The 43,848-nt window shown below is 64.1% G+C and carries 45 protein-coding genes (1 of these 45 running past the window's edge); 28 read left to right on the top strand and 17 right to left on the bottom strand.

Going from position 1 to position 43,848, the window contains the following annotated elements:
- The 3 genes from FZI91_RS19980 to FZI91_RS19970 form a co-directional block, all read left to right on the top strand.
- Window positions 1-5,222 (top strand): non-ribosomal peptide synthetase (locus FZI91_RS19980; RefSeq protein ID WP_155940782.1); only part of this gene is annotated, 5,222 nt, incomplete at its 5' end.
- Between the two features lie 76 nt (window positions 5,223-5,298).
- Complete coding sequence (locus tag FZI91_RS19975) at window positions 5,299-5,520, top strand: hypothetical protein (protein WP_155940781.1); 222 nt, start codon at window positions 5,299-5,301, stop codon at window positions 5,518-5,520.
- Window positions 5,521-5,604: 84 nt separating this feature from the next.
- Window positions 5,605-6,210 carry a GNAT family N-acetyltransferase gene (locus tag FZI91_RS19970; protein ID WP_155940780.1) on the top strand — a complete coding sequence of 202 codons (606 nt, stop codon included), beginning with the start codon at window positions 5,605-5,607 and terminating at the stop codon, window positions 6,208-6,210.
- Here the strand turns inward: FZI91_RS19970 and FZI91_RS19965 are convergent.
- Genes FZI91_RS19965 through FZI91_RS19955 form a run of 3 tightly spaced genes read right to left on the bottom strand, consistent with a single transcriptional unit; the run spans window position 6,207 to window position 9,308 of the window.
- Window positions 6,207-6,965, bottom strand: coding sequence for an enoyl-CoA hydratase (locus FZI91_RS19965; RefSeq protein ID WP_155940779.1), 759 nt, complete (start codon window positions 6,963-6,965; stop codon window positions 6,207-6,209). The two genes, FZI91_RS19970 and FZI91_RS19965, sit on opposite strands and share 4 nt — an antisense overlap.
- Window positions 6,962-8,107 carry an acyl-CoA dehydrogenase family protein gene (locus FZI91_RS19960; RefSeq protein ID WP_162525980.1) on the bottom strand — a complete coding sequence of 382 codons (1,146 nt, stop codon included), beginning with the start codon at window positions 8,105-8,107 and terminating at the stop codon, window positions 6,962-6,964. The genes FZI91_RS19965 and FZI91_RS19960 overlap by 4 nt, the downstream gene beginning before the upstream one ends.
- Complete coding sequence (locus tag FZI91_RS19955) at window positions 8,100-9,308, bottom strand: acyl-CoA dehydrogenase family protein (RefSeq protein ID WP_155940778.1); 1,209 nt, start codon at window positions 9,306-9,308, stop codon at window positions 8,100-8,102. Before FZI91_RS19955 ends, FZI91_RS19960 begins: the two co-directional genes overlap by 8 nt.
- Window positions 9,309-9,378: 70 nt before the next feature.
- Here FZI91_RS19955 and FZI91_RS19950 point away from each other — a divergent pair, with 70 nt between their 5' ends.
- On the top strand, window positions 9,379-9,648 hold the full coding sequence (locus tag FZI91_RS19950; RefSeq protein WP_155940777.1) for a DUF2277 domain-containing protein: 270 nt from the start codon (window positions 9,379-9,381) through the stop codon (window positions 9,646-9,648).
- Window positions 9,649-9,664: 16 nt separating this feature from the next.
- Here the strand turns inward: FZI91_RS19950 and FZI91_RS19945 are convergent, their stop codons facing one another.
- A complete protein-coding gene (locus FZI91_RS19945) occupies window positions 9,665-10,225 on the bottom strand; it encodes a DUF3558 domain-containing protein (RefSeq protein WP_375234359.1) in 561 nt (186 codons plus the stop codon).
- A 156-nt stretch (window positions 10,226-10,381) separates the two neighbouring features.
- On the opposite strand from FZI91_RS19945, the gene FZI91_RS19940 reads away from it, so the two are divergent.
- Genes FZI91_RS19940 through truB form a run of 4 tightly spaced genes read left to right on the top strand, consistent with a single transcriptional unit; the run spans window position 10,382 to window position 13,364 of the window.
- Entirely contained in the window at window positions 10,382-10,858 is a 477-nt protein-coding gene (locus tag FZI91_RS19940) for a carboxymuconolactone decarboxylase family protein (RefSeq protein ID WP_155940775.1), read from the top strand.
- A gap of 13 nt (window positions 10,859-10,871) precedes the next feature.
- A complete protein-coding gene (locus FZI91_RS19935) occupies window positions 10,872-11,825 on the top strand; it encodes a metallophosphoesterase (protein ID WP_155940774.1) in 954 nt (317 codons plus the stop codon).
- Window positions 11,826-11,829: 4 nt separating this feature from the next.
- Window positions 11,830-12,471: a 4'-phosphopantetheinyl transferase gene (locus tag FZI91_RS19930; protein ID WP_279538509.1), complete on the top strand. Its 642-nt coding sequence runs from the start codon at window positions 11,830-11,832 to the stop codon at window positions 12,469-12,471.
- Window positions 12,468-13,364 carry a tRNA pseudouridine(55) synthase TruB gene (truB, locus tag FZI91_RS19925; protein ID WP_162525981.1) on the top strand — a complete coding sequence of 299 codons (897 nt, stop codon included), beginning with the start codon at window positions 12,468-12,470 and terminating at the stop codon, window positions 13,362-13,364. Before FZI91_RS19930 ends, truB begins: the two co-directional genes overlap by 4 nt.
- Before the next feature lie 483 nt (window positions 13,365-13,847).
- Here the strand turns inward: truB and FZI91_RS19920 are convergent, their stop codons facing one another.
- From FZI91_RS19920 to mntR, 7 genes are all read right to left on the bottom strand, one after another.
- Entirely contained in the window at window positions 13,848-14,597 is a 750-nt protein-coding gene (locus FZI91_RS19920; protein WP_155940772.1) for a hypothetical protein, read from the bottom strand.
- A 384-nt stretch (window positions 14,598-14,981) separates the two neighbouring features.
- Window positions 14,982-15,614, bottom strand: a complete 633-nt coding sequence (locus tag FZI91_RS19915; RefSeq protein ID WP_155940771.1) for a hypothetical protein — start codon at window positions 15,612-15,614, stop codon at window positions 14,982-14,984.
- Between the two features lie 232 nt (window positions 15,615-15,846).
- Window positions 15,847-17,130: a WXG100 family type VII secretion target gene (locus FZI91_RS19910; protein ID WP_155940770.1), complete on the bottom strand. Its 1,284-nt coding sequence runs from the start codon at window positions 17,128-17,130 to the stop codon at window positions 15,847-15,849.
- Between the two features lie 26 nt (window positions 17,131-17,156).
- On the bottom strand, window positions 17,157-17,726 hold the full coding sequence (locus tag FZI91_RS19905) for a DUF3558 domain-containing protein (protein ID WP_155940883.1): 570 nt from the start codon (window positions 17,724-17,726) through the stop codon (window positions 17,157-17,159).
- A 32-nt stretch (window positions 17,727-17,758) separates the two neighbouring features.
- Window positions 17,759-18,145 carry a hypothetical protein gene (locus FZI91_RS19900; protein WP_155940769.1) on the bottom strand — a complete coding sequence of 129 codons (387 nt, stop codon included), beginning with the start codon at window positions 18,143-18,145 and terminating at the stop codon, window positions 17,759-17,761.
- A 119-nt stretch (window positions 18,146-18,264) separates the two neighbouring features.
- On the bottom strand, window positions 18,265-18,819 hold the full coding sequence (locus FZI91_RS19895) for a DUF4262 domain-containing protein (protein ID WP_155940768.1): 555 nt from the start codon (window positions 18,817-18,819) through the stop codon (window positions 18,265-18,267).
- Between the two features lies 1 nt (window position 18,820).
- The gene (mntR, locus tag FZI91_RS19890; protein ID WP_162525982.1) at window positions 18,821-19,534 is read right to left on the bottom strand and encodes a manganese-binding transcriptional regulator MntR; all 714 of its coding nucleotides are present in this window, start codon (window positions 19,532-19,534) and stop codon (window positions 18,821-18,823) included.
- Window positions 19,535-19,627: 93 nt separating this feature from the next.
- Here mntR and FZI91_RS19885 point away from each other — a divergent pair, with 93 nt between their 5' ends.
- From FZI91_RS19885 to FZI91_RS19855, 7 genes are all read left to right on the top strand, one after another.
- The gene (locus FZI91_RS19885; protein ID WP_162525983.1) at window positions 19,628-20,590 is read left to right on the top strand and encodes a bifunctional riboflavin kinase/FAD synthetase; all 963 of its coding nucleotides are present in this window, start codon (window positions 19,628-19,630) and stop codon (window positions 20,588-20,590) included.
- A 93-nt stretch (window positions 20,591-20,683) separates the two neighbouring features.
- Window positions 20,684-20,953 (top strand): 30S ribosomal protein S15, encoded by a 270-nt coding sequence (gene rpsO / locus FZI91_RS19880; RefSeq protein WP_078287840.1) that lies wholly within the window; start codon window positions 20,684-20,686, stop codon window positions 20,951-20,953.
- A gap of 64 nt (window positions 20,954-21,017) precedes the next feature.
- Entirely contained in the window at window positions 21,018-21,473 is a 456-nt protein-coding gene (locus tag FZI91_RS19875; RefSeq protein ID WP_162525984.1) for a hypothetical protein, read from the top strand.
- 295 nt (window positions 21,474-21,768) lie between these two features.
- The gene (locus FZI91_RS19870) at window positions 21,769-24,018 is read left to right on the top strand and encodes a polyribonucleotide nucleotidyltransferase (protein ID WP_155940767.1); all 2,250 of its coding nucleotides are present in this window, start codon (window positions 21,769-21,771) and stop codon (window positions 24,016-24,018) included.
- On the top strand, window positions 24,002-25,351 hold the full coding sequence (locus FZI91_RS19865; protein ID WP_155940766.1) for a pitrilysin family protein: 1,350 nt from the start codon (window positions 24,002-24,004) through the stop codon (window positions 25,349-25,351). Before FZI91_RS19870 ends, FZI91_RS19865 begins: the two co-directional genes overlap by 17 nt.
- 44 nt (window positions 25,352-25,395) lie before the next feature.
- Window positions 25,396-26,157, top strand: a complete 762-nt coding sequence (locus FZI91_RS19860) for a DUF2182 domain-containing protein (protein WP_239001747.1) — start codon at window positions 25,396-25,398, stop codon at window positions 26,155-26,157.
- 9 nt (window positions 26,158-26,166) lie between these two features.
- Window positions 26,167-26,979, top strand: a complete 813-nt coding sequence (locus FZI91_RS19855) for an SDR family oxidoreductase (RefSeq protein WP_155940764.1) — start codon at window positions 26,167-26,169, stop codon at window positions 26,977-26,979.
- Here the strand turns inward: FZI91_RS19855 and FZI91_RS19850 are convergent.
- Window positions 26,976-27,725: a class I SAM-dependent methyltransferase gene (locus tag FZI91_RS19850; RefSeq protein ID WP_155940763.1), complete on the bottom strand. Its 750-nt coding sequence runs from the start codon at window positions 27,723-27,725 to the stop codon at window positions 26,976-26,978. The two genes, FZI91_RS19855 and FZI91_RS19850, sit on opposite strands and share 4 nt — an antisense overlap.
- A 13-nt stretch (window positions 27,726-27,738) precedes the next feature.
- Window positions 27,739-28,854, bottom strand: coding sequence for an alanine dehydrogenase (ald, locus tag FZI91_RS19845; RefSeq protein WP_155940762.1), 1,116 nt, complete (start codon window positions 28,852-28,854; stop codon window positions 27,739-27,741).
- A gap of 96 nt (window positions 28,855-28,950) precedes the next feature.
- Here ald and FZI91_RS19840 point away from each other — a divergent pair, with 96 nt between their 5' ends.
- Window positions 28,951-29,466 (top strand): Lrp/AsnC family transcriptional regulator, encoded by a 516-nt coding sequence (locus FZI91_RS19840; RefSeq protein ID WP_155940761.1) that lies wholly within the window; start codon window positions 28,951-28,953, stop codon window positions 29,464-29,466.
- Window positions 29,467-29,497: 31 nt separating this feature from the next.
- Here the strand turns inward: FZI91_RS19840 and FZI91_RS19835 are convergent, their stop codons facing one another.
- Window positions 29,498-31,747: a bifunctional SulP family inorganic anion transporter/carbonic anhydrase gene (locus FZI91_RS19835; RefSeq protein ID WP_155940760.1), complete on the bottom strand. Its 2,250-nt coding sequence runs from the start codon at window positions 31,745-31,747 to the stop codon at window positions 29,498-29,500.
- 117 nt (window positions 31,748-31,864) lie between these two features.
- Window positions 31,865-32,095, bottom strand: coding sequence for a hypothetical protein (locus FZI91_RS24130; protein WP_155940879.1), 231 nt, complete (start codon window positions 32,093-32,095; stop codon window positions 31,865-31,867).
- Window positions 32,096-32,587: 492 nt separating this feature from the next.
- Here FZI91_RS24130 and dapB point away from each other — a divergent pair, with 492 nt between their 5' ends.
- The 9 genes from dapB to FZI91_RS19785 all read left to right on the top strand — a co-directional run bounded on the left by dapB (window position 32,588) and on the right by FZI91_RS19785 (window position 39,318).
- A complete protein-coding gene (dapB, locus tag FZI91_RS19825; RefSeq protein ID WP_162525985.1) occupies window positions 32,588-33,322 on the top strand; it encodes a 4-hydroxy-tetrahydrodipicolinate reductase in 735 nt (244 codons plus the stop codon).
- Window positions 33,323-33,781 carry a hypothetical protein gene (locus FZI91_RS19820; protein WP_155940759.1) on the top strand — a complete coding sequence of 153 codons (459 nt, stop codon included), beginning with the start codon at window positions 33,323-33,325 and terminating at the stop codon, window positions 33,779-33,781. It begins immediately after the preceding gene.
- Window positions 33,778-34,230: a flavodoxin family protein gene (locus FZI91_RS19815; RefSeq protein ID WP_162525986.1), complete on the top strand. Its 453-nt coding sequence runs from the start codon at window positions 33,778-33,780 to the stop codon at window positions 34,228-34,230. Before FZI91_RS19820 ends, FZI91_RS19815 begins: the two co-directional genes overlap by 4 nt.
- Before the next feature lie 10 nt (window positions 34,231-34,240).
- On the top strand, window positions 34,241-34,711 hold the full coding sequence (locus FZI91_RS19810) for a hypothetical protein (protein WP_155940758.1): 471 nt from the start codon (window positions 34,241-34,243) through the stop codon (window positions 34,709-34,711).
- Window positions 34,712-34,834: 123 nt separating this feature from the next.
- Complete coding sequence (locus FZI91_RS19805) at window positions 34,835-36,103, top strand: phthiocerol/phthiodiolone dimycocerosyl transferase family protein (RefSeq protein WP_239001740.1); 1,269 nt, start codon at window positions 34,835-34,837, stop codon at window positions 36,101-36,103.
- 20 nt (window positions 36,104-36,123) lie between these two features.
- Window positions 36,124-36,924, top strand: a complete 801-nt coding sequence (locus FZI91_RS19800) for a thymidylate synthase (RefSeq protein ID WP_162525987.1) — start codon at window positions 36,124-36,126, stop codon at window positions 36,922-36,924.
- Window positions 36,921-37,412, top strand: coding sequence for a dihydrofolate reductase (locus FZI91_RS19795; RefSeq protein ID WP_155940757.1), 492 nt, complete (start codon window positions 36,921-36,923; stop codon window positions 37,410-37,412). Before FZI91_RS19800 ends, FZI91_RS19795 begins: the two co-directional genes overlap by 4 nt.
- Window positions 37,409-38,098 (top strand): thioredoxin domain-containing protein, encoded by a 690-nt coding sequence (locus tag FZI91_RS19790; protein ID WP_162525988.1) that lies wholly within the window; start codon window positions 37,409-37,411, stop codon window positions 38,096-38,098. Before FZI91_RS19795 ends, FZI91_RS19790 begins: the two co-directional genes overlap by 4 nt.
- Window positions 38,095-39,318, top strand: coding sequence for a DNA glycosylase AlkZ-like family protein (locus FZI91_RS19785; RefSeq protein ID WP_309224116.1), 1,224 nt, complete (start codon window positions 38,095-38,097; stop codon window positions 39,316-39,318). Before FZI91_RS19790 ends, FZI91_RS19785 begins: the two co-directional genes overlap by 4 nt.
- Here FZI91_RS19785 and FZI91_RS19780 read toward each other — a convergent pair.
- Entirely contained in the window at window positions 39,281-39,823 is a 543-nt protein-coding gene (locus FZI91_RS19780; protein WP_162525989.1) for a YceI family protein, read from the bottom strand. The genes FZI91_RS19785 and FZI91_RS19780 overlap by 38 nt on opposite strands.
- Window positions 39,824-39,922: 99 nt before the next feature.
- On the opposite strand from FZI91_RS19780, the gene thyX reads away from it, so the two are divergent.
- From thyX to FZI91_RS19765, 3 genes are all read left to right on the top strand, one after another.
- Window positions 39,923-40,675: an FAD-dependent thymidylate synthase gene (gene thyX, locus FZI91_RS19775; protein ID WP_162525990.1), complete on the top strand. Its 753-nt coding sequence runs from the start codon at window positions 39,923-39,925 to the stop codon at window positions 40,673-40,675.
- A gap of 154 nt (window positions 40,676-40,829) precedes the next feature.
- A complete protein-coding gene (dapA, locus tag FZI91_RS19770; RefSeq protein WP_162526008.1) occupies window positions 40,830-41,705 on the top strand; it encodes a 4-hydroxy-tetrahydrodipicolinate synthase in 876 nt (291 codons plus the stop codon).
- Window positions 41,706-43,397 (top strand): ribonuclease J, encoded by a 1,692-nt coding sequence (locus FZI91_RS19765; RefSeq protein WP_162525991.1) that lies wholly within the window; start codon window positions 41,706-41,708, stop codon window positions 43,395-43,397.
- A gap of 8 nt (window positions 43,398-43,405) precedes the next feature.
- Here FZI91_RS19765 and FZI91_RS19760 read toward each other — a convergent pair whose 3' ends face one another.
- Window positions 43,406-43,848: the 3' portion of an SAM-dependent methyltransferase gene (locus FZI91_RS19760; RefSeq protein ID WP_155940756.1), read on the bottom strand. It continues 427 nt past the right edge of the window; the window shows 443 of its 870 coding nt (coding positions 428-870); its start codon lies beyond the right edge, outside the window; its stop codon occupies window positions 43,406-43,408.

Here is a 43,848-nt window from a genome sequence, read left to right as displayed (position 1 = left end):
TCGCCGGTTCCGGGCAGGCAAATGGATACCTCGGCCGTTCGGATCTGACGACAACCCGGTTCGTCGCATGCCCATTCGGGGCTCCCGGCTCCCGGATGTACCGCACCGGAGATCTGGTGCAGTGGGGGCAAGACGGACAGCTGCGGTACGTGGGCCGCGCCGACAAGCAGGTGAAGATCCGCGGATACCGCATCGAACTCGGCGAGATACAGACTGCGCTAGACGATCTCGACGGCGTTGAGCAGGCGGTAGTGATCGTGCGCGAGGACCGCCCGGGCGATAAGCGCCTGGTCGGCTACGTCACCGAGACAGTGGGCGGGTTGGTCGATACCGCCGGGGCGCGGGTGGCGCTGGGCGAGCGGCTGCCGCCCTACATGGTGCCCGCCGCGGTCATGGCGGTGGACGCATTACCGTTGACGGTCAACGGCAAGCTCGATACCCGTGCCTTGCCGGTACCGCAGTATCAAGAGACCCAGTACCGTGCGCCGTCGAGCCCTGCTGAGGAAATCCTGGCCGATATCTACGCGCATGTGCTCGGGCTCGAACGCCTCGGCGTCGATGACTCCTTCTTCGATTTGGGCGGGGACTCCCTGTCGGCCATGCGCCTGATCGCCGCCGTCAACACCTCGATGAACACGCGCCTGACCGTGCGGGCCCTCTTCGACACCCCGACGATCGCCCAGTTGGCCCCGCATCTGCGGACGGATTCGCAGAGGCCCGTGCCGTTGGTGTCCGGCACCCGGCCCGCGGTCGTTCCGCTGTCGTTCTCGCAGCGACGGCTGTGGTTCCTTGACCAATTGCACGGTGCCTCACCGGTGTACAACATGGCGGTCGCATTGCGGCTGGACGGTCTGCCTGATCTGGGCGCACTCGGCGCGGCGCTGGCGGATGTGGTGAGCCGTCATGAATCGCTGCGCACCGTGTTCCGCCATGAGGATGGTGTGCCGTACCAGCAGGTGCTGGCGCCCCACGACGCGGGGTTCGGCTGGGAGGTGGTCGATGCGACCGAATGGCCGTCCGCGCAGCTGGATGAGGCGATAAGCGCCGTCGCGCGGCACACATTCGACCTTTCGGCCGAGATTCCCATGCATGCAAAGCTGTTCAGGGTGTCCGGCGACGAGCATGTACTCGTGGCCACGGTGCATCACATCGCAGCCGACGGCTGGTCGGTGGCCCCGCTCATGCGTGACCTCACCGTGGCCTACGCCAGCCGGTGCGACGGGCATGCGCCCGGTTGGGCACCACTGCCGGTGCAATACGCCGATTACACACTGTGGCAACGCGATCAGCTCGGCGACCTCGAAGACGGCGACAGTTCCATCTCTACCCAGCTGGCGTATTGGCACAATGCGCTGGTCGGGATGCCCGAACACCTCGCGCTGCCTACCGACCGGCCCTACCCGGCGATCGCCGACTACCGCGGCGCCAGTGTGGATCTGGAGTGGCCCGAGCAGCTGCAGCGGGGAGTCCGTGCGCTGGCACGTGAACACGGAGCAACCAGCTTCATGGTGATCCAGGCCGCGCTCGCGGTACTGTTGTCGAAGATCAGCGCCAGTTCCGATGTGGCGGTAGGCATCGCGGTCGCCGGCCGCGATCAGCCCGCGCTCGATGAGCTGGTGGGCTTCTTCGTCAACACGTTGGTGCTGCGTATCGATGCGGGTGGTGATCCCACTTTCGCGGACCTGCTGGCCCAGGTCCGATCGCGCAGCCTGGAAGCGCTAGAGCACCAGGACGTGCCCTTCGAGGTGCTGGTGGAGAAGCTCAACCCCATCCGGTCGCGAAGCAGCCACCCGCTGGTTCAGGTCGGGTTGACCTGGCAGAACCTTCCCGGGCAGGACACCGCCGAGGGGCTGGGGCTGGGCGATCTACGGATCACGCAGATACCGGTGCACACCAACACGGCCCGCATGGACCTGACGTTCTCCCTGGGAGAGCGCTTCACCGGGACCGGCGAACCCGCCGGGATTGGCGGTGCGGTCGAGTTTCGGACCGATGTATTTGATGTCGCGAGTGTCGAGTCACTGACTGCACGCCTACAGCGGGTGTTGGCGGCCGTGACCGCCAACCCCTCGCAGCGGTTGTCGGCGGTGGATGTGCTGGACGCCGCCGAGAGTGATCGGCTGGACGTGATGGGTAACCGCGCGGTGTTGTCCGCGCCGGCGACGCCGACGTCGATACCGGAACTGTTCGCGGTGCAGGTGGATCGCGCCCCCGACGCGGTGGCGATCAAATGTGGTCGGCGCTCGTGGACCTATCGCGAGCTCGATGACCAATCGAATCGTTTGGCGCACAAACTGATTGACCACGGTGCGGGACCGGGGCAGTGTGTGGCGCTGCTCTCGGAGCGTCGTGGTGAGGCAATCATCGCGATTCTGGCGGTGCTCAAGAGCGGGGCGGCGTATCTGCCGATCGCCCCGGCGGTACCCGACACGCGCATCGATTTCATGATCGACGATGCCGGTCCGGTGGCGGCGATCACCAGTGCGGCATTGCGTTCACGGTTGGACGGGTACGCGTTGCCGGTCCTCGATATCAGCGATCTCGCGGCGGATGCGGGGCCCCACCTCGCCTTGGCGGGGCCGGCTGCCGACGATATTGCGCACATCGTGTACACCTCGGGTACGACGGGTATTCCCAAGGGAGTGGCGACAACTCACCACAATGTGACACAGGTGCTGGGATACGAGCACCTCGGTATCCCGTCGGGTCCGGGGCAGGCGTGGTCGCAGTGGTATTCGTATGCCTTCGATGCTTCGGTGGAAGAGATTTGGGGCCCGCTGCTGCACGGTGGGTGCCTGGTGGTGGTACCCGAATCGCTGGTCCCGGAGGACTTCCAGGATTTCCTGGTCTCCCAGGGGATCACCGTCCTACATCAGACGCCCTCTGCAGCTGCCGCGCTGTCGCCGGAAGCCCTGGAGGGCATGGCACTGGTGGTGGCTGCCGAGGCCTGTTCGGCGGAGGTGGTGGACCGGTGGGCACCAGGACGTTTGATGGTCAATGCCTATGGCCCCACCGAGTCCACGCTGTGCGTGACCGTCAGTCCACCGTTGGTCGCGGGCTCGGGGACGCCGGCGATCGGCGTTCCGGTGGCCGGGGCGGCATTGTTCGTCCTGGACAGTTGGATGCGACGCGTGCCGGTGGGAGTGGTCGGAGAGCTGTACATCGCGGGACACGGACTGGGCGCCGGTTACCTTCACCGGTCCGGGCTGACGGCATCGCGGTTCGTGGCGTGCCCGTTCGGTGCGCCGGGCGGGCGAGGACTCCGCATGTACCGCACAGGGGATTTGGTGCGCTGGGGGGCCGACGGGCAGTTGCACTACATCGGGCGCGCGGACGAGCAGGTCAAGATTCGCGGCTACCGCATCGAACTCGGCGAGATCCAAACGGCGCTAGCCGATCTCGACGATGTCGAGCAGGCCGTGGTGATCGTGCGTGAAGACCGCCCGGGTGATAAGCGCCTGGTCGGTTACGTCGCCGGGGCTATCGATCCGGCCACAGCGCGTGCCGCGTTGGCCGAACGGTTGCCGGCCTACATGGTTCCCGCGGCCGTCGTGGTCATCGACGCCTTGCCGTTGACGGTGAACGGGAAACTTGATACCCGCGCCTTACCGGAGCCGCAGTATCAGCAAACCGAGTATCGCGCTCCGTCAAACCCGGTGGAAGAGAAGCTGACCCGTCTCTACGCGGAAGTTCTCGGACTGCCGCGGGTCGGCGTCGACGACTCGTTCTTCGATCTGGGCGGTGACTCGCTATCGGCGATGCGCCTGATCGCTGCCATCAACAAATCGATGAACACGCACCTGACCGTGCGCGCGCTCTTCGATACGCCCATGGTGAGCAGTTTGAGTGGGCAGCTGGATAAGCACGCCAGCGACCCGCGCTTCGTTGCCGTGCATGGTTCCGGAGCGGAGGAGGTTAGTGCAGCCGACCTGACGCTGGACAAGTTCATTGACGCGGAAAACCTCAGTATCGCAACGACACTGCCGAAGCCCAGCGGGGAGGCGCGCACGGTGCTGCTGACCGGCGCGACGGGTTTCCTCGGGCGGTACCTGGTGCTGCAATGGCTCGAAAAGCTGGAACTGCTTGACGGCAAGCTGATCTGCTTGGTCCGGGCCGCATCTGACGAGGAGGCTCGGCGCCGGCTGGAACAGATCTTCGACAGCGGCGACCCGGAACTGCTTCGGCACTTCCACGAACTGGCCGAGGATCATCTGGAGGTCATTGCCGGTGACAAGGGTGAAGCCGACCTTGGTCTGGGGGAGGAGACCTGGCAACGACTCGCAGATACCGTTGACGTGATTGTCGATTCGGCCGCCGTCGTCAGCGGTGCCCTGTCCTACGGCGAGTTGTTCGGACCTAACGTGGCCGGTACCGCAGAGCTGATCCGGTTGGCGCTCGACACGAAGCTGAAGATGTTTACCTTCGTGTCGACGGCCAATGTCGGCGACCCGATTGAACGGGTGGCCTTCACCGAGGACGCGGATATTCGCGACATCTGTGCCACGCGTGTCATCAAAGACGCGTACGCCAACGGCTACGGCAGTAGCAAGTGGGCGGGCGAGGTGCTGCTGCGGGAGGCCCATGACTTATGCGGGCTGCCGATCGGGGTCTTCCGTTGCGACATGCTGCTGGCCGACACCACCTATGCCGGCCAGTTGAACGTCACGGATGTGTTCACCAAGATGATCCTGAGTCTGGTGACCACCGGCGTGGCACCCAAGTCGTTCTACGGACTGGACTCCGACGGCAACCGACGCCGCGCGCACTTCGATGGGCTGCCAGTGGAATTCGTCGCCGAGGCGATCACCACCTTGGGTACTCAAGTGGTCGACGGGTTCCAGACCTATCACGTGATGAACCCGCACGATGACGGCATCGGGCTCGACGAGTATGTGGATTGGCTGATCGAGGCCGGCCATCCGATCGAACGCATCGACGACTTCCAGGAGTGGTTGCAGCGGTTCGGGACGGGCCTGCGTGCGCTACCGGAGAAGCATCGGCGAAACTCGGTGCTGCAGATGTATCTGACGCTGGTGCAGGACCCTGAGCGGGTGAAGCCCATGGTGCCGACTGTTGGATCATTCGCCCCTGCCGACCGCTTCCGTGCGGCGGTGCAGGAAGCCAAGATTGGCCCCGATAGCGACAATCCAGACATCCCGCAGGTGTCGGCGACGAACATCGTCAAATACGTCACCGATATGGAGCTCCTTGGGCTGCTCTAGGCGCACACCTCGAATATGTGATCCAGGTCACTTGCGGCGTACTCTGGGGTCACTCGCATAAGGAGGTGTTCCGAAGATGAATCTCGACCGATTTGCCGTGTGGACTGGGTACTTCCTCGGACTGATGTCCGTCACGATCACCGCGCTCGGGCTGGCGGCGCTGGCCGCTGGTCATCACGGCTGGGGAATGGTTGCGGCCATCGCATTACTGGTCACCGCCGGTCTCGGATTCGCGGTGGTGGGCGGCACGGTGCACCACGACCACAAGATTCATAAGGAGACGCCACACCTGATGTAGGGGTACAGCTCAGGGCGGTCTGAGTGCTTCATAAAGTAGGCTTACCTAAGTTAAGTCTACCGATCGAACGGAGCTCGCTGGCCGATGAATTCCCACACCGGTTACCGCATTGCCCGCGAGATCACGGATGTTGCGGCCGATGTCATCGAGGCCGGGCCGCCGCCGCTCCCGTCCTTCGAGGGCACTCGCTACGGACTTCGCCGCGTGGATCCCGACGGCGCCGACCCTGAGATGCTCAGCGAGTGGTTCGCCCGTCCGCATCTGGTGGAAACCTGGGAGCAGGCGTGGTCGGCCGCCCGGTGGCAGGAGGACTCTTCGTACCGGTTGGCGGGGGCTTATTCGTTACCCTGCATCCTCTCGGTGGACGGTATCGAGGTCGGCTACGCCGAGATATACCGGGCCGCCCGGGACGAGATCGCTCGGATCTACGACTTCCATCCGCACGATGTCGGATTCCACATCGCTACCGCGTCCACCGAACATCTGGGGCGAGGCGTCATCTCGGAGTGGATCCGGCTGCTGCCGTTTGCGGTGTTCGCCGCGGACCGCGCATGTCGGCGGGTGTTAGGCGACCCGGCGATCGGAAATCCGCCGATTCACAAGACCTTTGCCCGTCTTGAGTGGACCGCGATGGGCGAGTTCGATGTTCGGCCCGACCGCCGGATCGCCCTGTACTGCTACGACCGTTAGGCGTTCTGGCTGCGACCGCGCTCCATGATCGCCGCGCGTCGGGCCTCGACACCCTCAGCAATGGAGTTCTGTTCGATCCACCGGTGCGCGTCATCGAGGGCCACCCTCAGCCCGTCGCCAATCAGCTCGGACTCGATGCGGCGGTAGGAGGCCAGCAGCTCGCGCACCGCAGGCTGATTGTTCCCGGCGATCGTCGCTGCGACCCGTTTGGCCGCCGGCAGCAGCTCCTCGTGGGCAACCACCTCGGTGACCAGCCCGGCACGCAATGCGTCCTCGGCCGACAGATAGTCGCCGGTGAGGCTCATACGCCGCGCCAAGCCGCGTCCCACCGACAGTGGGAGCAAGGTAGTCAGCCCCCAGGTGGGCAGAATGCCAACGCGCGCATGGGTATCGGCGAAGCGCGCCTTCTCCGAGGCGATCAGGATGTCGCAGGACAGTGCCAGCTCAAGGCCACCGGTCACCGCGGCGCCGTTGATGGCGCCGATGACGGGCTTGGACAGCTCGGGCCACCACGGGTCCAGAGTGTCGGCACGGTCGCCGCTGCCCAGTTCCTTGAGATCGACGCCCGCGCAGAACACGGGGTCGGCAGCGGTCAGGATCATCACGTCGACGTCATCATCGGCCTCGGCGGCAGTCACCGCCTTGACAATCTCCTCGCCGAGCGCCTTGCTCAGCGCGTTGCGTGCCTGCGGCCGGTTCAACGTGATGGTGCAGATGCGGTCTTCGGTCTGCGTCAACAGAATCTGTTCGGTCATGCGTCTATTACCTCTCTGGCGATACGTTCGGCGTGCACGGCGCGGCCTCCGAAGAGCGCCGAATTACTCACGGCCCGTTTGTAATACAGATGAGCCGGATGTTCCCAGGTGAACCCGATGCCGCCGTGGCTTTGGATGGCCTTCGCGGTCACCTCGACGGCACCGGCGGACGCTACCTGCTGGGCGATGCTGGTGGCCAGCGCGGGATCGTCGATGCTCGGGTCATCGTGGGACCACGCCGCGTGATACGCGGCGCCGCGCACATTTCCGGCCGCGGCGGCCATATCCGCCAGGCGGTGCTTGACGGCCTGGAACGACCCGATGATCCGCCCGAACTGAATGCGTGACTTGGCGTATTCGGTTGTCACATCGAGCATGCGGGCGGCGATGCCCGCCTGCTCGGCTGCCAGCACGGTGGCCGCAACATCGAGTGCTTGTGCGACGGTAGTGCCGCCGTTTCCGGTTTGGCCGATCAAGCGCGCGGGAGCGGCTTCGAAGTGGATGTTGGCCTGCCAGCGGGTCAGGTCCAGGGTGGCCAACGCGTGCCGGTCGACGCCGGATGCGTCCCCGTCCACCGCGAAAAGGCTTGGACCCGAATCGGTATCGGCCAGTACCAGCAGCACGTCGGCAGTAGCGCCGTCCGGGACGTGCTCGGCATCGCCGGTGAGCTTCCAACCGTCTCCATCGGATTCGGCCGAGACCGTGATCGCATCGGCCAATCGGGTGCGACCGCCGGCCAGCGTGATGGTCTTGTCGCCGGTGGCCAGCGCAGGCACCAGTTGTGCGATGGCGTCATCGTCGCCGCTGGCTACCAATGCGGTGGCGCCCAGGGCCGCGCTCGATATCCACGGCAGGCACGCCAGCGCGCGCCCCAGTTCCTCAGCGACGATGGACAATTCGATGACGCCGAGCCCGCCGCCCCCGTGCTGCTCGGGCAGGATCAGCCCCACCAAACCCAGCTCGGACCCCAGGGCGCGCCATGCGTTCAGGTCCACGGTGCCGGCATCGGCGACCTCGCGCACATGCTCGGGCGTCCACACCCGCTCGCACCAGCTGCGCACCAGCCCACGCAGATCGCCATGCTCTTCAGTGAACTCGAACTCAGCCGGTGCTTGATTGTCTTCACGCAGGCGCTTATCCACGGGGAACTTCCTTCCAGGCCTTGTCGGTGTCGACCCGGATGTCGCCGGGCAGACCGAGGACGCGTTCTCCGATGATGTTGCGCATCACGTCGGAGGTGCCGCCCTCGATGGTGTTGGCCTTCGACCGAAGGAAGGCCCACATGGTGTCGGTACGGCGATCATCTTCGACAACCCGCCGCATGTCGTAGGAGGCGTACAGGGTGGCCTCAATGCCCAGCAGTTCGACGCAGAAGTCGTAGATCTGTTGGTTGAGCTCCGCGCCCATCAGCTTGCCGATCGAACCCTCTGGACCCATGGGCTGATCGCCCTGTGCGGCGATCCGCATCTGGGTGCCGTAGCGGTTTCCCTCGGAGCGCACGAACAGATTGGTCAGCTTGGCGCGCAGCTCGGGGGTGTGTAGATCGGGGCGCTGCTTCCACAGGTTCAGCGCGTTCCCAATCGATCCGCCGCCACGTCCGTGATCGAATGCGCCGCCGAGGGCGCTGCGCTCGTTCATGAGCGTCGTCATCGACACCCGCCAGCCGTCGCCCTCGTTGCCCAGGCGGTGCGCATCGGGGATGCGGACGTCGGTCAGGTACACCTCGTTGAACTCGGCGTCACCGGTCATCTGTCGCAGCGGGCGGACCTCGACGCCGGGATCGGTCATGTCGAGCACGAAGTAGGTCAGGCCGCGGTGCTTGGGTAGATCGGGATTGCTCCGGGCCACCAGCAGGGCCCAGCGCGCCTGGTGGGCGCCCGAGGTCCACACCTTTTGGCCGTTGATCACCCAGTCGTCGCCGTCGCGTACCGCGCGGGTGGCCAGGCCGGCCAGATCGGAGCCGGCGCCCGGCTCGCTGAACAGCTGGCACCACAACTCTTCGCCGGTGAACAGCGGACGCAGAATCCGCTGGGTCAGTTCGGGTTGTCCGTGGGCGAGCACCGTGGGGGCCGCCATGCCGTAGCCAATTACGTTGATGAACAACGGATCTGGCATTCCGGCCGCGCGCAGGATGGTGTCGGAGATGGCCTGTAGTGCGGGTGGGGCGTCCAGACCGCCCAGGCCGACGGGGAAGTGGACCCAGGCCAGGCCGGCGTCGTAGACGGCTCCCAGTAGTTCGATGACCGGGGTCGTGGCGGGCGGATGGGTGGCGAGAACCTGGTGCGCTGCTGCCGCGATGCGTTCGCGTAACGCGCTGGACGGCTCCAATGACGTCGATGGCATGAATTACGTATACACGCGCAGGGGAACTAACCGGTGGGTGGGGCATGGCCATCCGTCGTATCGTCGAAGGATGTGCAGGAACATCACCGAACTACGCGGGCTGGAACCTGCCGCGACCGACCAGGAGATCGAGGCGGCGGCGCGGCAGTACATCCGCAAGATCAGCGGAATCCAGAAGACCTCCGATGCCAACCGGGAGGTGTTCGAACAGGCGGTCGCGGAGGTGACGGCCACGACGATGCATCTGTTGGGTCACCTGCCGGCGCGGCGTCAGCCACCCAAGACGGTGCCACCGCTGCGGCGTCCCGAGGTGCAGGCGCGGATCGCGGCGCGCGGCTGATCCACTCGGCGCTGCGTCAGAACTTGTATGAGGGCGCGAGAATGCCTGCGACCCGGCGGTTTTCCACCAGGCAGCCGGGGCCGTCGGGGGAGTACTTCGAGGATGCGTAGTAAAGGGACTGCTGGACCACGCCGTAACTGGTCTTGAACGTGATCATGCAGGACACCCACCACTGGTTGTTCCAGTCGGTTGGCTTCATGATGTTGTATTCCGCCGCGCGGTGGCCGGCGATGGTGGTCTCCACGCCGTCGGCGGGCAGCGAGTCCTCGTAGGTGCGCCACACGATCGCCTCGACCGCCAGTTGATAGTTGTTGCGCGAGTCGTATCGGCAGCGCAGCCCCTCTTCGGGGGCCGGCGGCGTCTGGTCGAGTCCGGCCGCGGCGATCGTAGAGCCCGGGATGTCGTAGCAGGGATCGAAGGGCCGCGGATCGGTGATCGCGACCACCGGCCATTTGATCGTGGTGCTGGCTCCGCCCGTCATCGGCGCGGTGGAGAACCGCAGCTGAACCGGCGCGCTCACGGCGTGCTCGGTCGGGGCGGTGCGCCACACGACAAGGCCGCTCAGTACCAGTGCCATGAGAACTATGGCGAGTCCAGCCCTACGGGCCATGCGAATTCACCTCTATATCGAAGGAGCCACGGTGCGCCGAAAGTCTAGCCGTGCACGTCGTCGCCTCATTACGGAACGTCCAAAACACTAGAACACGTTCTAGTCCCGGAGTATCGTGACGCCATGGCACGAATTGGGAATTACGCGGACGACGATGTGGCCGGCTGGTTGATGAGTTCTCCCGAGATGGCGCCCGGCTTCGCCGGGTTTTCCGATGCGGTCTATAACCGCAGCCGGCTCCCCATCGGGGTGCGAGAGCTCGCACGGATCGCGGTGGCCTTCGCGAACGAATGCACGGTCTGCCAGAACACCCGCTTTGTCCAGAGCGGCGAGTTGGACGCGGACTTCTATGCCGACGCCGAGCAATGGCGCACGTCGCCGCGGTACAGCGAGGCCGAACGGATCGCCGCTGAGTTCGCGCACCGCTTCGCCACCGATCACGTGGGGTTGCGCGAGGACGACGCGTTCTTTGCGCGGGTGAGTGAGCACTTCGACGACGGGCTGCTGACCGACCTGACGCTGTCCTGCGCATTCTGGGTGGGGAGCGGGCGCGCGCTGCGGGTTCTCGATGTCGGTCAGAGTTGCAAGCTGAACCTCTAGGTACATTGGCCGGATGACGCAGGAACGCGAGCCCACCCTCTGGGCCATTAGCGACCTGCACGTCGGGCAATCGGCCAACAAGTCGGTTCTCGAGGAACTGCACCCGGCCTCACCCGAGGACTGGTTGATTGTCGCCGGCGATGTGGCCGAGAAGACTGACGACATCCGGGCGGCGCTGGATCTGTTGCGGCGCCGGTTCGCCAAGGTGATTTGGGTGCCCGGGAACCACGAGTTGTGGACCACGGCGCGCGATCCCATGCAGATTTTCGGGCAGTCTCGCTACGACTACCTGGTCAACATGTGCGACGAGATGGGCATCGTGACGCCCGAGCACCCGTATCCGGTGTGGGTGGAGCAGGGGGGTCCGGCGACCATCGTGCCGATGTTCGTGTTGTACGACTACACATTTCTGCCCGAGGGTGCCAACACCAAGGCCGAGGGCCTCAAGATCGCCCGCGACCGCAACGTGGTGGCCACCGACGAGTTCTTGCTCTCCAGTGAGCCTTTCGCGACCCGCGATGCGTGGTGCCGGGATCGGTTGCGCTACACCAAGAAGCGGCTCGAAGACCTGGATTGGATGACGCCGACGGTGTTGGTGAATCACTTTCCGCTGGTGCGTGAACCTTGTGATGCGTTGTTTTATCCGGAGTTTTCATTGTGGTGCGGGAGCACCGCGACCGCCGACTGGCACACCCGCTATAACGCGGTGTGTTCGGTATACGGGCACCTGCACATTCCACGGACCACCTGGTACGACGAGGTTCGGTTCGAGGAGGTGTCGGTCGGGTATCCGCGGGAATGGGCGCAGCGCAAGCCGTATTCGTGGCTGCGGCAGATCCTGCCCGTCCCGCACTATCCGCCGGGCTATCTCAACGATTTTGGTGGTCATTTCGAGATCACCGAGCAGATGAGAGTGGCGGCCAAGCGGTTCCGTGAACGGGTTGCCAAGGAGCGTGCCAATGACTGATGAGCTGATCGCGTCGGTGGTTCCCGACGTCCTGTCCTCGGCCGAGCTCTACAACGATCCGCCGGGGCTCTCTCCGCTGCCCGAGGAGGAGCCGCTGATCGCCAAATCGGTGGCCAAGCGGCGCAACGAATTTGTCACCGTGCGGTACTGCGCGCGGCAGGCACTGTCTGTTCTGGGTGTACCCGAGGCCCCGATCCTGAAGGGGGACAAGGGGCAACCTTTGTGGCCCAGCGGAGTGGTGGGCAGCATGACGCACACCGAGGGGTTCCGCGGCGCCGTGGTCGGACGCGTGGGGGAGGTGCGGTCGGTGGGCATCGACGCCGAACCGCACGATGTATTGCCGAAGGGGGTGCTCAAGTCGATCGCCTTGCCTGTCGAGCGTGACGAGCTGGAAGCGCTGCCCGAGGGCACACACTGGGACCGACTGTTGTTCTGCGCCAAGGAGACCACTTACAAGGCGTGGTTTCCGCTGACCGCCCGCTGGCTGGGGTTCGAGGACGCGCACATCACGCTGGATCCCGATGGGACGTTCACGTCGCGGATTTTGGTGGACGGCAAGGCAAACGACGGCAGCGTGCTGTCATCATTCGATGGGCGCTGGATCATCGACAGGGGCCTGATTCTGACCGCGATCGTGGTGCCGTGACTTCAGATCCATTGAGCCGCGCGGGCCTGGTGATCGTCGACAAGCCCGCCGGGATGACGAGCCATGACGTGGTGTCACGGTGTCGCAGACTGTTTTCCACCCGCAAGGTGGGGCATGCGGGAACCCTCGACCCGATGGCGACGGGGGTGCTGGTGATCGGCATCGAACGCGCCACCAAGATCATGGGGTTGCTGACGCTGACCACCAAGTCGTACGCGGCAACGATCCGATTGGGGCAGAGCACCAGCACTGACGATGCCGAAGGTGAGGTGCTGCAATCTGTTTCGGCGTCGCACGTCACCGATGCGGACATCGAGGCCGCGGTGGCCGCCCTGCGTGGGGATATCGAGCAGGTGCCGTCGTCGGTGAGTGCGATCAAGGTCGACGGACAGCGCGCCTACAAGCTTGCGCGGGAGGGGCAAGCGGTTGAGCTGGCGGCGCGACCGGTGCGGATCTCGCGGTTCGATGTGTTGGCGGTGCGGCGCCTCGACGGATTTGTAGATGTCGACGTTGAGGTGGACTGCTCGTCGGGGACGTACATTCGTGCGCTGGCGCGCGATGCGGGCGCTGCGTTGGGTGTGGGTGGGCATTTGACGGCGTTGCGGCGCACCCGGGTTGGTGATTTCGCGTTGGATCAGGCGCGGACGCTTGAGGAGCTGGCCGAGGATGCGACGCTGACGGTGGACCTCGACACCGCGTGCCGGGATGGGTTCCCGCGGCGCGACGTGGACGAGGCCGAAGTCGACTCGGTGCGCAATGGTCGGCCGCTGGCAGCGGCCGGGATCGAGGGGACCTACGCGGCGGTGGATGCGGACAATCGGGTGATTGCATTGTTGGCGGACAAGGGTTCTCGGACAACGTCGGTCGTCGTGTTGCGGCCGGCAAATCTGTAGGGCAGGTCCGTGACCTGTTTAGTGACGCTGCTGTCAGCCACCCTTTATCGGCCTCGTGTAGAAAATCCCTATCTGTATTGCGACAAGAATAAGCCCGATGGACCAAATCGCGATGACCAATTCGGGTCGATCACATAAATCCGAGGCCGGGTAAGCCATTCCTAAAAATAAGGCTGCAAATACGGTCAAGAGCACATTACCGATACGTGCGTACCCTCGGGTCAGCGGAGCGAGTCGACCCCACACGGCGCCCAAGGTTAAGATGGCCATGTAAGCAATTTCAACGATTGCAACAAACACCCACTTTCCAGGCGACATACCGAGGCATGGATTTTGACCGCTAGTACACCCATACACTGCGATGATTGGGTAGCATACTTGGCTTGCCGCGAAGGCGGCAAACACAATCCATGCGATCTTATTTCTATTCATGCTCACCCTGCCTACAATGCGCCTGGTCAATGTCAGGTTTCAGTAAGTTTCTTACTTTGGCTGCCAATTCGTACTCGGACCATATTTTTCCGTGACGGGCCCGGGCCAGTGCCCCCCTGGAAACCCCGAAGCATCGGCCGTCTCATTATTGAGCGCTTGCGCCGATCTCGTTAGTTCAGCCATTCGATCATTAAATGTCGTTATCAGAAGTGTCAAGGTTCCGAGTGCGGCTGCGACAGTGGTACCAAAAACGATGGCACCCGGCACTCCAGTAAAGACTCCCGCTAAAGTTATGAGTGCACCGGCCGCTGCTACAAGGACGCCAACCAAGCAGCAGCCCAAACCGGTGAAGAATTTCTCGGCTGAAGCATTTACCTCGTCAAGAGTCTCCTTGGCTTTCTTCGCTAAGGATAACAACCTTTCCATGGCTTTCTTCTGCTGATCAGACATTGCGGTGAAAGAAATTGCAGCATCGCCTTCCCAATGATCACGCAGTCCCATATCCGGATCGTCGAAGAGCGATACGATTTCGCCCGACAACTTAGTGATGATCTCGTTCCAGCCTTCTGGGATATGCTCTATTTTCTGCATATCCTTGGCGTCTTGTACTGCGGGCCTGGTCTTATCGACTAGCTCTTGGGTCTTATCAGCCGCGTGGTTTCCAGCATCTCGGAGCGCCTGGTCGAGATGTGATTTCTGAGCCAGCCAGGTATCTGCTATGTCGTTAGCTGCGTTTCTGATCTTTCCGGGCCATGGTTCTAGCTCTTCTAGCTTCTGCGCGAATTCATATATGAGTGCCATGCGTGAGTCCTCTACCGTGTCCCAGTGCCATTTGTGACACCTTGTATGTTCGTGGCGGAACCATGATCTTGATTTTGGTATGTGTCTGCGACCTCTAAGACTGTTTTCGCTACCGCATGGCACGAACTAGCGCCCTCGCTCGTCCTATTCTGAAAATTTGCGACGAATACATTATAGGCATCTATAAATGTGCCCAGATTCGTCAGTCCCGACCCAATCGGACGGTCGATCCCAGCCTTAGATACCTTGACTGACTCGATTCCCTGTTTTACTGCATCCATTCGGTCACCGAGGGTTGTCCAGTTTTTGGATTGCTTTCGTAGCCAATCGATATCAACCTTCAGTCGCTGTGGATCTGGTGCCATCGTCCGCTTCCCTCCCTTGCTAGTTTTTACCCTTGTGGTATCCAAGTGCTGCTATCGCTTCATTGCCCAGCGATAGCAGCGTATCGATAGCTTCTTGCAGTTGCGCTTGCGCTCCCGTCAGCGCTTCTTGATCTCTGGTATCACTCTTGGCTTCTGCCAACGCCCAGGCAAGTTTTGCGGTGATCTCTCCACCGCTTTTTCCAGCAGCCCATCTGGCATTTACATCGCAACCGGCGAGCCAGTTGTCACGTAAGCGGAATGCAACACTCTCAGCCTCGCCCGGCATTGAGTGAGCGGCAGCAGCCGCCGTCCGCAAGTTGACCAGAAGCCGGATAGCGCGGTCCATGGCGTTCTGCGCATCTTCGGTGTAACTTTCGACACTACGCGGTGGGCCGTCGAATTCACGCAATTTCGCATGAATGTCCTGCTCTTCGTCAACGCTGGGTGCAATATCCGAGTAGGAAATCTGGGGCAGTTTTGACAGCCCGTCGCTATATGCGTCAAAAACCCTGGATCCTAGTGCGCCGGAGGGAAAGAGCTGTTCCCACCCTGAACTAACCACGACACTGATCAGTTCACGGTGCTCTGATAGTTCGGCCGTGACAGCGCCGCTAGTGTCAACTCCAACCACCGCAACCTGCGGAACACTCATGAGCACCCCATCCATACGTTTCCGCTCACCTGTGTGTACCGATCGGCAATCATCGTCTGAATCTCGTGGAGGGCATCGCGTGAAACCGATCGTGCAGCGGTGTGTGATGGCATGTCGCCGTCGCTCGGCTGGGCCGTCATTCCTGGCGTGTCGGCCTCCCATTTGGAGGAAGACGCTAGGTCGTGTAAGTCCTTTGACATGCGGCCCAAGGCATGTAGATCAGCTTGCAGTGTCAATCGAACTTCACATCCCAACCCATGGACTTGTAGCGTTTGATTTCGGCCTCTCTTCGGCGCTTTTCGGCATCCTCGTGTTCGGTCCAGTCGCCGATGACGCCGGGGGACGCTTTGGGTAGGTCGCCGAACAACTCATTGCCATTGTTGAGGTCGATGAGGTAGTCGGGGGTGGCGTGCTCGTCGTCGTCGCTTTCGCCTTTGCCTCCACCGCGGCCGTGCGCGCCGCCCGCGCCGCCCATCATGCCCATCGGCATCATGCCGCCGCGCACACCGGCAGCGCCGATTCCGGCAGGGTTGGTGCCGCCCGAGCCGGCAACGCCGGGTGGCAAGCTTCCGAGACCGCCACGCATGCCACCCATTCCGGCGCCGGGCCCCGTCCCGGTGCCCGCAGCCGACGGACTGAGCCCGGCCGCATTAGTCGAACCGATTGCGGGGGAGTAGCCGCCCGAATTCCTCGGGTCCGAACCAGTGCCTAAGCCGCCGCCCTGGCCACCACTTTGACCGCCGCCCTGGCCACCACCTTGACCGCCGCCCTGACCGCCGCCTTGGCCCTGGCCTTGGCCGGTGCCTTTTCCATCGCCGCTGCCCCGGTCGAAGGCGGGTTTGGTGTCTCCGGGGGCATCGGGCTTCAGCTTGCCGTCGGTTCCACCAGTGCCAGTGCCAGTGCCGGTTCCGCCGCCGCCGTTCTCGTCACCATTGCGGTAGGCGACTGGCTTCGGGCTATCTGGCGCGCGATCTTGCGGATCGTGCACGTCTTCGACATCGTTACCTGCATCGACAGCGGGTTGGCTGAACAGCTCGGTCATCTGCTGACGGGCCTGATCCTGTTTCGTTGCGATCTCGTTCGTGAGGTCTGACATGGCCTTCAGCCCGGCCTTCTGGTCCTTCTTGTAGGTCTCGATGGCCTGGTTGTATCGGCTCTTAATCTCGCTTTCCGGCATCGGAGGCTCGATTTTTGCCATCGCTGTGTCCATGGCATCACCGACTGGCTTAAGAGCTGTCGACAACCCGCGGATGGCCGTGACTGCGTCTTCCACTCCTTGGAAGAAGTTCGAATATGAAGTCTGAGCAGCTTCTGCCGTGAGGCCCTTCCAACTGGTTCCGACTGTCTGCTGAATCTCTCGGCCGGCCAGCGTCATAACCTCGTGCAGCTTGTCGGCGTACCCGTTGATCTCGGTCTGGGTGTCGGTGACATAGCTGCTCTTGAACGCATGGGCGGCGTCGTAGATCGTCTGGTGTTCCTCGCCCATCCACTGGTGGGCCTTGATTTGTTTGCCCATTGAATTGCTCCTTGAATCTTCTCTGGCTAGGGAATTCTCGGCTCGATGGTGGTCATGATCTGCTTCGCCAGCGGACATTGGTCATAGCGTTGGTCGGTGAGCTCCAAGTTGAGATTGACTTGGACTGTTGCGATTCCTTGTTGAGAAGGAAGTGCAATCGTGCAGGTGATTTGGTCCTTGCTGTGCAGCAGCCAGCCCGATCGCGAACCAATAGTGATTGCCTCTTGACGGTCATTGTCTTCCTGCGGCTTGTCCCATTGCGTTATTGAGCCGTTGACGGCGTAGATGCGCAGATACCATTGTTTGCCATTCCACAGGCAGCCGCGTACGTTTCGTGCCTGAGGCTGGCCCTTTGTGTCGTGCTTGGTCTCTGGCTTGAGTTCCCATGAGGCGATCTCGGCATCCGTCACGGACGCGCAGCCATCGAACGTGGTACCCGTGACGTTGTCGTTTGGTGCCGCAGTCGTCGGCGGCGAGACCCCGGACAGTGTGACCTGCGTTCGGGGCGTAGACGAGGACGGTCCGATCGACATCGCTGTCGGGGTGCCGGCCACTGTGTTACCGCAGGCAGACAGCGATAGCGCGACCAATCCCATCGTGATCAAGCGGATACTCATGGTTGCCACACCTATTGATACGACGGAAAGGACTTGGACGGATCGACGCCTTGCGCGCTTTTTCTGATCCGCTCCTTGTTCGCATCTTCGAGCTCGTTGAACGACTTCTGAGCATTGTCCGCCTGGGCTGCGAACTCGTTCAGGCGTCGCATGCATGTCTCCACGACCTTCAGGACTGACGCCTTCGCGTCCGTGCGGACGACTTGATCGACTGCCGTGTTCCATGAGGTGCCCTCGTCATACGGACCGATCCCAAGATTGGTCTTGTATTTGATGACCGTCTGTCGCAACTCGTCCTCGAGCTGCGTCGCCGCGGCCTTGAACCGGGTGGCGACTTGCGCAGCCACCTGGCCCTCCAGGTACAAGGTGTCCTTGTTCAGGTCTGGCAGGGGCGCCATCACCATCTCCTTCCGCAGGTCATCAGGGCTAGAGAGTGCCCTTATATAGATCCGACGCCGCGACCCCCGATTCGGTTCCATCTTTTTCGCAAAAGTTGAGAACCGTGGATAACCCCAGCTCAGTCGCGTATCCACCGGCTCGGGGGATGCAGCTCCCGCGGCATCCACATCAGCGGCTGCCGGTCGGCAAAGTGCGGGTCAAGCTCGGGATTCCCGGGGTAGCGTCCGGCTCCGTCGGGCCACAAGATCTGTAGATACCGCACATGGTTGGTCCGGTTGAACCACAGCCCGAACCCAAAGTCGCTGTGATACCAACTCGGATCGACGGGGGACAGCTTCACCCGATAGTCGTCGACGTCGGGCAGCGCGAGCACGCCCTCGAATGTCTCGCCCACCTGCAGCCCGTGCCCGTCCTGCGCCTGCTTGGCGACCGTGTTCAGCGCCCGCTGCATCATGGTGATGTCATTGACCCCGTAGATCGCCAGCTCGGGTGATCGCATGGTGTGCCACAGCCCCACGGTGTATGCGAACGGCGGACTCTCCTCAGACTCCGTAGGCCCGATTCCCAGTGCGCTCCAACCGTATTCGGTGACGCTGCCGATGATGTCGCGATCACTGGGGTTGTAGTCATGGCGATCCCCGTAGTCGACGCATAGCAGGCACTCGCAGGTCATCTTAGTCCAGTACAACCCAAATCGATTGTGCTGCCGGGTTTCCCAACTCAAGCTTCTTGTCGCCGCTATCGCAGTCAATCGAGACTGAGATGGTTCCGGCGAAGTCGCGCCGCTCGTCCACCGTCACCCGCGCATCCAGCGCCACCCCCACAGTGTCGAAGTAGCGCAACATCTCTGGGTCGGCATCGGAGATTCGTGCCACCACACCGGCATCGCCGTTGGCGCAGTCCGACAGCTGGCGCGCCGGGGGAGTGGGCACCTGGCCATCCGGCCCCGGAATGGGGTCGCCGTGCGGATCGCGGTGCGGATGACCGAGTTTCGCGTCGATCTTGGCCAGCATCAGATCCGAGACCGCATGCTCGAGCACCTCGGCCTCGTCGTGCACCTCGTCCCAGCCGTAACCGAGCTCGCTAACCAAATACGTCTCCAGCAGCCGGTGCCGGCGCACCATGAGCACCGCGGCCTTGCGGCCCTGGTCCGTCAGTGTCACCGCGCCGTACTTCTCGTGATCCACCAGGCCCTGGTCGGCCAGCTTGCGGATCGACTCCGACGCAGTGCTCGCCGAAACCCCCATCGCCTCGGCCAGCATCTTGGTGCTCACCTTTTCGTGCGACCACTCCTGTGCGGTCCAGATCACCTTGAGGTAGTCCTGGGCGACCGTTGTCAGGTCGGCGTCCGACCGAGCAGTCGGATCCGACGATCTACTGGGGCTCACGGAGCTCAGCCTAGTCAGCCCTCCACGACCCGCCAGCGCGAAGACCGAAAGCCAAGTCGGCCTTCCCGCATCTTCCGAAGTAGGCTCTAGGCCGTGCAACGCTGGCGCGGGCAAGACGAAATCCCGTCCGACTGGGGTCGGTGCGTACTGACGATTGGCGTATTCGACGGAGTGCACCGTGGTCACGCTGAACTCATCGGGCGCGCGGTGAAGGCCGCACGCGAACTCAACCTCAAAAGCGTCCTGATGACGTTCGATCCGCACCCCATGGAAGTGGTGCACCCGGGCACCCACCCGGCCCAGCTCACCACGTTGACGCGGCGGGCCGAGCTCGCCGAGGAACTCGGCGTCGACGTCTTCCTGGTGGTGCCGTTCACCACCGAATTCATGAAGCTCTCACCCGAGCGATACGTGCACGAGCTGCTGGTCGAGCGCCTGCATGCCGCCGAGGTCGTGGTCGGGGAGAACTTCACCTTTGGCAAGAAGGCCGCCGGAAACGTCGCCATGCTCGCGAAGGCGGGGGAGCGCTTCGGCTTCAAGGTCGACGCCGTCACCCTGGTCGCCGAACACACCGTCACGTTCTCCTCCACGTACATCCGGTCCTGCGTCGATGCCGGGGACATGGTCGCGGCCACCGAGGCGCTAGGGCGTCCGCACCGGGTCGAGGGTGTCGTGGTCCGCGGTGACGGGCGTGGGCGGGAGTTGGGCTTCCCGACGGCCAACGTGGCACCCCCGATGTACGCGGCCATTCCGGCCGACGGCGTGTACGCGGCCTGGTTCACGCTGTTGGGGCACGGTCCCACCATGGGCACCGTCGTTCCCGGCGAGCGCTATCAGGCGGCGGTCTCGGTGGGCAGCAACCCGACGTTTTCCGGCAAGGCCCGCACCGTCGAGGCGTTCATCCTGGACACCGCCGCAGACCTATACGGCCAGCATGTGGCGGTCGATTTCATCGCGCGTATTCGCAGCATGGAGAAGTTCAACTCGGTGGACGACCTCATCGTCGCCATGGGCAAGGACTCCGAGAAGGCCCGCACGATTTTGGCCAGGGGCTGACCCACCGCTAGACTTCCTCCTCGGTGTGAGCTGCAGTTCGCGGTGGCCCGCCGGAAACATTCGACGCGAACCCCAGTGATGGAGAAGCTTGCCGTGGCATTGACTACCGAGCAGAAGAAAGAAATCCTCACCCAGTACGGGGTGCACGAGACCGACACCGGTTCTCCCGAGGCCCAGGTCGCGATGCTGACCAAGCGCATCGTTGATCTGACCGAGCACCTCAAGACTCACAAGCATGACCACCACAGCCGTCGTGGCCTGCTGCTGCTGGTCGGCCGTCGTCGCCGCCTGCTCAAGTACATCGCGAAGGTCGACGTTGCGCGCTACCGCTCGCTGATCGAGCGCCTGGGTCTGCGCCGCTGATTTGATCCCTTCTCGTCTGGGGCGCCCTGGCAACGTAGCTGGGGCCTCCGTTCTTCTCGTCGGTGTGGCGTTGGCGTCCGCTTGTTCGGCCGTCGCCGCCAGCACCGATGACCTCGCCGTCGGCGACTGCGTCAATCTCAGCGGAACCGACCAGCGGGCCAAGCTCGTCGAGGAAACCTGCGGCAGTCTCAAGTCCAATTTCAAGGTCTTCGCGAAGACCGCCACGGACACCGACTGCCCGCGCGACGCCGATTCCTCTTATTACGCCAAGCGCGGTTTCGGTCGCAAGAGCCAGGCCCTCTGCCTGGACATCGATTGGGTGGTCGGCAGTTGTATGAGCGTCCCCGACAAGTGGGACGGCGACCCGGTGCGCGTCGACTGCAACGATCGCAACGCCCAGAACAAGAAACGCGCCACTCAGGTGCTCCAAGACGTGTCGACGGCAGACGACTGCATCACCGGGCTCGGCTACCCGTACGTCGACCGCAATTTCACCGTGTGCATCGAGGAACTGCCCTGATCACGGTGCAGGGCCGCAAACGCCGCAGGTGATAAGGTGTCGGGGTTGTCATGCTGGTCCCACCGGGTAACGGGCGGTCTTCGGTAGTGGCAGCCGGAATCCGCGTACGCGGCTTGTGCTCTTCGCGCAAGCGGCTCATCGGCGCGCCCGGCCGCTTCGATCGAACGGCCGTGGCCGATCACCTACCGGGTCCACTTCGCGCTGGTACGTCCGCGCGCTGACCGTGTGATGACACACATGCCCAACGCAGCCACAGGTTGCTAACTGAGAACGTATGAGAGGTATTCCAAAACTTATGTCTGCTACAGAAATTGACGAAGGCGTCTTCGAGTCCACCGCGGTCCTCGACAACGGGAGCTTCGGCACCCGCACCATCCGGTTCGAGACCGGACGCTTGGCTCAGCAGGCCGCCGGCTCCGTCGTCGCCTACCTGGACGACGAGACCATGCTCCTGTCGGCGACCACCGCCAGCAAGAGCCCCAAGGATCATTTCGACTTCTTCCCCCTGACGATCGACGTCGAGGAGCGGATGTACGCCGCGGGCCGCATCCCCGGCTCCTTCTTCCGTCGTGAGGGACGTCCGTCCACCGACGCGATCCTGACCTGTCGTCTGATCGACCGGCCGCTGCGTCCGTCCTTCGTGTCCGGGCTGCGCAACGAGATCCAGGTCGTGGTGACGGTACTGAGCCTGAACCCGCAGGACCTGTACGACGTGCTGGCCATCAACGCCGCATCGGCCTCCACCCAGATTTCCGGCCTGCCGTTCTCCGGTCCGGTCGGTGGCGTCCGCGTGGCGCTGATCGAGGGCCAGTGGGTCGCGTTCCCCACCGTCGAACAGCTGGAAACCGCCGTCTTCGACATGGTGGTCGCGGGCCGCAAGGTCGGCGATGACGTCGCCATCATGATGGTCGAGGCCGAGGCCACCGACAACGTCATCGCCCTCATCGACGGCGGCGCCGGCGCGCCCACCGAGGCCGTTGTCGCCGAAGGCCTTGAGGCCGCCAAGCCGTTCATCGCCACCCTGTGCACCGCGCAGGAAGAACTGGCCGAGAAGGCCGCCAAGCCCGTCGCCGAGTACCCCCTGTTCCCGGACTACCAGGATGACGCCTTCGCCGCCGTGCAAGCCGTTGCCGCTGGCCCTCTTTCCGAGGCTCTGTCCATCGCGGGCAAGGCCGAGCGTGACGAGAAGACCGACGAAATCAAGGTCGAGGTTCTGGGCCGTCTGCAGGAAGGCTTCGACGGCCGCGAGAAGGAGATCGGCGCGGCGTTCCGCTCGCTGACCAAGAAGCTTGTGCGCCAGCGCATCCTGAAGGATCAGTTCCGCATCGACGGCCGCGGTGTCACCGACATCCGCGCTCTCTCGGCCGAGGTCGCGATCATCCCGCGGGCCCATGGCAGCGCGCTGTTCGAGCGCGGCGAGACCCAGATCATGGGTGTCACCACTCTCGACATGGTGAAGATGGCTCAGCAGATCGACTCGCTGGGGCCCGAAACCTCCAAGCGCTACATGCATCACTACAACTTCCCGCCGTTCTCCACCGGTGAGACCGGACGCGTCGGTTCGCCGAAGCGTCGCGAGATCGGCCACGGTGCTCTTGCCGAGCGGGCCCTCATGCCGGTGCTGCCGAGCATCGAGGAGTTCCCCTACGCCATCCGCCAGGTCTCGGAGGCGCTCAGCTCCAACGGCTCCACCTCGATGGGTTCGGTGTGCGCCTCCACCCTGTCGCTGCTGAACGCCGGTGTGCCGCTGAAGGCCCCCGTCGCCGGTATCGCCATGGGCCTGGTGTCCGATGACATCGAGCTCGCCGACGGCACCACCGAGCGTCGCTTCGTGGCGCTGACCGACATCCTGGGTGCCGAAGATGCCTTCGGCGACATGGACTTCAAGGTCGCCGGCACCAAGGACTTCGTCACCGCGCTGCAGCTCGACACCAAGCTCGACGGCATCCCGTCGAAGGTTCTGGCAGGTGCTCTTGCCCAGGCGCACGACGCTCGCAACGTGATCCTCGAGGTAATGGCCGAGGCGATCGACGCGCCCGACGAGATGAGCCCGTACGCGCCGCGCATCACCACCATCAAGGTGCCGGTCGACAAGATCGGTGAGGTGATCGGGCCCAAGGGCAAGATGATCAACTCGATCACGGAGCAGACCGGCGCCAGCATCTCCATCGAGGACGACGGCACCGTGTTCGTCGGCGCCTCCAATGGTGAAGCCGCCCAGGCCGCGATCGACATGATCAACGGGATCGCGAACCCGCAGCTGCCCAAGATCGGTGAGCGGTTCCTCGGAACTGTCGTCAAGACAACCGATTTCGGTGCGTTCGTGTCGCTGCTTCCGGGCCGCGACGGCCTGGTGCACATCAGCAAGCTCGGTAAGGGCAAGCGGATCAACAAGGTTGAGGACGTGGTCAAGGTCGGCGACAAGATCCAGGTCGAGATCGCCGACATCGACAACCGCGGCAAGATCTCGCTGGTCCCGGTGGCTGACGACGCCGCGGAGGGCGCTCCGGCGGAGGCCGTTCCGGCAGATGCCGCAGCCGAGTAACGCGCGCGGCTCATTGCAGCCTGATTCTCTTCGCGCACGCGGCTCATCGGTCCGCCGTACTGTTCTTCCTGGCGGTCTCCGAGTCGTCACCGAGGCGATGCCCTCGGTGCGCTCGGCGTCCGTCGGGGTGTGGGTTGACGTCGGCTCGCGCGACGAGGGTCGCAGCGTCGCCGGCGCGGCGCACTTCCTGGAACACCTGCTGTTCAAGTCGACGCCCACCCGCTCGGCGGCCGATATCGCGCAATCGATTGACGCCGTCGGCGGTGAGCTGAACGCCTTCACCGCACGCGAGCAGACCTGCTACTACGCGCATGTGCTCGACTCCGACCTGGAGCTGGCCATCGACCTGGTGGCCGATGTGGTGCTGCGCGGACGCTGTGCCAGCGATGACGTCGAGGTCGAGCGCGATGTCGTGCTCGAAGAGATCGCGATGCGCGACGACGATCCCGAGGACCTGCTGGGGGAGGCATTCCTCGGCGCGCTGTTCGGCGATCATCCGATCGGCCGCAGCGTGCTCGGCAGCTCCGAATCGATATCGGGGATGACGCGTAGCCAGCTGCATTCGTTCCATGTGCGGCGGTACCGGCCCGAACGCATGGTGCTGGCCGTGGCAGGGAACATCGAGCATGATCGCGTCGTGCGGTTGGCGCGCAAGTACTTCAAATCGCATCTGGACCCCGCGATGGCCACGGTGGCTCCGCGCAAGGGAAATGGTCGGGTCACGGCCAAGCCCGGTCTGGAGTTGGTATCGCGGGACGGTGAACAGGTGCACCTGTCGCTGGGTGTGCGCACCCCGGGACGTGGCTGGAAGCATCGCTGGGCACTGTCGGTGCTCAACAACGCGCTCGGCGGCGGGCTCAGTTCCCGCCTGTTCCAAGAGATTCGGGAGCAGCGCGGTCTGGTGTACGCGGTCTACTCGTCGGTGGACACGTTCTCGGACACCGGTGCACTCTCGGTGTATGCCGGCTGCTCGCCGGAGCGCTTCGACGAGGTGGCCAAGGTGACCGCGCAGGTACTGGATTCGGTAGTCGACGGCGGATTCACCGCGGCGGAGATCGACCGCGCCAAGGGCGCACTCTCCGGTGGACTTGTTCTGGGGCTTGAGGATTCGGCGTCGCGCATGAATCGGATGGGCCGTAGCGAGCTGAACAACGGTAAGCACCGCACAATTTCGGCGACCCTGGGAAAGATTGACGCGGTAACCACCGATGAGGTCAACGTCATCGCCCGTCAGCTGCTCGGCAGTCGCGCCGGGGCGGCCGTGGTCGGGCCGTACCGCTCCAAGCGGACGCTGCCACGCGCGCTGCGCGCGATGGTTGATTCTGCAAGCTAGGTGACCGTCATGGAGATATTCTCTTGCTGATGGTCGCCAACGTGATGCGGAGCGTTAGGGAACTAACGGCTGGCAGGTACACAGGAATCGCGACTGCGGTAATTCTGTTGTCGTGGTTGGGTTTCGCATTCCTGCCGCAGCACGGGACCGCCCACACACCGACGCCGACAGCCGGGCATATGCACGGCATGAACCACGCGAACATGGCGCCGATGGCCGCGCCGGTGACACATCAGCCCGCGCTGTGGATGGCGATCGTTTCCTGGGTCATCATGACCATCGCCATGATGGGACCGGCGGCCTTGCCCGCTATCCAGTACGTCGAGCGGCACACGCTGCGGTGGCGTGGTCGGGCGACAGTGCTCTACACGGTGGTCTGGCTCGCGCTGTGGGTCGTGTTCGGTATCGCCGTCACGCTTGGGCTGCCGCTTGCGGCCGGGGTCAACCGGCGGTGGATGTTCGCGGGCGCGCTGCTTTTCGCGGGGATCTGGCAGCTCACCCCGATGAAACGGCAGGCGCTTGGCGACTGTCACCGGTCCGCTCCGCTGCCATCGGAGGGTTGGCCGGCGATCAAGGGCCTCACGAGGTTCGGTGCATTCAGTGGCTGGGCGTGTATTCGCTCATGCTGGGCCGTGATGCTGGCGATGGCGCTCGCGCCCTCGGCCCACATTCTGTGGATGGTGCCGCTGACGGCCGCCGTGACCTACGAGCGGTTCACGCAACGTCCAGGCCGGACCGTTCGTGTCGTCGCGGTCCTGTTCGTAATCACGGCCGCTGCCGTCGGGATGTTCGCAGCCATCCAATAGGGTCCGGATATGGACATCAACGGCAGCGTCGCCATCGTCACCGGAGCCGGATCGGGAATCGGGCGGGCCCTCGCCTGGGGTCTCGTGGACGCTGGAGCCTCGGTCGTCGCCTCGGATATCGACGGGGACGCCGCGGTACGCACTGCATCGGCACGGGAAGGCCGGATCGTCGGGCAGCGCGCAGATGCCAGCGCTGTCGCTGATATCGAGAGCCTCATCGCCCTGGCACAGCAGGAATTCGGCCCCGTAGACCTCTACGCCGCGAACGCCGGAATCGGCGGCGGACTGGGGCTGGATATCGGCGAGGCCGCATGGGATCTCACCATCGACGTGAATCTGCGTGCACATATCCGGGCGGCGACGCTGCTGGTGCCGGGCTGGGTGGAACGCGGACGCGGATACTTCCTGTCGGTCGCATCGGCGGCGGGGCTGCTCACCCAGCTCGGATCGCCGGCCTATTCGGTGACCAAGCACGCTGCCGTCGGCTTCGCGGAATGGTTGTCGATCACATATGGCGACAAGGGGATCGGGGTGAGCTGCCTATGTCCGATGGGGGTGAAGACGGCCCTGCTGGACGGTCTCACCGAATCGGACGATCCGGCCACCAAGGTGGCGGGCACCTCCATCACCGCCGCCGGTGAGGTGCTGGAACCTGCGGCCGTCGCGGCGATCACCCTCGATGCGATCCGCGAGGAGAACTTCCTTGTCCTGCCGCACCCGCAGGTGCTCGATATGTATCGGCAGAAGGGCGCAGATTACGGCAGGTGGATCTCCGGGATGCGTCGCTACCAAGCCATTCTGGAGACCCAGGCCGGCATTTAAGCGCGCCGCGCCACCACGACTTGCATCGGGGTTGGCCAGGCGGGCACCGTGCGCAGCTGAACCTGAATCGACGGATCAGCATGTGCGGCAAGGGTTCGCAGCGCTGACGTGCCATACGCGCGCAGGTAGCTGATGTGCCCGTCGTGTGCGCACGGGGAGTAGGTTCCCTGGGCCCATCCGAAAGGCGACCAGATCGCGAGCAGCGGCGCGGGCAGGCGGCGTATGTCGATGATCAGGAGCGTCTTGGCTGCGCGGGTTCCTTCCGCGAAGACCTTTGACGCCAATCGCGGTGGCAGATGATGAAACGACAAGGCGAACACCGCGAGGTCAAAAGCGTTGTCGGGGGTGTCGATCGCGGTGGCGTCCATTGGTCGCACCGTCACCCGATCGTCGGTAGCCAGATCTGAGGCGGCCATCTCTTCGACCGAGGAAGGTTCGATATCGGTGACCGTGATGTGCGCATCTGGTCGAAGCTGAAGCAGCTCACGCGACAGCCCACCGTGCGCGGCGCCCAATTCCAGTACCCGAGGGTTGGTCACCTCGGGCAGCAGCTCGGCGGCCAGCCGGGCATTCTTCTTGTGATACCCCAGCCGGTGGCCCATGCGCTCCAATCCGTGCACCACCGCGCGCTTTTTGTCCGGGACGTCGTCACGGTCGAGGTATTCGAGCTTGTCGGTCTGCAGGCGGCGAGCGAGCCAGCTTGCGTCAAACCCCGCTCGCGGCAAGGCGTCAAGATCGTCGTCCATGCCGCGAGCGTACCTAGACCAGGACCCCTGCGGGATCGGTAAACGGCAGCTCCAGGTCGTGGGCGACGTACGGGTTCAGTAGCTCGCCTTCGTGTGTCGAGAGGCCCTTTGCTAGTGCCGCGTCGTCGCGGCAGGCCTGACGCCAGCCCTTATCTGCCAGTGCCAGCACGTACGGCATGGTGGCGTTGGTCAAGGCGAAGGTGGATGTGCGCGGCACCGCGCCCGGCATGTTGGCCACGCAGTAGAACACGCTGTCATGCACGGTGTACGTCGGTTCGTCATGGGTGGTGGGTCGCGAATCGGCGAAGCAACCGCCCTGGTCGATCGCGATGTCCACCAGCACCGAACCCGGTTTCATCTGGGCCACCAGCGAATTCGATACCAGTTTGGGTGCCTTGGCGCCCGGGATCAGCACCGCGCCGATCACCAGGTCGGCCCGTTTGATGGCTCCCTCCAGCTCCATGGTGGACGAGTATCGGGTGCGTACGCGCCCCCCGAATTCCGCGTCGAGCTCACGAAGCTTGTTCAGGTTGAGGTCGAAAACCGTGACATGAGCGCCCATCCCGGCCGCAATCAGCGCTGCGTTGTATCCGGCCACGCCGCCTCCGATGACGACCACATCGGCCGGGCCGACTCCTGGGACGCCGCCCATCACCAGGCCGCGACCACCCACCGGCGCCATCAGGTGGTAGGCGCCGACCTGAGCAGACAGCCGTCCGGCCACCTCGCTCATCGGGGCCAGCAGGGGGAGTGCCCCATCGGCGGTCTGTACCGTCTCGTACGCGATCGAGGTGGTACCGGAGGTCAGCAGCGCCTCCGCGCACGGCAGCGAGGCGGCCAGGTGCAGGTAGGTGAAAACGATCTGGCCGCGCCGCATGAGGGCGTACTCGGGTTCGATAGGTTCCTTCACCTTGAGCAGCAGATCGGCCTCGGCCCAGATCTGTTCGGCGCCGTTGATGACTTGTGCGCCAGCGGCTTTGAAATCCACATCGGATATCGAGGAGCCCTCGCCCGCGCCAGACTGGATGATCACCTCGTGACCCCGGCGCGTCAGCTCGGCGACACCGGCCGGGGTGGTGGCCACGCGGTACTCGTTGTTCTTGATTTCGGTAGGGATACCTACGCGCATGATCGTCTCCTGTTCACAACTAAGTCTCATGTTCAAGTGTGAAGAAGCGTCGGGAAACACGCAATATTCATGCGGAAGATTCGGTAGATTGCAAAAATGTCCGCAAAATCACCGGAATCACGGCTCGACATCCCGTCCACGCCGAATGATGTTCGGCGGGTGGAGCTCGATGACATCGACCGCCGCATCCTGCTAGAACTGCATGACGATGCACGTATACCCAACAGTGCGCTCGCCGAGGCGGTGGGTATCGCGGCGTCCACCTGTCACGGACGGGTCAGACGTCTTCAGGAAACCGGCGTGATCCGTGGATTCTTCACCGATGTTGATCCGGCGGCCATCGGACGACCGCTGCAGGCAATGATTTCGGTCAGCCTGCAGGCCAACGCGCGCGGCAAGATTCGCACCTTCATCCGGGATATTCGTCAGCTGCCACAGGTCATCGACGTGTACTTTCTGGCCGGCGCGGACGACTACATCCTGCACGTGGCGGCCCGCGACACCGAGGACCTGAGGTCCTTCGTGGTTGAGAAACTCAACGCACAGCCCGATGTCGCGGGCACGCAGACGTCCTTGATCTTCGAGCATCTACGTGGGGGAGCGCCCCTGTAGATGTGGACGGGCGGAAGGTAGACGCCGCCGTTCAGCTGGTGGCGGGCGCTGGATCCTGTACGACACCGTCCGCGCTGCCGTCCTGGCCCACGATCCCGTTCTCATCGACCTCGTACACATGTGCCTCTGCGATGTTGAAGAACGTGCCGACCACGCGCAGCCGACCCGCCACCACGGCTCCGGCCAGAGTCGGGTGGTGGATAAGCCTCTCCACCTGTATCGCCACATTCACGATGCCGAGCTGGTCGACCTCGTTGAACCCGCATGCCTCTGCGCTGGCGCGCGCCGGATGGTGTTCTTCAAATGCGATGAGGCTGTCGCGGCCATAGTCGAGCCATCGGCCCACCGGGGTGGTGGGCGCGTCGGTGGACTCAGTCAGCAGCGCCTTCATGGCTCCGCAAGACGAATGTCCGCACACCACAACCGAACTGATGCCTAACTGGTTGATTGCGAAATCCAGTGAGGCATCCACGGAGCCGTCCGCGGGATCGGTGGGCACCAGGTTGCCGACGTTACGCACCGTGAAGAGATCGCCAGGACCGCTGGCGGTGATGACGTTCGGCAGGATGCGTGAATCTGCGCAGGTGAGGAAGAGCGCATCCGGGTTCTGGCTGTCGATGAGCTCGGCAACGTGCGGACGTAGTGCGTTCGAACCTCGGGCGTTGTACTCATTGATGCCGTCGATGATCGATGCACCCGCACCGTCATTCTCGCTGCGACGCCACGACCGCCATGGCACCAAACCGACAGCACGAGAGGCGAAATGACGCTTCGGCCGGGTTTCGTGCGCATGGTGCAGCTTGGCGTGCGAGGACTCGACGATCATGACGGTGCCACCACCTGCCTCATGGGCGCGCTTCCAATCGGAGATGGCCTCCGAGATGGCGTGATCGACGTAGTCGGCGTTGATGGCGAGGGTTACATGTGCGCCCGGCGGAACCGTGCTGAGTATCTTGGTCAACCGGGGCATCGACAGGAAGCTCAGCGTGCCGTCGAGCTCGACATGCCACTGCCGCGATCCCTCAGTACCGAACGGGCGAGCATCCATGTGTGCCCGCATGACCCGGGCGACGAGGATGCCGATGGCCACCAGCAGCCCGATACCCACACCTTCGAGCAGGTTGAGGAAGACGACCGACACGATGGTCACCGTGTAGACGGCCAAATCGCCGGTGCGCCAAGCGAGTTTCATATGCGCCAGCTTGACCAGCTGAACACCGATGATGATGAGCAGGCCGGCGAGCGCGGCCTTGGGGATGAGCTGTACCAAATTACTGAACAGCGAGGCGAACAGCAGCACCCAGAGGCCGTGCAGGATTGCCGAGGCTCGGGTCTTTGCGCCCGCGGCGACGTTGGTGGAACTGCGGACAATCACGCCGGTAATCGGCAGGCCGCCGAGGAAGCCCGATGCCACATTGGCACTGCCCTGACCGATCATCTCGCGGTCAAAGTTGGTGCGTGGACCGGTGTGCAGCTTGTCGACGGCGACCGCGGATAGCAGCGACTCGACGCTTGCGATAAGGGCGATGGTCACCACGCCCAGGATCACTGAACCCCACTCGCCGTTGGCCGGACCGACCAGTGTCGGCAGGCTGAGGGCATCAAAGAAGTTGCCCGACAGGGTAATTCGCTCGGCCGGCGAGTTGGTGAAGTATGCGAGTGCCGTGGCGGCGACAATAGCCACCAAGGCGCCGGGGATCATCCGGATCTTGGGTGGCAGTTTCGGCCACAGGAGCAGGATGGCGATCACCATCAGGCCGATGATCACATCGGGCAGGTGATGGTTGATGACGCCCTGCGGCAGTGCCTTGATGTTCTGCCAGGCAGAGCTCTGCGACGTTCCACCCATCAGGACATGCACCTGTTGCAGCGCGATGGTGACGCCGATGCCAGCGAGCATCGCGTGCACCACGACCGGCGCGATCGCCAGGGCGGCGCGGGCCATCCTGCTCAGCCCGAACAGGATCTGGAGAACTCCGGCACCGACGGTGATGAGACAGGTCAGCTGCCAGCCGAATTCATTGATGAGCTCGGCGACCACCACGGTGAGGCCGGCGGCCGGGCCGCTGACCTGAAGGGGTGATCCGCCGATGGCGCCGGCGACGATGCCACCCACCACGGCCGCGATGAGCCCCGCCATCAGCGGGGCTCCGGAGGCGATCGCGATACCGAGGGAAAGCGGTAGCGCGACGAGGAATACGACCAGGGAGGCCGGAAGGTCGTGCCGCATGTTCTGCAGGAACGACACCTTCGAGGCCTGCTCGGTAGCAGAAGTCGTCATGAAAGTAAGCCCTATCGGGGATTAAGGGTCGCAGCAGCTGCAGTTCTGAGTGCGTGCGCGACTAATGGATAGATGATGAGACGCGTATGACGGCGTCGTTGCCGTCACGGCGACGACTCAGCGTCGATCTATCCCGAGGGTGATAAGGCGTTGTCGTCCAAAGTTGTCGGGCGCGCGGGAGAACAGCGAGCCTCGAGCGACGAGGAGTGCCAGCAGGGCGGCGCCCAAAAGTGCAGACATGTAAACGGCCACGGGTAGCCGCAGCGACAGCGCGCTGGGCTGCTGCCGGATTCGCGTGGCGGCAGCGCTCACCGAGCTCTTGGCGTGCTCGTGAATCTCCTCGGGCAGCATGTTCGAAACTGGCGAAGATCCAACGACGGCCGTCCGCCATCCGAAGATCTGCCCGTGGGTGGCCGGTCCGAGGAAGCACAAAGCCGCCAGGAGGGCGATTGCGACGCCCCCCACACGCGTGAATCGCTTGCGGCCCGACATGGGCTCTAGGGTACCAGTGGGCCGGTGATCTTGTTCGTATCGCAGCTAGGGATATGTTTCTGAGAAGAACCTGAGAGCATCGCGTGACGTCGGCAAATAGTTGCCAGGATCGTGAGGGTGGTCACAAGCAACCTTGTCGGGCTAGGAATTCACAGTCACTTAGGCGCCGCCGCAAGGGGTCAACCATGAGTTGATCGACTCGTCTAGCAAATAGTGTGTCAGTAAGTCACGACCTTGTCGATACCGATAACGGCGCCGTGTCGAGTTTTCTGATTGGCGAAGCGGAATGCGGCGCCGCAACCGGCGGCGGTGATGGTCGGGGCGGTGACCGCCTATTAGGCTGCTTCCGTGACTATCGCCGTCGGAGTGCTTGGAGCACAAGGCAAGGTTGGCCAGGCCATGTGCCAAGCGGTTGAGGCTTCGGCCGATCTGGATTTGGTGGCGGCCGTCGACAAGGACGACTCGCTGGAGACGCTTACCGCGGCCAGTGTCGTCATCGACTTCACTCACCCTGATGTCGTCATGAACAATCTGAAGTTCTTGATAGGCGGCGGTATTCACGCGGTCGTCGGCACCACGGGCTTCACCGACGAGCGCCTGGACCAGGTTCGATCATGGCTGTCGGAAAGCCCGGGAACGGGCGTGCTGATCGCTCCCAACTTCGCGATCGGCGCCGTCTTGTCGATGAAGTTCGCTCAGCAGGCGGCCCGATTCTTTGAATCGGTTGAGGTCATCGAGCTGCACCACCCCAACAAGGCGGACGCCCCCTCCGGGACTGCGACCCGTACCGCCCGGTTGATCGCCGAGGCGCGCAAGGGACTGCCGCCGAGCCCCGACGCCACCAGCACCGGAATCGACGGAGCCCGCGGCGCCGACGTGGACGGAGTGCGGGTGCATGCGGTACGCGTCGCGGGACTCGTCGCGCATCAAGAGGTGCTGTTCGGTACGACGGGTGAGACGTTGACCATCCGGCACGACAGCATCGACCGCTCGTCCTTCGCGCCAGGGGTGCTGCTGGCCGTGCGCAATATTGCGGCGCGCCCCGGTCTGACCATCGGCATCGAGCCACTGCTGGAGTTGTAGATGTTCGCCGCCGCCCGGGTCAAGATCCTCATCGCGTTTATGTGTGCGGCGATGGTGGTGTACTTCTTGATCCTGGGCCGGATGGGTGTGGCGCTGATCCAGAGCGGGAAGCCCGCAGCGATCGGCATGGGGATCGGGGTGCTGATCCTTCCGTTCATCGGTGGATGGGCCATGATCGCCACGCTGCGTGCGGGTTTTGCACATCAACGGCTGGCCATGTTCGCGACCGAACAAGGCCGCGATCTCGACGTGAGCGCCCTACGTAGGACGCCCTCCGGACGCGTCAACCGTGAGGACGCCGACGCACTCTTCGCAACCATCAAGGCCGAGGTTGAGGCCGAACCCGCCGACTGGGTCGGCTGGTACCGGCTGGCCCGCGCATACGACTACGCCGGGGACCGTGGTCGCGCCCGCGAGACCATGCGCACCGCCGTGCAGATGCAGCAGGAGACCCTGTGACTCGCCTGCTGGTTGTGCACCACACCCCGTCGCCGGCCACCCGTGAACTATTGGAAGCGGTGTTGGCGGGCGCCGAGGATCCCGAGATCTCCGGGGTGGAGGTGGTCGCTCGTCCCGCGCTGGCGGCAACGCTCCCGGACATGCTCGACGCCGACGGCTATCTGTTTGGCACCACCGCGAACTTTGGCTACATGTCCGGCGCGCTCAAACACTTCTTTGACACCGTTTACTACCCGAGCTTGGATCACGTTGCCGCGCGCCCTTACGGCCTGTGGGTGCACGGCAACAACGACACCGTTGGCGCGGCATCGGCGGTGGACAAGATCGTGACCGGACTAGCCCTGGAGAAGGCTGCCGACGTGCTTGAGGTCGTCGGGCCGATCACCGCATCCGTGCGTGAGCAGGCCTATAACCTGGGCGGCACACTCGCGGCGATCTTGATGCACTGAGGAGACTGGCATGCCTGGTTTGGCCGAACTAGCCCTGGGAGCAGCACCCATTGCGGGTGGCGCCATGTTGGGAGCGGTGGCAGGCAATCTCAAGCCGCCGGACTTTCGGGCGCTCATCGCCAAGGACTTCGACCTGCTCGATCGCATCCCCGCAGAGCAGACCGAGCGTCGCGCGGCATTTCAACGGACCATCGATCAGCGCATCGATGACTTGATCGCCAGCTCCGATCGCAGTCGTTCCCTGCGTGATGCCGCGCTGTCCTACGGCGGTGGCTGGCGGGACATTCTGGTGTTTGTCGGTGCCGTTTTGTTCACTGTGATCTGGTGGAACGTGGAGCACACCCGGACGAACTGGATCGTCATGTTCTTGGTAATGCTGGCGCTGACGCTGATCGCCGGGTTCTACGCGCTACGCACGACGGTGCGCGGACTGGGCAGTCTGCGCGGGAGACGGCATCGCGGATCCCCGGGCTCGTCATAGACGCCCCGGTCGAATCCGTCATGTCCGTCATAGTCTGTTAGGTCAGATCTCAAAGTTGTTCTTAGACATGGAATATCGGTTGTCTATCTTTTCGGTGTGACGCCGAATGCCCGCTAGTTTGCAATGGTGGGATCTGTACGGATGCTCTCGGCGGCCGAGTCGGAACTGAACCATCTGCGCAAGTACACGACCATTTGGTATGTGGCGTGGCTGCGCGGAGAGGTCGACGTTGACGCTCTGACGACGGCTGCGGCAGTCTTGCGCCAGACACACCCGTATCTGTCCGCACGGGTCGAGTCCGTAGGTCGCCGATTCCGGATCGTCACCGAATCTGTGGGTGGCACCGTGGTGGCGCCGCAGACACGGCCACTGGAAAGTCTTGCGACACTGCCGGTGCTTTCCCTCGGCGATGGAACCTTCGCGATTCTTGTCTTCCCCCGTGAAGGCGGCAGTGTCGTCGCAGTCGGGGTGGACCACTCGATTGCGGATGCACGCCTGAGTTATTCGTACTTCCACGAGCTCTGGGATTCTTACACCCGGATCGTGACCGCGGGCGAGACGCCGCAGGCACATCCCCAGCCACCTCCCGAGGCCCCCGAGACTGCGATGGCACGCCGGGGCCTTCATCGAACTGCGCCGCCGGAGAAGCCCTGGTTCGGACAGACAGTCTGGGGCGGGACGCAGCGTGAGACCGCGGCATCCGCGACAACGGCGCTGGGTTGGAAACATCGCTTTGGGGCCGAGCAGTCAGCGCAGTTGCGGGCAGCAGCCCGGCGCCGTGGCAGCACCGTGAACGGCCTTGTCACGGGCGTGATCGCGCTTGCGGAACGAGCATTGCTTCCCGTGGCGGCCCACGAACCGGTGAATCTGGGCTTCGAGTCGCTGGTGGACTATCGCCGGCATCTGGTCCCGCCCGCCGAACTAGGCGAGATTGCCAACGGAATCATGATCGCGCGCAGCCAGGTACTTGTTCGCGCCCGTGACGACCCGCAGCAGATCGGCGCCGAAGTGACGCGGCAGATTATCGAGGACATCGACAGCGGGTTGCTTGTGCAGGGAGTGCACCACATCGCCGACACGCTGCTGACGGGTCGTTTCGGGCCTTTCATCAGGATCACCAACCCCGGTGTGCTGCCCGCACCGGCCTTGCCGGCGGGGCTATCCATGGACGATTTCGATATACATCTCTCGGCGGAAAGGACAAGCCGGACCGCGGGCGCCGACGACGCACCCCTACCGCAGGCTTCCCGATATGAGGTCTATTCCATCTGCGACCGGCTCACCATCGTCGGCAAATTCCCCGCCGGATCCCTCACCCGCGAGCAGGCCGACGCGCTGCGCGCAGACGTCGTCGCCGGGATTCACGCTCTCGCCACACCAGGATCGTCGTAGCAGCGACGTAAGCTAGCCGCGTGCCCGTTTCCACTCCCTACGAGGATCTGTTGCGTCTCGTGCTCGATGAGGGCACCCCGAAGTCGGATCGCACCGGCACCGGTACCCGCAGCGTCTTCGGCCACCAGCTCCGCTACCGCCTCGACGACGGCTTTCCGTTGATCACCACCAAGAAGGTGCACCTGAAGTCGGTGGTCTACGAGCTGCTGTGGTTCCTGCGCGGCGAGTCCAATGTGCGTTGGCTGCAGGAGCACGGGGTCAGCATCTGGGACGAGTGGGCATCGGAAACCGGTGAGCTGGGTCCGGTGTACGGGGTGCAGTGGCGCTCGTGGCCCACCCCGTCGGGTGAGCACATCGACCAGATCAGCTCCGCGCTGGAGATGCTGCGCACCAACCCCGATTCGCGCCGCAATATCGTCTCGGCCTGGAACGTCGGCGAGATCCCGCAGATGGCGCTGCCGCCGTGTCATGCCTTCTTCCAGTTCTATGTCGCCGACGGCAAGCTGAGTTGCCAGCTCTATCAGCGCAGTGCCGACCTGTTCCTCGGGGTTCCGTTCAATATCGCCAGCTATGCGCTGCTCACCCACATGATGGCTGCGCAGGCCGGGCTCGGGGTGGGCGACTTCGTATGGACCGGCGGTGACTGCCACATCTACGACAACCACGTCGAGCAGGTCACCGAGCAGCTCCGCCGCGATCCTTATCCGTATCCGAGACTGGTTTTGGCGCAACGTGATTCGATATTCGACTACGAATACGAGGACATCACCGTCGAGAACTACCAGCACCACCCGGCCATCAAAGCGCCCGTCGCGGTATGACGGGAACCATCGGGCTGATCTGGGCGCAGTCCCGCGACGGCATCATCGGTGCGGACGGCGCCATCCCGTGGCGGCTGCCGGAGGACCAGGCGCGCTTCAAACGAATCACCTTGGGACACACCGTCATCATGGGGCGAAAGACCTGGGAGTCGTTGCCGGTCAGCGTTCGGCCGCTGCCGGGCCGGCCCAATATTGTGCTGACGCGGGATGCGTTGTTCGAACCGGACGGTGCGTTGGCCGTCGGCTGTGCGGATGCCGCGTTGGCGGCCTCGGACGAGGCGCCCTGGGTCATCGGCGGCGGCGAGATCTACCGGCTGTTCCTGCCGCTCGCGCAGCGTTGCGAGGTGACAGTGGTGGACGCCGACGTACCGGGCGATGCGCTCGCGCCGGATCTCGATCAGAGTTGGATCGTCGAGGAAAATGACTGGCAGACAAGTGAATCCGGGTTGCGATATCAATTCCTGAGCTACCGGAAGGTCGACGTGTGAGTCTCCCGCGAGCGGGAGGTGCGCCCAGTCTGCTCCTCCTGATTGCCACTGTGGTGCTGCTTCTCACCGGTTGCACTCGCACCGTCGACGGCGCCGCATCGGCGCCCGCCGACGCCGCGGGCTGGGGGACCGGGCAGGGTGCCGGTGTGACCGTGGGCGGCGCTGGTGATGTCGCCGCGGGCATCACCGTGTACCTCGATTTCCAATGCCCATTCTGTCAGAGATTTGAGGCCGAGTACGGCGAGGCCATCACCAAATACGTGACCGAGGGCCGCCTGCAGGTCACCTATCGGCCGGTGAGCTTCCTGGATCGGGCCTCGGCCAGCGGCGACTATTCCTCGCGGGCGGCGGCCTCACTGTTCCTGATCGACCAGTCGGGGGCCTCTGATGCGGTGGTCCTGGGTTTCATCGGCGAGATGTTCCGCAGGCAGCCGGCCGAAGGCTATGGGAACCTCACCAATCTGCAGATCAGCGAGATCGCCGCGGGAGCCGGAGTGACGGGCGATGTGCTGCGTCAGATTTCGTCTCTTCAGGTCACCGATGCGGACCGCCAACGGACCGCGGGCAACGAGCAGCAGCTGACCGACCAAGGCCTCGCAGGCGTGCCCGGGGTCGTTGACGGCTCGGGGGAGATCATCGACCCGTCCGACTCCGACTGGTTGGTGCGTCTCGTAGGAACCCGGTGAGCCGGTCGACACTGACGGTCGGGCAGGCACGGCGGATCGCGATTGCGGCCCAGGGCTTCGCGAATCCGATCAAGGCGCCGGTCACCCGTGCCCACTTGCGCACCCTCATCTCCAGAATTCAGGTGCTGCAACTGGATTCGGTGTCGGTGGCGGTGCGTGCCCACTATGCGCCGGTGTTCAGCAGGTTGGGGCCCTACGATCGCACGCTGCTCGACGATGCCGCCTGGAGTCACAGCGCCCGCACGCCGCGGCTGCTGATCGAGTACTGGGCGCATGAGGCGGCACTGATATCCATCCAGGACTGGCCGCTGATGCGTTGGCGGATGCGCGAGTACCGGCATGGACGGTGGGCCCGGAAGTTCGTCGAGGAAAACCCCGGCCTCGTGGGCGAGGTGCTCGGAGCCGTCGCCGAACTCGGGCCGTGCACAGCCGGACAGATCGAGGCATACCTGGAGCGGGAAGTACCCAGCCGCAAGGGCCCGTGGTGGGACCGCAGCGAGACCAAGTGGATCGCCGAGGCACTGTTTTCTTCCGGAGAGTTGACCACCGACAAGCGTGTCGGCTTCTCGCGGCATTACCAGCTGGCGCACAAGGTGATTCCCGCCGACATCTATCGGCGTGAGATTTCCGATGACGAGGCGGTGCTCGAATTGGCGCGCCGCGCCGCGGGGGCGCTGGGCATCGGGACCGAGGCCGACATCCGCGACTACTTTCGGCTGTCGGCCGGGCAGATCAAACCGGCGCTGGCTGCACTCGCCGACGCGGGGGAGGTGGAGAAGGTTGCCGTCGACGGGTGGACTGCTCCGGCGTATCTGGCTGCCGGGCAGAGCATTCCACGAGTCGATCGCGGGACGGCGCTGCTGTGCCCCTTCGATCCGCTGATTTTCTTCCGGCCCAGGGTCGAGCGGCTCTTCAACTTTCACTACCGCATCGAGATCTACACGCCGGCGCCCAAGCGGCAGTACGGGTATTACGTCTGGCCGTTCCTGCTCGACGGGCATCTCGTCGGCAGGGTCGACCTCAAGGCCGATCGTGCCGCAGGGACGCTCAATGTGGTGGGGGCGTTCGCGGAAGCAGGGCAGGATCCGGCACGCATCGCCGCGCCGTTGGCCGAGCAGCTCAGCGCCATGGCGTCCTGGCTAGGACTCGACGCGGTCGCGGTGGGTAGCCGTGGTGAGCTGATCAGGCCCCTTGGCGCCGTCCTTCGAAAGACACGATGACCAGGTCGGCGACCTTCAGTGTTCCCATCGCCATCGAGAACGGTTTCACCTGGTACGCCTTCTGGGACACCTCCGCGGTGAGGCTCAACTGCTGATCCGCGCCGTCCCGCGCAACGTCGAGGTCGATCTCGACGGCCTGGGTCACCCCGTGAATGGTCAGCGGACCATGCATGCGGTAGCCCGCGGCCGTCTCGCTGATCGTCTCGGACCGGAACTCGATGGTGGGAAATCGCTTGGCGTTCAGTGTCTTCAACGCGTTGGCCTTCACAATGGCCTTCTCCGGCCCGGTCAGGGGCGTCAGCCCGCCCTCGCCCTGCTCCACGCGTAGCGAGCCGACCTCGACAACGAGGCGCACGGATGCCGGGCCTTCGGAGGATTCCTCGACCGAGATGGTCCACGACTCCATGACGAGTGTCAGACGATGTCCCATGCGGGCCGCCCGCCCGGCGACCCCGGTGCGCAGGGTCAGCGTGCCGTTGGTGGGTCCGAGTGTCCATGAGCTCACCGGCCCAGTCTCCCGTCCGCCGACACGCCGTGTGGTGGCGGGTTCGTATCGCAGGTGTTCGCCACGAACGGGCGTGTCGGCGGCAAGTAGGGTGTGCGCGTGGCCGAGATCGTGCCGCTGCGCGTGCAGCTGATAGCTAAGACCGACTTCATCGCACCTCCAGACATCGACTGGAGTACCGATGCCGACGGTGGACCGGCGCTGGTCGAATTCGCCGGGCGGGCCTGCTACCAGAGCTGGTCCAAGCCCAACCCGCGCACGGCGAGCAACGCGAGCTACCTACGCCATGTCATCGAGGTGGGCCACCTGTCGGTGCTCGAACACGCCTCGGTCACCTTCTACATCACCGGCATATCGCGCTCCTGCACCCACGAGCTGATCCGGCACCGCCACTTCTCCTACTCGCAGCTGTCCCAGCGGTTCGTCCCCGAGGCCGACTCCAACGTCGTCCTTCCCCCGGCCGTGGAGGAAGACCCCGAGCTGGTCGAGCTGCTGCGCAAGGCCACCGACGCAAGCCGCGCCGCCTACGTCGAGCTGCTCGAGAAGTTGGAATCCAAGCTTGCTGATGTCCCCAACGCGGTACTGCGGCGCAAGCAGGCGCGGCAGGCCGCCCGGTCGGTCCTGCCCAATGCCACCGAGACGCGCATCGTCGTCACCGGGAACTATCGGGCGTGGCGGCACTTCATCGCGATGCGGGCCAGCGAGCACGCCGACGTGGAGATTCGCCGCCTGGCCATTGCCTGTCTGCGCGAGCTCACCGACCTGGCCCCGTCGATCTTTGGCGACTTCGACATCGCGACGTTGGCCGACGGCAGCGAGGTCGCGATTTCCCCGCTGGTCTACGAGGGATAGAACACCTGCGTGTTCACCAGTTCGCATGCCGAACTTCCGTTCGGCGCCGAAGCTTCGCGTGCGAAGTGACACTGGGCATGCGAACTGGACGGGCCTCCGGGGGTAATCGCTTGGTCGCGGCGGGTATTCTCATGCCGTGACAGCAGGTGGAACAGTGGCGCGGCTCGGCACCGTGCTCACCGCGATGGTGACCCCGTTTGATGCCGATGGCGCCCTTGACGTCGACACCGCGGTCCGGTTGGCCGCGCATTTGGTCGACGCCGGATGCGATGGTCTCGTGCTCTCCGGCACCACCGGAGAGTCACCCGTGACCTCCGACGCCGAGAAGCTGACCCTGCTCCGTGAGGTGGTGGCCGCCGTCGGCGACCGCGCCCGCATCATCGCCGGATCCGGCACCTACGACACCGCGCACAGCATCAAGCTGTCCCGCGAGTGCGAGGCCGCCGGTGCCGACGGGCTGCTCGTCGTCACCCCGTACTACTCGCGGCCCTCGCAGGCAGGGCTGCTGGCGCATTTCACAGCCGTCGCGGATGCGGTCACCGTGCCGGTCATCCTGTACGACATTCCGCCGCGCTCGGTCATTCCGATCGACTTCCACGTCATCCGCGAGCTTGCCGCCCACCCGAACATCGTGGCCGTCAAGGATGCCAAGGGTGATCTGCATGGCGGCGCGCAGATCATCGCGGGTACCGACCTCGTCTACTACTCGGGCGATGACCCGCTGAACCTGCCCTGGCTCTCGGTGGGGGCGGTTGGATTCATCAGCGTCATATCGCATTTCGTCGCTGGGCCGCTGCGTGAGCTGCTGGCTGCCTACAACGCAGGTGATGTGGAGACCGCGCGCAAGCTCAATGCGCAGGTTGCTCCCGTGACCGAGGCGTGTCGGCGCCTCGGGGCAGTGGGGGCCGTCAAGGCTGGGCTTCGCTTGCAGGGCATCGATGTTGGCGATCCGCGTCTGCCCAATGTTCCGCCGACTCCGGAACAGATCGACGGATTGGCCGCCGATATGCGCGCTGCTGGGGTGCTGTAGGTGCCGATTACTCCACCCGACGATCTGCGCGCGCCCGGACCGCTCGCCGAGGGGGCACTGCGCGTGACTGCGCTCGGTGGCATCAGCGAAATCGGCCGCAACATGACGGTTTTTGAGCTTCGTGGGCGTCTGCTCATCATCGACTGCGGCGTTCTTTTCCCGGGCCACGAGGAACCCGGCGTCGACCTGATCCTCCCCGACATCCGCCACATCCAGGATCGTCTCGACGACGTCGAAGCGCTGGTCCTGACGCACGCACATGAGGACCACATCGGGGCGATTCCGTTCCTGCTGAAGCTGCGCCCCGACATTCCCGTCGTCGGATCGGCCTTCACGCTCGCGTTGGTGGAAGCCAAGTGCCGGGAACATCGCATCACCCCGCGATTCGTCAAGGTCGCCGAGGGCGAACGGTCAACGCACGGCGCGTTCGAATGCGAATACTTCGCGGTGAACCACTCCATTCCCGATGCGCTCGCCATCGCGGTGCACACCGAGGCCGGCACCATCCTGCACACCGGCGACATCAAGCTTGACCCGCTGCCCCCGGACCGTCGCCCGACCGACTTGCCCGGACTGTCCGGTCTGGGGGACAGGGGTGTCGACCTGTTTCTCGTCGACTCCACCAACTCCGAGATACCGGGAGTGGGTCCGTCGGAGAGCGAGATCGCGCCTACCCTGAACCGCCTCATCGAAACCGCCCGCGGTCGCGTGATCATCGCGTGTTTTGCCAGCAATGTGGCGCGGGTGCAGCAGATCATCGACGCCTCGGTGGCGCATGGCCGCCGGGTTGCGCTCGTGGGCCGCTCCATGGTGCGCAACATGGGCATCGCGCGTGACCTGGGATTCCTCGACGTCGAAGACCGCGACCTTATCAACGTCGAGGCGGCGAATGATCTTGCGCCGCAACGGGTGGTGCTGGTCACCACCGGCACGCAGGGCGAGCCGATGGCCGCGCTGTCGCGGATGGCGCGGGGCGATCACCGTCAAATCACGCTAACCACTGACGATTTGGTCATTCTGTCCTCATCGCTGGTGCCCGGCAACGAGGAGGCCGTTTACGGCGTCATCGACTCCCTGGCGAAGGTGGGCACCCGCGTCGTCACCAATACGCATGCACGGGTACATGTCTCGGGACACGCCTATGCCGGTGAGCTGCTGTACCTGTACAACGCAGTACGACCGCGCAATGTGATGCCCGTGCACGGCACCTGGCGGCACATGCGCGCCAATGCGGGCCTGGCGGCCAAGACCGGTGTGGACGAGGATCGGATCGTCTTGGCGGAGAACGGCGTCAGCGTCGACCTGCACAACGAGCGTGCCCGCATCTCCGGCCGGGTCCCGGTGGGCAAGATGTTTGTGCACGGCCTGGTCGACGGTGATGTCTCCGATGCGACCGTGGGCGAGCGCCTGGTTCTGGGTAACGGGGGATTCATCGCGGTCACCGTCATGGTGCGTCGCGACGGGCGCACCGTCGGCAGGCCGGAACTGTCCTCGCGGGGCTTCTCCGATGACCCCAAGGCGCTCGACCCCGTGACCGAGATGGTGATTGCGGAGCTTAATTCGCTTGTCGGACAGTCGGTCACCGATACCAATCGCATCGCCCAGGCGGTGCGGCGCGTGGTCGGCAAGTGGGTAGGCGAGGTCTATCGACGCCAGCCGATGATCGTGCCGACCGTGCTGACCGTGGATTAACTCTCGAGCTAGATCTTCTCGGCGAGAACGGTCCGCTCAAGTTCGGTGGTCGATAGTTGGCGTCCGGCTGGTGTCAGGTAGCGCTCCTGGAACTCTGGACCGCTGACATCCTCGACCACACGCCAGCCGTACTCGGCGAGCAGTGGCGCTACCGCGTCCGGTGAAAGCCCGAACATCCACACCTGGCTCCTCACCCGAAACCGCTTGTACAGGATCGTGTTCCCGTACAGATTCGAGCCGTCGATGAAGTCGCGCTGTACGTAGGTGAAGGCAATGCGGCTGCCGGGCGCGGCCGTGCTCAGCGCCGCCAATGTCGCGCGGACTGCGGGCTCGGGGATGTACTGGGTGACACCCTCCCAGATGAAGAAAGTACGTGCGGTGATGTCGTGTCCGGCCCGCCGCAGCGCGTCGGCCAGATCGTCCCGCTGGAAATCGACCGGTATCAAGTGAA

Source organism: Mycobacteroides sp. CBMA 271 (genome assembly GCF_009729205.1).
Taxonomy (GTDB): domain Bacteria; phylum Actinomycetota; class Actinomycetes; order Mycobacteriales; family Mycobacteriaceae; genus Mycobacterium.
Note: the sequence above shows the minus strand (reverse complement) of the source record. Positions and strands in the feature narration are given on the sequence as shown.

What these genes read in the sequence shown, in the direction of transcription:
- FZI91_RS19965 (WP_155940779.1), bottom strand. Translation starts at nt 6,965, where the DNA reads ATGACCGAACAGATTCTGTTGACGCAGACCGAAGACCGCATCTGCACC.
- FZI91_RS19910 (WP_155940770.1), bottom strand. Translation starts at nt 17,130, where the DNA reads ATGGGCAAACAAATCAAGGCCCACCAGTGGATGGGCGAGGAACACCAG.
- FZI91_RS19900 (WP_155940769.1), bottom strand. Translation starts at nt 18,145, where the DNA reads ATGGCGCCCCTGCCAGACCTGAACAAGGACACCTTGTACCTGGAGGGC.
- FZI91_RS19795 (WP_155940757.1), top strand. Translation starts at nt 36,921, where the DNA reads ATGACGGGAACCATCGGGCTGATCTGGGCGCAGTCCCGCGACGGCATC.
- FZI91_RS19850 (WP_155940763.1), bottom strand. Translation starts at nt 27,725, where the DNA reads ATGGACGACGATCTTGACGCCTTGCCGCGAGCGGGGTTTGACGCAAGC.
- FZI91_RS19940 (WP_155940775.1), top strand. Translation starts at nt 10,382, where the DNA reads ATGGCACGAATTGGGAATTACGCGGACGACGATGTGGCCGGCTGGTTG.
- FZI91_RS19860 (WP_239001747.1), top strand. Translation starts at nt 25,396, where the DNA reads ATGCGGAGCGTTAGGGAACTAACGGCTGGCAGGTACACAGGAATCGCG.
- FZI91_RS19905 (WP_155940883.1), bottom strand. Translation starts at nt 17,726, where the DNA reads ATGGGATTGGTCGCGCTATCGCTGTCTGCCTGCGGTAACACAGTGGCC.
- FZI91_RS19805 (WP_239001740.1), top strand. Translation starts at nt 34,835, where the DNA reads ATGGTGGGATCTGTACGGATGCTCTCGGCGGCCGAGTCGGAACTGAAC.
- FZI91_RS19950 (WP_155940777.1), top strand. Translation starts at nt 9,379, where the DNA reads ATGTGCAGGAACATCACCGAACTACGCGGGCTGGAACCTGCCGCGACC.
- FZI91_RS19865 (WP_155940766.1), top strand. Translation starts at nt 24,002, where the DNA reads ATGCCGCAGCCGAGTAACGCGCGCGGCTCATTGCAGCCTGATTCTCTT.
- FZI91_RS19835 (WP_155940760.1), bottom strand. Translation starts at nt 31,747, where the DNA reads ATGACGACTTCTGCTACCGAGCAGGCCTCGAAGGTGTCGTTCCTGCAG.
- FZI91_RS19935 (WP_155940774.1), top strand. Translation starts at nt 10,872, where the DNA reads ATGACGCAGGAACGCGAGCCCACCCTCTGGGCCATTAGCGACCTGCAC.
- FZI91_RS19820 (WP_155940759.1), top strand. Translation starts at nt 33,323, where the DNA reads ATGTTCGCCGCCGCCCGGGTCAAGATCCTCATCGCGTTTATGTGTGCG.
- FZI91_RS19975 (WP_155940781.1), top strand. Translation starts at nt 5,299, where the DNA reads ATGAATCTCGACCGATTTGCCGTGTGGACTGGGTACTTCCTCGGACTG.
- FZI91_RS19895 (WP_155940768.1), bottom strand. Translation starts at nt 18,819, where the DNA reads ATGACCTGCGAGTGCCTGCTATGCGTCGACTACGGGGATCGCCATGAC.
- FZI91_RS19810 (WP_155940758.1), top strand. Translation starts at nt 34,241, where the DNA reads ATGCCTGGTTTGGCCGAACTAGCCCTGGGAGCAGCACCCATTGCGGGT.
- FZI91_RS19855 (WP_155940764.1), top strand. Translation starts at nt 26,167, where the DNA reads ATGGACATCAACGGCAGCGTCGCCATCGTCACCGGAGCCGGATCGGGA.
- FZI91_RS19945 (WP_375234359.1), bottom strand. Translation starts at nt 10,225, where the DNA reads ATGGCACTGGTACTGAGCGGCCTTGTCGTGTGGCGCACCGCCCCGACC.
- FZI91_RS19870 (WP_155940767.1), top strand. Translation starts at nt 21,769, where the DNA reads ATGTCTGCTACAGAAATTGACGAAGGCGTCTTCGAGTCCACCGCGGTC.
- FZI91_RS19970 (WP_155940780.1), top strand. Translation starts at nt 5,605, where the DNA reads ATGAATTCCCACACCGGTTACCGCATTGCCCGCGAGATCACGGATGTT.
- FZI91_RS19955 (WP_155940778.1), bottom strand. Translation starts at nt 9,308, where the DNA reads ATGCCATCGACGTCATTGGAGCCGTCCAGCGCGTTACGCGAACGCATC.
- FZI91_RS19840 (WP_155940761.1), top strand. Translation starts at nt 28,951, where the DNA reads ATGTCCGCAAAATCACCGGAATCACGGCTCGACATCCCGTCCACGCCG.
- ald (WP_155940762.1), bottom strand. Translation starts at nt 28,854, where the DNA reads ATGCGCGTAGGTATCCCTACCGAAATCAAGAACAACGAGTACCGCGTG.
- FZI91_RS19915 (WP_155940771.1), bottom strand. Translation starts at nt 15,614, where the DNA reads ATGAGTGTTCCGCAGGTTGCGGTGGTTGGAGTTGACACTAGCGGCGCT.
- FZI91_RS19920 (WP_155940772.1), bottom strand. Translation starts at nt 14,597, where the DNA reads ATGGCACTCATATATGAATTCGCGCAGAAGCTAGAAGAGCTAGAACCA.